Here is a 55,891-nt window from a genome sequence, read left to right as displayed (position 1 = left end):
CAAAGGCGGCCGTCCACGAGCGGTCCATGGAGCAGTGGCGGGAATCGCTCGGCAGGCTCCTCGTTCAGGCGGGGCACGGCGGCTCAGATGCCGTCACCGCCGTCGGCGCCATCATGGACCTCGTCCTCGGGGCCCAGATCACCGCAACCCTCTCCCCCGCCCACCACTCGCCGCAGCAGCTCGTCGACCAGCTCGACTGCCTGCTCACTGCACTGATCGGAGGCACCGCATGACAGCGCCAGCCGTCGTCAAATCGCCCGGGCTCGACCTCGCCGTCGCTCACGATATCGACGCGTGGCGCCGCGCGACGTCCGACTCCTTCGTCCCGCTCAAGGTCACCGCCGACCGCGTTGCGGGCTTCCAGGGCAGTATGCGCGGCAAGAGGCTGGAGCTCGAGGACCTCAGCATGATCGAGGTCTCCGCGAGCGGGCACGCGGTGCACCGCACCGACGAGCTGATCGCGGCCTCCGACCGCAAGTACTTCAAGCTGGGCGTGCAGCTCGCCGGGACCGGACTCCTCCTCCAAGACGGGCGGGAAGCCGTGGTCCGTCCCGGTGACCTCGCCGTGTATTCGACCGATCGGCCGTACACCCTCGCGTTCGACGGCGACTTCCGCAGCCTGATCTTCATGTTCCCCCATACGGCCCTCGACCTTCCGGCCGAGGCGATGACGCAGATCACGGCGACGACGATCAGCGGCTCGAGTGGACTTGGCGCCCTCGTGAGCCCCTTCCTTCTGCGCCTCGCGGACAGCCTCGAGTCGATCGCCGGCCCAAATGGCACGCGCCTCGTCCACAATGCGCTCGACCTTGTGACCACGCTGTTCAACGGCGAGCTGGACCTGCGCGGCGCGTCCTCCAGAGACCCGCACCAGCTGCTCCTGGGGAGGATCCACGATTTCATCGAGGCGCACCTCGGCGATCCGGACCTCTCGCCCGGCTCAATCGCGGCCGCCCATTACATCTCGACGCGCCACCTCCACGACCTCTTCCGCGAAGTGGGCACCACAGTCGCGGCGTCGATCCGCGAGCGCAGGCTCGAGCGCTGCCGGCGCGACCTTCGCGACCCCGTCCTCGCTGATCGGCCCGTCACGGTGATCGCCGCCCGCTGGGGCTTCCTCGACTCGGCTCATTTCAGCCGCATCTTCCGGGCGGCCTACGGCGAATCCCCCACGGGCTACCGCGCTGGCTGAACCCGAAGCATGGTGCCCCGGTGCGCGGGACTGGAGAACCGCGAACCGGGGCACCGGAGGGAACTACGCCGCCGCAGTTGGCGCCGTTCCCTCGTCTGCGACGCCCGCCATCTCGACGACGAGCGCTTCCGTGAGCTGCCGCTCCAAGTCGCGGTGCTCCGGGCGACCGGCGAGGTTCTCAAGCTCGCCGGGATCAGCACGGTGGTCGTAGACCTCTGCCATCCCTGATCCGAAGTAGCGCGTGAGGCGGCCCTGGGCTGTGATGACCGTCCGCATCCGAACGGGCCCGGGAAGGCCCGGGAGCCCGAACGGCTGATCCTCTTCGACGAGCAGGGCCTCGCGATGCGTCCGAGCCTCGCCCCGCAGAATCCCTGCAAAGGACTTCCCCTGGATCCCGCGGAACGGCGCAGCCCCCGTGAGCTCCATGAGCGTCGGAACGAGATCCGGGCTCGAGACGAGCGCCTCGCTGCGGCGGCCGTCGCCGACCGCGTCGAAGCTGGCTGGCAGCGCGACAACGAGCGGGACATTCGTGACCGCTCGGTAATGCGAGAAGTGCTTGAGCATGAGCCCGTGATCGCCGAAGAGGTCGCCGTGGTCGGCCGTGAAGACGACGACCGTATCATCTGCGAGTCCCTGCACCTCGAGCTCGGCGAGGATGCGTCCGATCTGCTCGTCCATGAGCGTGATCAACCCGTACTGGGCCGCAGCAGCGTGCCGATACTGGTCGGCCGTCGCCGCCCAGGTCATCGTGGGATCGCTTCCCGGGCAGCCCCGACGCGCGACCATCTGCTGGATGTGCCGCGGCGACCTCGAATGATCCTGCTCGAAGCCCAGCGGCAGGGGAATGTCGTCGGGGCTATAGAGCAGGTCGTACCCCTCCGGCGGCGAGAACGGGTGGTGGGGATCGGGGAAGGAGACGAACAGGAAGAACGGTGCATCCTGTCCCGCGGCGTCCTTGAGGTGCTCCACTGCCTTTTCCCCGATGTAGGTGCTCGGGTGCAGTTCCGCCGGGATCGCGGTGCGGTACACCTGATCCCACCCCGGATACGGGGCCTTCGAGTTCTCTGGGCCCCCAACGACGTCTGGATCCAGTCCGCGCTCGCGCGCCCAGTGCAGGTAATGCCCGCCTGGATGGTCACCGTGGCCTACCACGAGATCCACGTGCCCGTAACCGTAGTAGTCGGAGGGCAGGGGGATGAACCGCTCCTCGTGGGCCCTCCGGTCTTCCCAGCGGTCCCACCCCTCCGCGCGCCCGCGCTGGCGCGCGTCGGCGGAGTGCTCATCCAGCAGGAGCGGCGCTGTCGCCCGAATCTCCTCCTGCTGTTCGGGCTCGAAGTCCCACCCCATGTTCTGATGGTGCAGCTTGCCGACGCCGATCGTCCGATAGCCCGAATCGGCGAGCGAACGCATGAGCGTGCGCGACTCCGGATCGAGCGGGATCCCATTGCAGCGCGTGCCGTGGGCTGAGGGCCATCGGCCGGTGGCGAGCGAGGCGCGATTGGGCATGCACGTCGGGTTGGCGACGGTCGCGTTCTCGAAGACGGTCCCCCGGGCGGCGAGCGCATCGAGATGGGGGGTCCGCACCACCGAATTCCCGCCGAAGCCGAGGTGGTCGGCGCGCAGCTGATCCGCGACGATCACCAGGACGTTGGGGCGTCGCTCCGGTTGCACCGGGCGCCCGGCGGCCGTCACGCGGGCCTCTTGATCAGCGCGAGCACCTCGGTGCGCTGCTCGGCGAACTCGGGCAGAGCGCGCGTGGAGATCTGGTCGCGCGGGGACGGGAGATCGACGTCGACGACGCGCAGCACGCGGGCGGGCTTGGATCCGAGCACGACGACGCGATCGGCCAGGTACACCGCCTCATCGATGTCGTGGGTCACCACGAGGATGGTCATGCCGAAGTCCTCGCGGATCCTGAGGCACAGGTCCTCGAGGTCGAACCGCGTCTGGGCGTCCACCGAGGCGAAAGGCTCGTCCATGATGAGGATCTCCGGGCGGTACGCGAGGGCTCGGGCGATAGCAACCCGCTGCTGCATGCCGCCGGAGAGCTGCCAGGGGTACTGGTTCTCAGCGTGGGAGAGCCCCACGGCTTCGAGAGCCTCGTCGCAGCGGGCCTTCAGTTCGGCCTTCGCCAGACGCAGGTGCCGCAGCGGCAGAATGACGTTCTTGCGGACCGTGAGCCACGGCATGAGCGAGCGGCTGTAGTCCTGGAACACGAGCGCCATCTCGGGCGGGGGCCCGCTGATCGTGCGCCCGTCGATCGCCGCGTACCCGGAGGAGGCAGGTTGGAGGCCGGCGAGGCACTTCAGGAGCGTCGTCTTGCCGACGCCGGAAGGCCCGACGATGCACACCACCTCCCCGGCCCCGACGCTGAAGGTGAGGTCCTCGATCACCTTCTTGCCGCCGTCGCCCTTTTGTGAAGAGGAGCCGTAGCTCTTGGCGAGGTGGACGACGTCGAGGCGAGGAGGCTCGGGGACCACGGGCGTGTCGGTCGTGGTGATGGGCGCGGTTTCTGTAGTTCTCATGATGCACGGGCCAATCTGCGGGAGCCGATATACCAGGCCAGCACCTTGCGCCGGACCAGGTCGAACAGGAAGTTGGCGGCGAAGCCGATCACACCGAGGAGCAGGATTCCGGACCACATGTCCGAGATCATGAAGCTCTGCTGGGCCAAGAGCGTCATGGCACCGATGCCCCGCGAGGGGCCGAGCATCTCCGAGGCGATCATCACCACGAACGCGGTCTGCAGGCTCACCTGCAGACCCGAGAAGATCTGCGGAGACGCCGCGGGGAGGAGGACGGCGACGACGCGGTCGCGGCGCGAGAGCCGGTAGACCTGCGCAACGTCGAGCAGTCCGCGGTCCACGGCCCGCAGGCCGTCGACCGTCGCGATGAACGTCGGGAAGAACGCCGCGAGGGCGATGCTCGCCACGCGCATCTCGGGGCCGAAACCCATGAGCGAAATGAAGATCGGAACCAGCGCCACGGGCGGGATGCCGCGCAGGAAATGGATCAGGGGATCCACGGCCCAGCGGACGGGTGCAGCCAGGGCCGTCACGAAGCCCACGGCGACGGCGGCGAGCGCCGCGATCGCGTACCCGAGAACGAGGTTCCTCAGGCTCACGAGCACGTCGGACCCGAAGTGGTCGAAGAGCCACAGGGCCCGGAACCGGTCCACGATGTCCGCGAGGGGCGGGAAGAAGGTGTCCGTGGACCCCGCCGAGGCGAGCCACCAGGCGGCCAGGAGGAGCGCCGGCGTCCCTATTCCGAGGAGCCAGAGGACAGGACGCTTGTTCATCAGCTTGTCCATTAGTGCGCCACCTCACGGTAGGACTCGTGCCAGTGCAGAAGCCGCCGCTCCGCGACCCGCGTCCCCAGCTGGAACAGCAGGCCAAGGATGCCCAGCACGATCACGAGAGCGTAGAGCGTCGGGTAGTCGCCGCCGGCCTGGGCGAGGTACAGGCTCTGGCCGAGCCCGGGCCCGCCGCCCAAGAGTCCAGCGACGACCGTGATGATGAGCGCGGCAGGAGCCGATACCCGCATTGCCGTCCCGATGTACGGCATGGCGCTCGGGAGCACGATGCGGACGAGGATCTCGACCGGCTTCATTCCGTATGAGCGGGCGGTGTCACGGGCCACGGGGTCTGTGCTGTGGACGCCGTCGACGGTCTGCATCACGATCGGCAGGAGGCAGCCGAGGAAGACGAGGAACCAGGACATCTGCCCGGTGGGTCCGAGGATGAGCACCACGAGCGGGAGGATCACGATGGGCGGGATCGGCTTGAGGAATTCGAGGGCCGCGCGCGTCGCGTAGCGCACGGGCTCGAAGCTCCCCACAAGGATCCCGACGACGATCCCCCCGAGGCCTGAGGCAGCGAGGCCGAGGAGGGCGATCCCGACCGTCTGGGCGAGCGCGGACCAGAAATCGGGGCTGCCAGCGAGTGCGCCGAGGTCGGTGGCGACGCTGCCCACCGACGGCAAGGAACCGCCAGCGGCGCGGGCCCCGGACGCGGCCTGCCAGAGGAGCAGAGCGGCGGCGACACCCCCGACCCCCGCTGCGAGCGGCTTGAACGACGTCCTCATGCTCAGAGAACCAGGTTTGCCGGCAGCTTCACGGGCGTCTTGAGGTACCCAAGCTCGACCATGGAATCGTTGACCCGCTGGATGTCGTCGGTCGTGACCTTGTCCGGCCAATAGTTCACCGCCCCGCCCTTGATGACGTCGATGGGGTTGTTCGTGATCTGTGCGCTCAGCTGCTGGGCCTCGTCGATGTGCTGGTTCGCATAGGCGTTCGCCTTGTAGATGGCGGCCTTGAAGCCCTCGATGGCCTTGCGCTCCTTCTGCAGCGCGCTGTTGCCCGTCACCCAGAGCCCTACTGCGCCGGCCTTGAAGAATTCGACACCTGGGGAAGCGAGCAGGCGGTCCCCCTGAGACATGGCCTTCGAGACGAACGGCGCGACGAGGGAAGCGGCGTCCACTCGGCCCGAGTTCAGTGACTGGAGCGCCGACGAGGGGTCGAGCACCATCCAGTTCACCTTCGAGGGGTCGCCGCCGTCGTCCTTGATCAGCTTGCTCACGGTGACTTCGAGCTGTGCTTTGCGGGCCGGGACGGACACCGACTTGCCTTCGAGGTCCTTCGGCCGCTTGATCGTCGAGTCCTTCTGGACCAGGAGGCCTGTGTCGTCCACCTTGGTCATGTCCTTGCTGGACATGGCCTCAGCCGAGTAGCCGTCCGCCGCGGCCACCACAGTCAACGGCACGTTGTTGCTGAGGGCGTTCAGAAGCGGGATCGACGGCGTGTAGGTGAGGTCGAGCTGCCCGCTCTGGGCGGCGGCAATTCCGGCTGGCGGATTTGCGACAACGGAGGTCTTCACGTCAAGGCCCTGTTCCTTGAAGAAGCCCTTGTCGATGGCGAGTTTGATCGCGGCGTCGCTGCCGATGCCGATGGTGCCGACCTTGAGGGTCGTGACAGAGTCGCCGGCGGCCGAACTCGCCGACGAGCTTCCTCCGCACGCAGAGAGCGCGAGCGCGAGGACGGCGGCGAGGGCCGCGGGAATGCTTCGTCGCATGGAGAGGTCTCCTCGTGATGGTGGGGGTGGGTGGGGGATGAAATTCAGAGCAGTGCTCGCTCGTGGACGGTGCGTCCGGCAGCGAGCGTGAGAGTGATGTCCGCATCGAGGAGCTCCTCGATGCGATCGTCGTCAGGCCACGGCGTGGACAGGACGCAGAGGTCGGCTGCCATTCCGTGCATGATGCGCCCCTTGACCGTCTCGGCGCGGTCCTGCCAGGCGGCGTCGGCGGTCATGGCGGCGAGTGCGCGGCGACCGCCGATGCGCTCGGGATCGTTCGGGGCACCCGTCGTGGTTCGGGTTCCCCGGCGCACGGCGGCCACGATGGTCTCGCGCCAGTCCGTGCTTGCCACCGGTGCATCCGAGGCAAGGCTGAATTTGATTCCCGCCTCTGACGCCGAACGCAGGGGCTGGTGGCGCGTGAACCGTGCGTTGCCGAGCAGACGGCGCATCGCGTCTCCGGCGCCGTGGCGGATCAGGGGATTCGTGCTGTAGCCGACGCCGTGCCGCGCCATGCGCGACAGCGTCTCGTTGCTGCTGAAGGCACCGTGGATGATGTAGTGGCGGTTGAGGGCTGGGTTGGCCCGCGTGATGAGCGCGTCGACGGCCGTCCCGTGGCCGCGTCGCCCGTCGCGTGGATGCCGGCTTGGAGACCGGCGGCGTCGATGAGCTCCAGGATGCGCGCCAGTTCCTCGACGCGTTCCGCTTCGGAGCGGCCGACGACGACGAGGCTCCCCCGCGTGCAATGGTCACCGTACGGTTCGGTCATCCAAGCGGTTCCGCTGCGTGGGATGCCGTCCGCGAAGACCTTCACTCCGGCGATCCGAACGAGCGCGGAATCCAGACCTCGATCCGAGTATTCGCGGGCAAGGCCGCTGTTCAGCCCGGCCTCGACCGCGGCGGCATCCGCCCCGCCTGTGCCTGCAAAGAGCAGGAGGACTGTGGTGCGGAGCGTCAGCTCCCCCGCCTCGGCGAGGTCTCCCAACAGCCTCAGCGCGGCGACGGAACCGGAGCCGTCAAGCAGCCCGGCACTGGCCGGCCCCAATCCGGGCTCGGTAAGGGAGGTGATGCCCAAGGCGTGGAGACGACGCTGCATCGCAAGCATGGCCTCGCGAAGGGTGCGCTGCGGGATGGGCGGAAGCGCCCTGTTCAGCAACTCCATCGCGCCGTCCTGAAAGACGCCGGTGAGCTCGCCGTCAGCATCCCTGCCGACTACACCGCCCTCCGGGGCCTGGATGCCACGCGTGAGTCCGGCTCGCTCCAGGGCGTCCCGGTTCGCCACCAGCTGATGCCCTGTCGCGTCGAACGCGATGACCGGAACGCCTGGGCGAACGTCGAGGAGCTGGCCCTGCGCCGGTCCGATGAGGACGTCGTCCCAGCCCCGCGCACGGATCCACCCGTCGTCCCCAGGTTCGGCCCGCTCGAGGCTCGCTGCGACCTGTGCCCAGCTCGGGGCGGCCGCGGCATCCACCGAGACGTACCCGAACGCAGCCATGGAGGCGGCGGTGAAGTGGAGGTGGGCGTCGTTGATGCCTGGAAGAACAGCTCCCCCCTTAGCATCGACGACCGTCGTCGCCGGGCCGATCGCCGTGCCGACCTCATCCGATCCCACCGCCGTCACTCGCCCGGCTGCGATCGCCACGGCGTCCGCCTGCGGAGCCGACGCGTCCATGGTCAGCACGTCGGCATTGACGATCGCAACCTCGGCATCTGCCGTCATTCGTGTCTCCTCACGTCCGATGTGAGCTGGCCAACATCTCTGGACAGAAGTATGTCGCTTGACTAGGTCAGTTGACTAGGTTTTGTCGTAAAATCTTTTGTGACGGCTTCAGGAGCGGTCGTCTGCCTAGGATGGGCGCGTTGAGTGGGGAGGTCTGGATGCCGAGAATTCCGGCCGAGGAGCGGCGTTTGCAGTTCGTCGAAGCCGCGGCGCGCGTGATCGCCACGGAGGGACTTCCCGCCGCGACGACCCGGCGGATCGCGGCGGAGGCGGAAGCCCCGCTCGCGGCACTGCACTACTGCTTTCGCAACAAGGAGGAGCTGCTCCAGGAGGTCTACTACTTCCTGAGCCGCGACTACGCCAAGAGCCTCCCGCCCATCGCCGATCTGGGCGCAGGACTGCCTTCAGTGATCCGCCAGCACGCCCGGCGCATCTGGGAGCGCATGCGTCAGCGCCCGCACGAGCAGGTCACCACGTTCGAGCTGTTGCTGCGTCGATTCCGCGAGGGACCCGAGCAGGAGTCTGCGGCGCGCGAACAGAACCGCTCGATGTACGAGGGCTGGGTTTCGGCGACGAAGGAGCTCTTCCGCTCCGCTGCAGAGGCCGCAGGCCAGCCGGTACCTCCCAACCTCGATCTCATCGCACGGCTGTTCGTCTCCGGGATCGACGGCATCAGCATGCAGCACATCGCCGATCCCCACGAGGAACAGTCACGGCAGCTCATCGAGCTGCTCGCGGATTCCCTCGGGGCGCTCGTTTCCGCGGAAATGCAGGCCGAGGCCGCCGGCACCCGCAACGGGTGACAGCTGTGATGGATTGACGGCTGCGGGATCAGAACGGAGGAGGCTGCTCCCCCGCCGGGGGTTCGGCCCGTTCGTTGGCGGCAGGACCCGACTTCACTGCGACGCCTGGCTTCACCGCGACGCCTGGCTTCACTGCAACGTCTGGCGCGAGACCGCGGTCTAGCGGCCCCGCCATGGCTCGGCCCCCGAGCGGCGAGGTCCACGCCACGTCGTCCCCCTCGCGCTCGGACTTCCAGGAGCCGACACTCTTGAGCGCGTGATGTTTGCGGCATAGGGACTGCAGGTTGTCGGCGCCCGTCGTCCCGCCATGCTGCCACTCCACACGGTGATCGATGTCCGACCGTGACGCCGGGCAGCGGCAACCTGGGAACTGGCACGTTCCGTCGCGATACTCGATGAAGCGCCTCAACCCCTTCGGCGGCCGATACGCCGACCTGCCCAGACTGAGCGGGACCCCGTCCTCATCGACGCCGAGCCGCTGCCACGTGGGAGCGGCGATGGCGAGATCCCGAGCGGTCTCCGCATCTATCAGCCCATACCCGTCCAAGGCCGCGGGCTCATCGGACGAGCCCAGCAGTGCCGACGCCGAAACGTGCACGACGATCTCGGCCGCCGGGGTGGGCCCGACGTATTCCGGAGAGTTGAGCTCGCCTCCGAGCACGAGCCCGGCCAACAGGTCTGCGCGGAGCTGCGCAAGTGTCCGAACATCCTCGGGATCGGCGATCCGTTGGCGGCGGGCGAGCGAGTCGAGCCGAGAGAACGCGGCGAGTCCCGCTTCGGCGGGCATGAAGGCGGTCAGCGTGCACATGCCGTCCGGCTCAGGCTTGAACGTCACGCACCGATCCCGAGCAGCTCGGGACCGCCGCGCGGCGATCGTCTCGGGATGGAGCCGTTCCCGAAGATCCCTGACCGCTCGCCGGAACTCGCCAGGGGCCCGGTGCCTGCCGGTCCGCGTCTCGAGCTTCGCGAGCGCCTTGATGCCGAACTCTTCGGCTAGATGCTCCGGCAGATTCGAGGCCTCCTCCACGATGGCCCGAGCGTGAGCCTCCGAGAGGTCGCCGCACTCGAGCCGCTCAAGAATCTCGAGCTGCGGGCCGCAGAGAAGCTCGGAAGCAGTGACAAGGCGCGCGGCCGCTGACTCCGAGATGCCCTCGGCGACAGCCACTTCGGAAACGGCGAGAGCATGCGCGAGGCGCCCGTCGAAGCGCACCGGCTGTCCATGCTCCTGCTCGGCAACGCGTCGGGCCTCATCCTCGCAGGCGAGCCGCACCCGATCGACGGCGAGCGCCTCGACCGCCGCAAGAAAGGAACGCACGCTCCCGATGTCGACGAGCACCTGGCGCGCCTGCACGCCCGTCAGGTGCGAGGGGTCCGGATGCCACAGCGCACCCTTGAGGAGGGAGTCCGGAAGGGGAACAAGCACAACATCCCCCGACGACTCTATGACCGAGAAGTCCCTGCCCATCGATGCCCCCAATTCATCGAACGTAATGACTAATCATACCATAGGGTTTCGAACGTTCATTCCCGCATTCGCATCATCTAGCTCATACGTGCGCCCGCAAGAAGGGCACCAGCTCGTCGAGCACCGGGCCCGAGGGGAAGAGCGTCGAGGCATGGGTGCGTCCGGGAAGCTCCACGAAGCGGGCATGCGGCATGAGGGCCGCCGCGCGCTGCGACTGCTCGTGCCGGGGCAGGTCGAGCGTTCCGGCCAGGAGCAATGCAGGAACGGTCATCCGCGTCAGGGTCTGGTCGGGAATCCCCTCCCCAGCCTCGGTCGCCTCGAAATAGGCGGCGAGCGCCTCGGGGTCGTTCGCGAGGAAGGCGGCCCGGGTGACGGGATCGAGGCTGTTTCCGGCTGCCGCGAAGCCGTCCGCGAAAGCGCTCATTCCGCCCGAGCGGATTGCTTCCAGATAGCCGGGGAAGAACACCTTCGCCACCTGCCCCCGCTGCGATTGATACGTACCGCCGAGAGTCACGAGGCTGGCGACCCGCTCAGGCTTCCCTGCGGCGAGCGCAAACGCGACTCTCGAGCCGAAGGAATAGCCCACGATGTGTGCGCGCTCGATACCCTCGGCGCCCAGCACCGCAAGGACGTCCTCCACGACGAGGGGCATCGCGTACGCGTCGGCGTCGTGCGGCTTGCCGCTCCTTCCATGGCCGCGCAGGTCCAGGCGAAGCGTCCTGAATCCGTCAAGCGCCTTCACGTAGCCAAGGCCGCGCCAGATGGACCGCGAGAGCGCGGAGCCGTGGAGAAGGACGACTGCGGGCCCCTCGCCGGACGACTCGTAGGAAAGAAGCGTTCCGTCTGTGGGGTTGATGGCCGTGCTCACTGGGTCAGCGTACGGCCGCCTTCCGCCTGATCCAGCTTGCGGTGAGGAGCGCCGACGCGAAGTCCGCGCCCATGACGGCGAGTGCGGCAGCCGCATGCGCCGAAGGGAGGACCGTCGTGGCGGTCGTACCAGCACCGTGGGAATGCCCGAAGGCAGGCCCGGTGACGAGCAGGAGCGCACCGTGCAGCACGGCCATCCCCAGCGACATGGCCACGAGCATCCTCGCGGCCCCCAGGGAGGGCCGGTGGAGCATCTTCCAGGCACAGGGGGCGCAGGCGGACGCCATCACGAGAGAGAGGGCTGCCATCCAGCCGCCAGACATTGCCATCCCGAGGTGGGCCACAGCTCCCAGGGCCGCCGCGAGGGCCGCCACGCGCGCATGAAGGACGGTGGCTCGCCGGAGCGAGGCGCGAGGAACTGGGTAATGAGCGGCCATGGGTCCACATTCGCCCATGTCCCGGAGGCAGGGCATTGAGCTCGGCGCACAGCCCTTGTCGAGGAGAGCAGAAGCCAAACCGCCGAAGCGACAGGCGCCTTTCGCCGTCGTCGTTATTCGTATATCCTATAGGATGTTCTTTGAAGGACTCAGCGTGGAGGCGCACCTATGACCAGACTCTGGAATGACCCTGCAGACTTCGCGGACGAGATGGTGGAGGGCTTCGCCCAGGCCAACAGCCAGTGGGTCCGGAAGGTCTACGGCGGCGTCTCGCGCTCGACCGCATCGCCCGAGCCGGAGGTCGCCGTCGTCATCGGCGGCGGGTCCGGCCACTACCCCGCCTTCGCCGGGCTCGTCGGACCCGGCCTCGCACACGGCGCGGCCATGGGAAACCTGTTCGCCTCGCCGTCTGCCCACCAGGTCGAGTGCGTCGCGAGGGCGAGCAACCGCGGCCGCGGCGTCCTGCTGAGCTATGGCAACTACGCCGGCGACGTCCTGCATTTCACCGAGGCGCAGGAAGCCCTGCGGGCGGAAGGGATCGACTGCCGCAGCGTGGCGGTCCGGGACGACATCTTCTCTGCCGGCCCCCATGAGCGCGAGAAGCGACGTGGCATCGCCGGCGACCTCACGGTCTTCAAGATCGCCGGTGCCGCAGCCTCCCTCGGCTACGACCTGGACGGCGTCGAGACCGTGGCGCAGCGTGCCAACGATCGCACCCGTTCCATGGGCGTCGCCTTCACCGGATGCACGATGCCGGGCGCGGCGGAGCCGCTGTTCACGGTCCCAGAAGGCCGCATGGCCATCGGCCTCGGCATCCACGGCGAGCCCGGACTCGCCGAAACGGGCATCCCGAGCGCGGACGGCCTCGCCGAGCTGTTCGTGGAGCACCTCCTCGCAGACGCCGAGATCCCGGACGGCGTGGAAGCCAGGGGCGGCCGGGCGGTTCCCGTCCTCAACGGCCTCGGCTCGGTGAAGTCCGAGGAGCTCTTCGTGGTCTACCGGCGCATCGCCCAGCTCGCGGAGGAGAAGGGCGTCACGCTCGTCGATCCCCAGGTGGGCGAGTTCTGCACGAGCTTCGACATGGCGGGCGTCTCGCTCACCCTGTTCTGGCTGGACGATGAACTCGAGCGCCTGTGGCTCGCCCCCGCGGACACACCCGCCTTCCGGCGCGGCGCCGTCGACTCGGGCGCCCTCGCGGCAGTCGAGGCCGACGGCGAGAGCGGGGCCGAAGGCGACCTGCCCGCTGCAACCGAGGATTCCCGCACCGCCGCGCGGCTGATCGCCGAGCTCCTCGAGGCGGCTCGCGAAGTGATCGACGAGAATGCCGACGAACTGGGCCGCATCGACGCGATCGCCGGCGACGGCGACCACGGCATCGGCATGCAGCGCGGGGTCAGGGCCGCAGCGGCAGCCGCTGCCACCCTCGCCGAGCAGGGCGCCGGGGCGGGGACCCTCCTGACGCGGGCGGCCGATGCATGGGCCGACCGCGCTGGCGGAACCTCCGGCGCGCTGTGGGGCGTCATCCTCCGCACCCTCGGCGCGCAGCTCGGGGACACCGAGGCGCCCGGGGCCAGCACCGTTGCCGACGGCGTGGCCCGTGCGTCGGAGGCCGTCATGGCGTACGGCAAGGCCAAGGTCGGAGAGAAGACGATGGTCGATGCGCTGGTCCCCTTTGCGGACACGCTCGCCCAGGGAGTGCACGACGGCGGCACCCTCGCCGACGCGTGGGCGTCGGCCGCCTCGGCGGCGTCCGCTGCTGCCGATGCCACCGCCGATCTCATGCCGGTCACGGGCCGCGCCCGCTCGCACGGCGAGAAGGCGCTCGGTGTCTCCGATCCGGGTGCCGTGTCCCTCGCCCTCATCGTGACGACCGTCGGTTCGCGGCTGGCCAGCGCGGCCGACGTCAGCCAGTAGCACCGCTAGCCAGTAGCCCGCTCTTACCTCCACGAACACCTCTTCAGAAGGAGACACCATGGCACGTCAGTGGCGGATCGTCGTCGGTTCGGACGACGCCGGATTCGAGTACAAGGAAGCAATCAAGAAGGACCTCGAGGCGCACGACCTCGTCGCCTCGGTCACGGATGTGGGTGTGACGGCAGACGGCCACACCAACTACCCGAAGATCGCCACAAGCGCGGCCGAAATGGTCGCACGGGGCGAGGCCGACCGCGCCGTGCTCATCTGCGGCACCGGCCTCGGCGTGGCGATCGCGGCCAACAAGGTCCCGGGGATCCGCGCGGTCACGGCCCACGACTCGTTCTCGGTCGAGCGCTCGGTGCTCTCCAACAACGCCCAGGTGCTGTGCATGGGCCAGCGCGTCGTCGGGCTCGAGCTCGCGCGTCGCAACGTGCGCGAATGGCTCACCTACGAGTTCGACGAAACCAGCGCTTCGAACGCCAAGGTCCAGGAGATCTGCGCCTACGAGGGCGTCTAGTCCGTGGCGCCTGGCATCGATCGGGCCGAGTACATCATCGGCGTCAGCCTCAAGATGTACTTCGGCCACGCTCGGACCCTCGCGTGGTGCCGGGACGTCGCGGCGCTCGGCCGATCGCACCCGGCGATACAGGATGGCCGCGCCGAGCTCTTCGTCGTCCCCGGATTCCTGTCGGTCCCCGCGGCGGTCGGCATCCTCGCTGATGTCGCCGCCGTCGGGGCGCAGGATCTCGCGGAAGCGGACACCGGGGCGTTCACCGGCGAGGTGAGCGGGGCCGAGATTGCCGAGGTGGGCGCGAGGCTCGCAGAGGTCGGTCACGCGGAACGGCGCCGGCTCTTCGGCGAGACCGACCGCGTGGTGCGCGCCAAGACCACCGCCGCGCTCCGCAACGGGCTGACCCCGATCCTGTGCGTGGGCGAGGCCGAGCGCGGGGATCCCGGCAGTGCGGCCCGTGAGTGCATCCGCCAGGTCGAGGACGCGCTCGCGTCTGCGCGGGCCGGGCAGCTCGGGGGCCGCGTCATCGTGGCCTACGAACCGCAGTGGGCCATTGGCGCCGAGGCGCCCGCTCAAGCCGACTACATTCGCTCGGTGTCTTCGGCCCTCCGCGATCACATCCGTTCGCTGCGGGAGTTCCCCGACTCCCGCGTCATCTACGGCGGGAGCGCCAAGCCCGGGCTTCTGACCGAGATCGCGCCGGACGTGGACGGACTGTTCCTCGGACGCTTCGCCCACCGGCCCGAATCCCTGGCCGCGGTCCTCGACGAGGTTCCTAGGCTCGCGCCCCGTGTTGGATGAACGTCACGAGATCGTCGAGGGTCTGCGTCATGTGCTCGTCCATCGCGTCGCGGGCGGCCCTCGGATCGCGGGTCTCGAGGGCTGCCAGCACGCGCTCGTGCATGACGATGGCGTGCTCCTGGATCTCGGGAACCGCTGAGGTCTCGGCACGCCGGGCCTCGAGGACCCGGTGAAGCGGCTGGAAGACGGCGGTCAGGAACATGTTGCCTGAGGCCTCGAGGATGACGTCGTGGAAGGCAAGGTCCGCCGCGACGAACTCCTCGAGGCTGTCGCTCGCGTGAGTCGCCCGCATCTCGGCGACGCAATCCCGGAGGCGCTCAAGGGCCTCGGGGGTGATCCGCTGGGCCGCGAGGGCGCAGGCCCCCGTCTCCAGCATGCGCCGCAGCTCAATGAGCTGCACGGCGGCGACGTCGTGGCCGATTTCGGCCGACGCCGCCCGCAGGACGGCGTCGAGGGAGTTCCACTGGGGGACGGGATTGACGAACGTCCCGCGGCCGCGCTGGACGCTGAGGATCCTTTGCGCCTCCAGAGTCTTCATCGCCTCCCGCACGGTCATGCGGCTGACCTCGTGCTGGGCTGAGAGTTCAAGCTCGCCGGGAACCAGGGAACCGGGAGGGAACTCCCCCGCGACGATCCGATCCAAAAGGTCGTCGGCCACCTCGCCGACGAGCGACTTTCGAGCCATCGTCCTCCGTCCCTGTTGCTCTCCGACAGTCTAGGGCTCCTCAATCCGGGCCCTTGCACTGTGACCGCCATCATGTCACGATATGTCAGACATCTTATGTTTCTCTTTGAACTTTTCCGCTATTCCCCACGATGAGGTGCCTGTGATCCTCGAAGACGAGCTGCTGTCGAAGTTCCCCCCTGACGCCCCGGTTCCCGCCCAGCAGGTGGCCGAGGCCGTTTCCGCGTCCAAGCGCGTCCTCGTCGTGCTCGACGACGACCCCACCGGAACGCAGTCGGTGGCTGACCTGCCCGTCCTCACCGCGTGGCAGCCCGAGGACTTCCGCTGGGCCTTCGCCGTGTTCGGCGACGAGGCGCGGCCCGCGGCCGTCTACGTTCTCACCAATACCCGCAGTCTCGATCCCGCCGAGGCCGCGGCCCGGAATCGCGAGGTCGTCGTCAACTCCCTTGAGGCGGCGCGGGATCTGGACCTCGAGCTCGCGTTCACGAGCCGGAGCGACTCGACCCTCCGCGGCCACTTCCCGCTTGAGACGGACACCATCGCCGAGACCCTCGAGACTTGTGCAGGACGAAGCACGGATGGCGTCGTCATGGTCCCCGCGTTCCCCGACGCCGGCCGCCTGACCATCGGGGCCATCCACTACACGCGCGGCGGCAACGGCACGCTCACTCCGGTCGCGGAGACCGAGTTCGCCCGGGACGCGACCTTCGGTTACGCGAACTCGAGTCTGGCCGAGTACGTCGAGGAGAAGTCTGCGGGACGGTATCGCGCGGCAGATGTGATCGTCCTGGACCTCGGGCTGCTCCGCACCGGCACTCCCGAGGAGAGCGCTGCCGCCATCGCGGACACCCTCGAGCCCGCCGCGAACCGCACGCCGATCGCCGTCGACATCGTGACCGAGAACGACCTGCGGCGCCTCGCGCTCGGACTTGCCGAGGCCGAACGACGCGGCAAGAACCTCATCTACCGCGTGGGACCGCCCTTCGTGCGCGGGCGGATCGGCCAAGACGTTCGAGCGCCCCTCAGCTCCGACGAGGCCCTCGGAGGCGACGCTCCCGAGCGTGGCGGCCTCGTCGTCGTCGGCTCCCACGTGGGGCAGACGACGCGCCAGCTCGAGGCGCTCCTGCGCCGGCTGCCATCAGTGCGCGTCGTCGAGCTCGACGTCGAACGCCTCCTCGGCGGCGACGACGCCCACGTCGCCGAGACCGCTGAGCGCGTCGTCGCGGCACTCGGCGAGGGCGACGTCGTCGTGCATACAAGCCGCACCCTCGTGACGGCCGACGACGCAGCCGCGAGCCTCGCGATCGCTCGGCGGGTCTCCGCGGCGCTCGTGGACGTCGTGCGCAGGACAGTTGCCACCGTGCACCCACGCTTCGTCGTCGCCAAGGGCGGGATCACTTCGTCCGACGTCGCCGCGCACGGCCTCGGCATCCGCCGCGCGATCGTCCGTGGGCCCATGCTCCCGGGCATCGTCTCGCTCTGGGAGCCCATGGAGGGACCCGCGCGCGGCATCCCCTACATCGTGTTCGCAGGCAACGTCGGGGACGACGGCTCGCTCGCCGACGTCGTAGGCAAGCTCAGCGTTGGCCAGCTCAGCAATCAGAAGGAAGCGATCAATGACTGAATCCGCTCAGGGCCGCTACACCGTCGCCGTGCTCGGCCTCGGCGCCATGGGCCTGCCGATGGCCACGCGCCTGGCCTCACGCCTCACCGTCCACGGCTTCGACATCTCTGAGGACCGCCTCTCGCTCGCCCGCGACGCGGGGATCGAGACGTTCGGCTCCGCGCAGGAGGCCGCCCGCGGGGCGGACGCCGTGCTGCTGGCGGTCCGCAACGGTGCGCAGCTCGAGGACGTGCTCTTCGGCGAGGCAGACGTGGCGCGGGAGCTCGCGCGCGGCGCGGTGGTCATCCTCACCAGCACCGTGGGGACGGGCCCCGTCACGGCGACGGCGGAGCGGCTCGCCGAGCTGGGAGTGGACCTCGTCGACGCGCCGCTCTCCGGCGGACCGGTGCGTGCGGGGAACGGCGACCTGCTCGTCGTCGTCGGCGCCCCTGAGAGCGCCATCGAGCGCGCCCGGCCGGTCCTCGACCTGCTCGCCTCGACGCTTACCGTCGTAGGCGACCGCGTCGGCGACGGCCAAGCCCTCAAGACCGTGAACCAGCTCCTGTGCGGAATCCACATCGCCGCGGCAGCCGAGGCTCTCGCCCTCGCCGACGCGATGGGCCTGGACCGTGCGAGGACTCTCGACGCGCTCACCGCGGGCGCGGCAGGCTCATTCATGCTCGGCGACCGCGGACGCCGGATGCTCGAGGCGTACGACGGCGAGGGCGCGCCCGTGCTGAGCCGGCTCGACATCTTCGTGAAGGACATGGGCATCGTGGGCCGGGCCGCGCGCGACGTTGCCCTGGCGACCCCTGTCGCGGCCGCCGCAGAGCAGCTCTTCCTCCTCGGCCAGGCCATGGGACTCGAGGCGGCGGACGACTCGTCCGTGATCCGTGTCCTCGCACCCGAGCTGCGCTCGGCCGCGCTGGCCGAAGGGTAGGCCGCGCCCCCTCCCCCGCCTTGACAAACGACGCGGATGAGAGGACGCTATATCCTATAGGATCTACGATCGCTTACGATCGACACCACCTGCAACGGAGCATCATGCCGGAGAATCCTCCTTACACCGCCGAAACCTGGCCTATCGCCACGTGCCTCCACGCGTTCCCCACCGTCGATGAGAACGGCGTGCGCCTGCATGACGCCGAGCCCGAGGTCTGGGACGACATGTTCGCCCAGATCGAAGAGGTCGGGTTCAATCTCGCCGAGCTTGCGGACAGCCACGTCCGCCCGGCCGACCTCTCGCCGGCTCGCCGCGACGAGTTCCTCGCCATCGCCGCCTCGCACGGGGTGGGCATCCCGTCCGTGCACCTCCAGCGGCAGAGCGTCATCATGCCGGGCCACGACGAGCGCAACCTCGAGTACGCGCACCGCACCATCGACGCCGCAGCGGAGTGGGGCATGAAGGTCTTCTCGACCGGACTGCACCAGCCGTTCAGCGAGGCCCAGAAGAAGGCGCTCTGGTTCTGGACCGCCGAGGGCCCGAAGGACCCCGCTGATCCCGAGATGTGGAACCTGGCGGTCAGCCGGATCCGCGAGCTCGGCAAGCACGCGGCTGAGGTGGGACTGCCCGTCTCCCTCGAGCTGTATGAGGACACGTACCTCGGCACCGCCGACAGCGCCGTGCGCTTCGTCGAGGAGGTCGGGCTGGACAACGTCGGCCTCAACCCGGACGTCGCCAACCTCATCCGTCTCCACCGTCCCGTCGAGGACTGGCGCGACCTCTACGCCAAGACGCTCCCCTACGCCAACTACTGGCACGTCAAGAACTACACCCGCGACGAGGCGGCCGACGGCAGCTGGGCGACGTCCGTGCCGTCGACCATGGAAACCGGCCTCATCAACTACCGGCAGGTGTTCCGCGACGCCCTCAAGCTCGGCTTCAGCGGCATCATCCTCACCGAGCAGTACGGCGGCGACAGCCTCGGCGTGTGCGCCACGAACCAGAAGTACATCCGTTCGCTCCTGCCCAAGGCCTAAGAAGGAAAGACTCATGACTCAGCGCGCTTCGGAAAATCAGCGCAAGATCGCCGTCGTCGGCTCGGGGTACATGGGAGGCGGCATTGCCCAGTCGCTGGCCCTCTCCGGCGCAACGGTGAAGATCGCGGACATCTCCGAGGAGATCGCCAAGAAGAACTACGATCGCCTCCTCGCCGAGGCTGCCGACTTCGCCGAGCAGGGCCTCTTCCCCGCCGACGCCGTCGAGCGCATCCAGGCGAACCTCTCTCCTGCGGCCTCCATCGAGGATGCCGTCGCGGACGCCGACTTCATCGAGGAGGCCGTCCCGGAGAAGATCGAGATCAAGCACGAGACGCTTCGCCGCATCAGCACGGCCGCCCGGCCGGAGGCCATCATCGGGTCGAACACCTCGACCATCCGCATCGCGGAGCTGGCCACCGCCGTCGAGCGCCCTGAGCGCTTCCTCGGGGTGCACTTCTCGAACCCGGCGCCATTCATCCCGGGCGTCGAGCTCATCCCGCATGAGGGCACCGACGAGAGCATCCTGCCGTTCGTCGAGGAGATCGTCGCCTCGACCGGCAAGGAGAGCGCGCGGGTCAAGGACTCGACCGGCTTCGTGCTCAACCGCCTCCAGTACGCGCTGTTCCACGAGGCGACGCAGATCGTCGAGGAGGGCATCGCTACCCCCGAGGACATCGACACGATCGTCCGGACCACCTTCGGCTTCCGCCTTCCGGCGTTCGGCCCGTTCGCGATCGCCGACATGGCCGGGCTCGACGTGTACGCGTTCTGCTACGCGTCGCTCCAGACCCGCTGGCCCGAGCGCTTCGCCACCCCCGAGTCGCTCCGCGAGCTCGTCGACGCCGGCAAGTTCGGCACGAAGTCCGGCGCCGGCTACCTGAACGTCCCCGCCGACCGTATTCCCGAGCTGGTGGCGTACCGCAACAAGGCGTACGTGGCCATCAAGAAGCTCATGGACGAGCTCGGTCCGGCACCGATCAACTGACCTTTCAGGAGAACCCCAATGACTGACTTTCCCGCGTCCCGCACCGTCGTCCTGACGGGCGCCGCATCGCCTCGCGGCATCGGACGCGCATCGGCCCACTACCTCGCCGAGCGCGGCTGGAACGTGGGCATCATCGATCTGGACGCCGACGCCGCCAAGAAGGTGGCCGAGGAGATCGCCCTCGAGCACGGCGTCAAGGCCGCAGGTGCCGGCGCGGACGTCTCGAATGAGGCCCAGGTCCGGGCTGCGTTCGACGAGCTCGAGGGTGCGCTTCCCCAGATCGTCGCGCTCGTGAACCTCGCTGGTGTGTCCTCGCCGGTCCCGTACCTCGAGGTCACGGCCGAGGAGTGGAACCGCGTGATGAACATCAACCTCAACGGCGTGCACTACGCAACCCGTCGCGCCGTCGAGTCGATGGTCAAGCACGGCGTCGGCCGCGTGGTGAGCCTTGCCTCCGTCTCCGCCCAGCGCGGCGGCGGAACCTACAGCAAGACTCCGTACTCCGCGGCCAAGGCCGGCATCATCGGCTTCTCGCGCAGCGTGGCCCGCGAACTCGGCCAGGATGGCGTCACCGTCAACGTGATCTCCCCCGGTCCGATCGACACGGACATCATGGGCGGCACCCTCACCGAGGAGCGCAAGGCCAAGATGGCGGCCGACGGCGTTCTGCCGCGCATTGGCACTCCGCGCGACATCGCCGCTGCAATCGCCTACCTCATCAGCGAAGACGCCGGTTTCGTGACGGGCCAGACCCTGAACGTCGACGGCGGCCTCTACATGCACTGAGGGCCGACCATTGCGAACTCTCTTCGGCACTTGGACCAAGTCCCGCTTCGCGTTCCTGGCGATCGGCATTGTGCTCGTCGCCTTCGGCGCGGTCTCGCTGTTCCAACACTAATCCCCACCCATCCTGAGTAGTTCATCTCAAAGGAGAGCTGAAGTGTCCACCTCCCCCGATCGGGCAGGCGTCCTGTCCATCCAGGGCACTACCCTCAAGTCCGCCATCTCCAAGGCGGCACGGCACCTCATGCCGATGCTCGTGATCCTCTACTTCGTGGCCTTCCTGGACCGCACGAACGTGGGGTTCGCCCAGGCCGCGCTCAAGGCCGACCGAGGCGTGGGAGACGCTGCCTTCGCCCTCGGCGCCGGCATCTTCTTCATCGGCTATGCCCTGTTCGAAGTTCCGAGCAACCTCCTGCTCAAGAAGTTCGGCGCGCGCTTCTGGCTCGCCCGCATCTCGATCACGTGGGGCATCGTCGCGGCAGCGTTCGCGTTCACCACGAACGACGTCATGTTCAACGTCCTGCGCTTCCTGCTCGGTGTGACCGAAGCCGGCCTGTTCCCGGGCGTGATCATGTACCTCTCCGAGTGGTTCCCGAACAAGGTCCGCGTCCAGATGTTCGCGATCTTCTACCTTGCCCAGCCGTTCTCGCAGATGATCGGCGCCCCGCTGAGCGGTGGCCTCATCAGCTTCGGTGACGCGCTCGGGTTCGCCCGCGGATGGCAGGTGATGTTCTTCGTCGAAGGCCTGCTTGCCGTCATCGTGGGCATTGCGGCGATCTTCTTCCTCACCAACAGCCCCGCCCAGGCGAAGTTCCTCAACGACGACGAGAAGGCGGCGCTTTCGAGCGCGATGGCGGTCGAGGACCAGGTCCGCACCGAGGACGGCCCGAAGGGCATCTGGCGTGCCATGGGCAACTGGAAGGTCTGGTACTTCACGGTCATCTACTTCGCACTGCAGATCGCTGTCTACGGCACCACGTTCTACCTCCCGCAGGAGGTCGCGGGGCTTCTGGGCAAGAAGGTCGGCTGGGAAGTCGGGCTCGTCTCGGCGATCCCGTGGCTCGTGGGCCTGTTCGCCTGCTACTACTTCGGTCGGGCCGCGAACACGATCCCCCGCCGGCGCAACTGGGGCACGCTGTTCTACATCGGAACCGGCCTGTTCATCATCGGCTCCGCATGGGCCGGCATGAACAACCAGCCCCTCCTCGGGATCGTGTTCATCACCCTGGCGGTCGCGAGCTTCCTCTCGGTCGGGCCGATCACGTGGGCCTACCCGACCTCGTTCCTCACCGGTGCGGCGGCGGCCGCCGGCATCGGCCTCATCAATTCGCTCGGCAACCTCGGCGGATTCGTCGCCCCGCTCATGCGGACGGCCTTCAACGATGCGATGCCGACCGCCAGCGGTGCGTGGGGCGTCGTCTCGCTCGGCGTGTTCGCGTTCCTCGCCGCGGTGATGATCTACCTCACCAAGTTCTTCCGCACCTCGAAGTCTGACGAGATGCTCGATGAGCCGGTGACGCCTCTCCACTGAGACCGGTTGCGCCCGAAGGGCTCAACCATTGCAGCAGCCGTGTGCCGGGCCGTCGTCATCGACGGCCCGGCACCGTCTTCTGACCCGCTTCTCCCCAGCACGACACGATAGGATCATTCGCATGCCCGCCGTCTCCGGTGGCCGCCGCCCGGCCAACCGCCAGCTCCTGGCCGACTACGTCTACCAGGAGCTGCTCGCGTCCCTCATGGACGGTCGGCTCGAGCCCGGGGCCGGGATCGGCATCGACCGGATGGCGCAGGAACTCGAGGTTTCCCAAACCCCCATCCGCGAAGCGCTCGCTCGCCTGGAGGCCACAGGGCTGGTGCGCCGCGAGGCACTCAAGGGGTATCGGGTCGCTCCGCTCTTCACCGCCGAAGAGTTGGACGAGCTCATGGATTCCCGCGCCGTCCTGGAGCCTCCGATCGCCGAGCGCGCGTGCGCCCATGTGACACCCGCCGTTCTGGCCGAACTGGAACAGGCCGTCGATGACCTGCGCGGAGCGCCCACCGGGCCAACCTTCGCCGAGTATGGGGCGTACTGGGAGGCCGACGAGCGGTTCCATCGGATCATTGCCCAGAACGCCCACAACAGGTTCCTGCTCAACGCATACAACGCCCTGGGCGGCCAAGTGCAGCGTTTCCGGTTCTTCGGAAATCTCGGCGTGACCGACGCCGAAAACGCCATCGCCGAGCACAGCCGCATCCTCGAAGCGTTTGAGGCCGGAGAGCCGGCCAAGGCCCGGGAAGCGATGCTCGCTCACATCTCGAACGTCAGAAGCCGCGCGATCAGCGACGCGAGCACCGCCACCACTTCCTAGATCTGACTAGGCCTGGCAGTCCCGACTGGGACTGGCTAACCGGCCCCCTGCTCCCGGGCGTACTCGGCGTGGGCCTCCGCGACGTGGAGGTCTGCGCCCTTCGTCTCCTTCACCAAGCACACCCCGATGAATGAGACGACCGCGGCGATGGCGATGTACACGCCGATCGTCCAGGACGCCTTGAACTCGTTCATGAGCATCTCGGCGATCATCGGCGCGAACGCCCCGCCCAAGATCGCCCCCAGGGCATAGCCGATGGAGACGCCCGAGTACCGGACCTTGGCCGGGAACATCTCCGCGTAGAGAGCTGACTGCGGGCCGTAGCTCAGGCCCAGCCCGAGCGTCATCACGAAGAGCGCCACGAAGTACCAGACGATGTTCTTGGTGTCGATGAGGAACCACATCGGCACGGCCCAGACGGCGAGGAACGCGTAGCCGATCTGGAACGTCCGGACCCGGCCGAGCCTGTCCGAAAGGGCTCCGCCCCAGAGCGTGAAGCCGAGCCAGCCGAAGGACGCGAGCGTGGTGGCGAGGAGCACCGTGGCCTGATCCATCTTGAGCGACTTGGCAGCGTAGGTGGAGAAGTAGGCGATGAGCAGGTAGCCGGCCGCGTTGTTCGCGATGAAGATGACGGCCGTGAGGACGACCTCTTTGAGGTTGTAACGGAACAGCTGGCCGAGCGGCGCCGACGATTCCTTGCGCCGTTCCAGGAGCTGCGTGAAGACAGGGCTCTCCTCCACCGCTCGCCGGATCATGTAGCCAACCGCGATGAGCACGATCGAGAGGAGGAATGGGAGGCGCCATCCCCACTCCCCGAACGCCGGGCCCATGACGGCGGTGAGCAGCCACAGCGTGAACGTGGCCAGGATCATTCCGATCGGAACGCCGATCTGGGGGTAGGCGCCGAAGTAGCCACGTCGGCCCCGAGGCGCGTGCTCGACCGCCATGAGGGCGGCCCCGCCCCATTCGCCGCCCGCCGAGAAGCCCTGGATCACCCGCAGGAGGATCAGCAGAACGGGTGCTGCGATGCCCGCCTGGGCGTACGTCGGGAGGACGCCGATGAGGGAGGTGGAGAGGCCCATGAGGATGAGCGTGAAGACGAGCATCTTCTTCCGCCCGAGTCGATCGCCGAGGTGTCCCGCGACGATGGCGCCGAGGGGACGGAAGAGGAACGAGATGCCGATCGTCGCGAAGGACAGCACCTGGGCGAGGCCGGCGTTGTCCTTCGCGACAGGAGCGAGGAACAGGGGCGCCAAGACGACGCCCGCCGCCTGTGCATAGATGAAGAAGTCGTACCACTCGATGGTGGTGCCGACGAGCGTGCCTGCGAGGACCTTGCGTTCCTCTCGGGACAGCTGGCCGGAGCGCGCTGCAGCGTCGCTCGTGGTGTGGGTCATGCGAACTCCGTCGTTCTCAGGGGTGCGAGCCCAGAAGGGATGGTGTCACGAAATAGTGACCGATTGGTCGGTCACTATTGGTGAGAATACAGGATGTGTGAGTCGCAGCACAGGGCGCCTCAGTCGTTGCGGTGCAGCAGCTCCCTCACCCGGGCGCGCAGGGGCTCGCGGTCGTAGCTGTTGACGAGCGCGCCGGCCATCCGGACCGGGTCGCCGAAGAAGAAGTACTCATACAGCGACTGGCGTCCCGCGAAGCCTGAGACGGACGCGTCGAGGGCGAGCTTGAAGAGGCGCAGGCGCTCGGGGCCGGTGAGGGACTTGCCCTGCAGGTACATCTCGATGTCCTGGCGCGCCACGTCGAGGTCGGCTTCGCCCGGGAGCGCCATGAGCCCGGAGGCGCAGAACTTCCGGATGATCTCCGGGTAGCGCTGCGAGGCCTTCGGATACCAGTTGCGGGCAGCGTTCAGAGTGGGCCAGTGCGGCAGCATCACGCCGTCGTCGCTCAGCTCGGCCTGCGCCTCGGAGGCGACCACGAAGGCCCTGCCGATCTCCACATTCCTGATCAGCTCGGCAAGGTCCTCCTGGATGTGCTGGAACCCGTCGATGCCGATGGACACGGCAATCTCCGAGGCCAGGCCGAGGAAGAACTCGCTCTTGGCAAGAGTGCGGGTCACGACCTGATGGGTCATGAGGGCTGCCGCGCCAGTGTCGGAGTACCACTGGTTGCACAGCTCGGGATGCCCGAGCATGAAGACGCGCTCGTTCGGGACGAAGACGTCGTCGAAGACCACGACGGCGTCGACCTCCTCGAAGCGGCTCGCGAGCGGCTCGTCGTGGTGACTTCCGCCATGGTGCAGTCCGGCCCTGCACAGATACCGCAGCCCTGGCGCGTCGTTCTGGATGGCGAACGCGAAGGAGTACGGGGCGTCCTCGGGCGTCGCGCGCAGCAGCGTCGAAGGGAAGACCAGGAGTTCGTCGGCGATGGGCGCGATCGTGGCGAGCATCCGTGCGCCACGGATCACCACGCCGTCGTCGCGCTCCTCGACAACGCGCGCGGCGAGCTGCCCACCCAGCTGCTCGGAACCGGACACCGAACGGTTGGCCTGAGGCGGAATGAGCGTATGGGTTGCCAGGAGATCCTGCTCGCGCGCCATCTCGTAGTACGCCTCCACGCGCTCACCGAAAACCGGATCGGCACCGGCGAAGAACTTCTTGGCCGAGGCGAGGGCCGTGAGCGCGGAATTCATGTAGTCCCCCGTGCGGCCGAGGAACCCGTTCGAGTACTGAGCCCAGACCGACATGGCACGGCGTCGCCTCTCGAGATCCTCCTTGGTTCTCGGGACGAGGAAAGACGCGTTGACCAAGTCTCCCGTCGTCGGCGACGGGTACGTGAGCACATTCTGGTACTGCGGGTCGTGCTGCAGATCGAACAGGTGTGCGTAGGTCCGGGCGAGGCCCCTGAACGCGGGATGTTCCGCGAGGTTCTCCGAGACGACCTCGCCGTCGATCACGAGGTGGGGCCGCATCGAGTTGAGCTTCTCCAGGAATTGCTGGCCGGTTCGGATGCCCATGGTGTTTCCCTTCGTCCTCGAGCGGATGGTCAGAGCAGGTCTTCGACGCCGAGCTGGCTTTCGGGAATCGTGGTGAAACGTCCGTTGGCAAAGGCAAGGGCGTCTCCCGAGCGGTAGCCGAAGTCCACCACTTCGCCCAAGTACAGGGTGTGGTCGCCGCCGTCGTAGGCAGCCCACGGCTTGCATTCGAAATAGGCCAGCACGCGCGCCAGGCGCGGGGCGAGCGGGCTCTCGACCCATACCGGTTCAACGCCTGGCTGGCCCGCGAAGTGGCGCGCGAGGGCCTCCTGTTCGGCCCCGAGGATGTTCACCGAGAACGGGCGTCCGGCGAGTTCGTCGTGGGCCCGCGTGTGGCGCGCGATGCTCACCAGCACAAGTGGCGGATCCAGCGAGACGGATGTGAACGAGTTGACGGTGATGCCGTGGCGCTTCGTCGCGCCGTCGAACGTCACGATCGCGACCCCCGTCGCAAAGCGGCCCAAGCTCCCCCGGAAGTGATGCGACCTCGAACGCACGGTCCTGCCCTGCCGCTCGGGAAGCGCTCCTGGCTGGGCGAACATGGGCAACGCCTCTTGTCCGATCCTCGAGGTTGGTCAATAATGAATCTTGTTCGATAATAGAATTTCTTGTGCCGATATCGAACACAATCACTTTAAGGGACCGCACGAGGGAGCACAAGGCCTCGTCAGTCGTGCAGTCCCCAGCCAAAGGAGCGCACCCCATGCCGCACGCCAGCGAGACAGCGGCCCATTCACAGACCCTATCCCGGGGCGTACGGGCCCTCGAGATCCTGGCCGACTCCCGGGTTCCGCTCACGATCGCCGAATTGGCAGAATCGCTCGGCGTCCACCGCTCCATCGCGTACCGCATCATCCGCACACTCGAGGACCATTCGCTCATCGAACGCGATGACTCCGGGCGGCTCCAACCCGGAGTCGGCCTGGCAGTGCTGGCCCGAGGCGTGGCCCGCGATCTTCAGACGGCCGCCTCGCCGGAACTGGGCGGGCTGGCCGATGAACTCGGCATGACCGCCTTCGTTGTCGTGTGGGATCACGCCGACTGCGTCACCCTCGCCACTGTCGAACCGCGCCACAACGGCACAGCCATCGCGCAGCGCCCCGGCACCCGTCACAGCATTGCGTCAGGCGCCCCGAGCATCGCCATCCAGTCCGCAGTCGGGCGGACTGAATGGGAGCGCCGAATGCCGGACATCCCTTACCGCACCGAAGCCGACGAGGCCCGCGAGCGCGGGTACGCCATCAGCCACGACGAGGTGATCCCCGGCGTCTTCTCGATCGCCGCGCCGATCGTGCCGTCGCGGCAGCGGCCGTCAGCGATCGCCGTCGTCCATCTGGGCGGCAACATGGACACGGAGAACATCGGCCGCCACCTTCAGGAGGCGGCGCGGCGCATCGCGCATTCGCTCGGCTGATCGCCTTTCGCTGTACGCGCGGTGAAAGGCCGTGCGCGTGGCGTCAGCCGCGGCGCATGACGACGACGGCGAGCCCCAAGGCGAGGAGCGCGCCTCCCGCGGCTGTGGGCGCGGCGAAGGCGAGGGCGGATCCACCGTGCGAGGCGAGCTGGCCCCCCAGCGCGGAACCGAGGGCCGTGCCCGCGACGATGCCGCTCGCGAGACCCGTCATCACCGTGCTGGTCCTTCCCGCGGGCGCAACCCGGCCGCCGATGCCGAAGACGGTGACCATGATGGGGCCCACGGGGATGCCGACCAGCAGAAGGGCGGCTGTCATTGAGTCCATGCTGTCGGGCACGAACAGCGTCAGGCTGAAGAGAAGCATCGCCGCCGCACAGGCGACCCACCGCGGGGCGAGGCCGAACGCCGTCGGCCATGCCGCCACGCTCAGCGCGGCGACTGCCGAGGTGAGCCCGACAGCGGCATAGAGGAGCCCGCCGAGGTCCGGGGATCCGTGTTCGCCGGCGAACGCGGTGAGCGCCGCCTGCGTGCTTCCGAAGAAGGCGCCCATCGCGATCATGGCCGCGACAGGGACGAGCACCACGGCCCACTCCCGCCCTGAGACGCGGGGGACGTCGTGGGGCGCGAGCGGACGCGCCGCGTGCGCCGTCGGGTGCAGCGCGAACCACGTCACGAACGTGGCCGTGAGCAGGGCCGCCGCCGCCAGCGGGACCCAGGGAGCGATCCCCGCGCCCAGGACGCCCACGAGCGCCGGTCCGAGGACGAACGTGACCTCATCGGCGGTGCCCTCGTAGGAGAGCGCGGCGTCTAGCTCGAGCGCCTTGAGAGTTCTTCCGTCGGTCAGGCCGATCCAGCGGGCCCGAGCGAAGGGGCCCACCTGAGGGGTGGTGAGCCCGGCGGCGAGCGCCGAGACCACCACAGGTGCGGGACTCCCCGTCCCACCCGAGGGAGGTAATGAACACAGAACGACGGCGATTACCGCTGCGGAGTTGAGGCCGGCCGCCACCAGAAGGACCGCCCTCTGGCCGATGCGGTCCGCGAGGGCGCCCAGGATCGTGGCCCCGACCGCGGAGCCGACGCCCACGGCGCCGGCCGACAGTCCTGCGAGGGCGTAGGAACCGGACGTCACGGAGACAAGGGTCAGGGTCCCGATCGTCAGCATCGCGAGGGGCAGACGCGCGACGAGGCCCAAGGGAAGAAAGCCGGGACCCGCCAGATCGGGCAGGACCTTGTAACGCGACAGGACGGAAACACGGATCGACACGAGGTACACCTCACCTCATGCGCGACGTCCCTGCCTCCCGTCGCGCCCGACCCGGAAACACCCCCATCCTAGACCGCGGAATGCTTGAGACGGGGATTCAGACCGCTGCGAGGTCTCGGACGGAAGTGTCCGAAACCCGCTCGAAGCCGGCGACGACCTCGAGCGTCGAGCCGGAACGCCCCTTGATGACCCGGATCTGGGCTGGGATCCGCAGCTTGAGCTCCGGCACGTGGCTCACGAGGCCAACGATCCGGCCTCCGTCCCGGAGCCCTTCAATCGCCTCCATGACCTGTTCGAGGGTCTGCTCGTCCAGCGTTCCGAAGCCTTCGTCGACGAAGAGCGTCTCGATGTCGATCCCGCCCGCCTCGTGCTGCACGACGTCCGCGAGTCCGAGCGCCAGGGCCAGCGAGGCCATGAACGATTCGCCGCCGGACAGCGTGGCAGGGTCACGGCGCTGGCCGGTCCAAGCGTCGAGGACCTCGAGGCCCAGCCCCGACGCGGCGCCGCGCGCGGCGAGGGCATCGCTGTGTTCCAGACTGAAACGGCCGTCGCTCATCACCGCGAGGCGTTCGCTCGCTGCGATTGCCACTTGCTCGAGTCGCGCGGCGAGAACGTACCGATGGAGGGACATCCGGAGCCGGTTGTCGCCGCTCCCGCGCGCCGTCCGCTGAAGTTCGCCGAGCAGATCCGCACGGGCCCTCGCGGTCTCCAGCAGAGGCAGGGCCTCCAGGAACGCGGTCCGAAGCCGCTCGCAGCGGTTCCGCCCGGCCGTGGCCGCGTGCTCTGCGGCATGGGCCGCCGCGAACCTGGCTTCGGCATCCCCCAACCGGGTCGACGCGGCCGCGAGGCGGTCCTCCACCGCGTCCTGCTCCCCCGATCCCAAGGCCGCTTCCTCCGCGGCCGCTGCCCTGACCGCCGCCGCGGAGGAAAGAAGGGCGGCGACTGCCTGTTCTTCCGCGCCGTGGGCGGCGATCGCCGCGCGGAGCTCCTGTGCCTCGCCGTCGCCGAGCATCGCGGCGCGCGCCGCAGGGGCATCGGCGAACGGGCTGGAGGCGAGCGCCTGGCCGAGAGCCGTGCGTGCCTCCCCGAGACGCGCACGGGCCGCGGCGGCATTCCCTGCCGCGTCGGCCAGCGGTTCGAGAGCCCGCACGACGGCGGCGAGCGCGGCGTGCCGTGCCTCAAGGCTGGGCCAGCCTTCGCGCCAGTCGGCCAGCTCGCGCGTGAGTCGTTGGGTCTCCTTCCCCAGGCGCTCGGCGTCCGCGACGGCGAGTGACAGCGCGGTCGACGCAGCCTCGCGCTCGTCGGCGGCGCTGCGCCGCCGTGCTTCGCCCGCCGCAAGGCGTTCCGTCACCATGGCGAGGCGCTTCTGCGCTGCCTCGGCTGACTGGAGGGCCACCACGGCCTCCTCGAGCTGCCTCGCAGCTTTGTCCGGATCCGCGCCCCCGCCACGCGCCTCGACGGCGGCCAGATCAGCTCTCGCGTCGGTGAGTGCCGAGGCCGCCTCGGACTCGTGCTGCTGCGCCCGTTCCACCGCGAGGAAGGCCTCCTTCTCGCGGTCCACCAGCCGAAGGGGGTCCTCCTCTCCTGTGGCAGGCTCTGGATGGTCAACCGACCCGCACACGGGGCAGGCTGCGCCGTCTTCCAGTGCCGCGGCGAGCTCGAAGGCGGTGCTCGCGAGTCGCTGCTCCCGCAGGTCCAGCCAGTGGGCCCGAAGCGTCAGGGATTCATCCCGGCAGTGGATCAGGCGGCTCTCGGCCTTCGACAGACGCTCCGACGCCGCGGCGTGCTCCTGCACTGCCGCGACGATTTCCCGGGCCCCCTGCTCGTCGCGCTGTGCAGAGTTGAGCACTGCCGCCGCAGGCTCGAGCCTCTTTCGTTCGGCGGCGAGTTCCGTCAGAGTGCCGTCGATCGCCGCGATCTCCGACTCAAGACCCGCGACGGTGGCACGCTGACGCTCGGATTCGGCGGTGGCCCTTCGCAGCTCCTCCTCGAGCCGCCCGAGCTCCGCCTCAAGCGGAATGCGCTCGGCCAAGACCGCCGCTTGCGCGCGCACATCGCCCGTCTCGGCGCGCAGGGCCGCCGGCGACACCTCGCCATCGGCGGGCGCGCTCCAGCCCGCTGCCGCAGCCTCGGCCAGTGCCCTTCCGAGCTCGAGCTCCGAGTCCTCGCAGTCACGGGCGGCACGCCGTTCGTTCTCGAGCTCGGTCCGAAGGCGCGCCGCGTCTTCTCCTCGCCGCAGCCTCTCGACCCTTTCCCCGTGCTGGGCGGCCCCAGCCTCCCACCGGGACCGGCGGGCTCTCGCGGCCGCAAGCTCTGCCGCGTCCTCGACGGCCCTCCGGCACTGTTCTTCAGCTGCGCGCGCCGAGGCCACATCCCCTCGCGCGTCTTCGATCTCCGCGGCGGCTTCCCCGGCCTGCCCGTCGAACCACGAGATCGCCCAGGCGAAGCGCGCCTCGCCTTCCTCCACCGTGGGCGCGACTGGGTCGGAGCCCGTTGCGTCCGCCACTTCCCCGGGATGGTCGGCCTCAACTGACTGTGCGGCCAGCTCGGCCTCGAGTTGGCGGAGCGGCCAGAGGACCGCTTGTTCTGCCTCGCCCGCGGCCGACTCAGCGTCCTGCGCCATCGCGGTCAGCTGACCTTCGACGTCCGCGAAGAGCCTGGTCCCGAAGAGGCTCTCCAGCAGCCGTTCGCGCTCCTTCGGATCAGACCGGAGGAACGCCGCGAACTCACCCTGCGGAAGCATGGCCACACGGGTGAACTGCTCGCGGTCCAGGCCGAGCACTTCGCGAACCAGAGCGGAGGCTTCGTCGTTCCGGGAGGACAGCGGACGCCACTCGCCGTCCACGAGTTCCCTCAGATGCGTCCTCGCCTGCTGGGCGGTGAAGCCGTTCCTCGATCGGGCGCTCGGCCGGTCCCACGCAGGCGTGCGCCGCACCTCGAAGCGCCGGCCCTGGGCGCTGAACTCGAGCACGACCTCGGGCTCGGCCCCCGCGTCGGCGTAGTGGCTCTTGAGGGACTTGCTCCCCTGCCGCGCGCCGGGGAGGCCGCCGTAGAGGGCGAAGCAGACGGCGTCCAGAACGCTGGTCTTGCCGGCCCCCGTTGCTCCGTTGAGAAGGAAGAGTCCGTGCTCGGCCAGCGCATCGAAATCGACGGTCTGGCGCGTAGCGAAGGGACCGAAAGCGGTTGCGGACAGGGTGTGCAGCCTCATCGCGCCAGCTCCGCGAGTCGAACGGCCTCGAGCGCCTGAGCCAGTGCCGCGCGCTCGGCGTCGTTGGGTCCCCGGTCGCGCACGTGCTCAAGGAAGCCGCAGCAGACGTCGAGGTTGTCGCGGGAGGCTGCGAGGCGGCCGCTGTACGTCGAGGGACCTCGGACCCGACTTCCGTCCGGCGCGAACTGCAGCGAGAGGGTCAGGGGGAAGCGGGCGCGCAGCCGCTCCATGGCCCGCTGGGGACGTTCGGCGTCTGTGAGGGTCACCTGGCAGCAGGCCGTCTCCGCGTCCGCCAGCGCAGGGTCCGCCAGGAGCTCCTCAAGCTTCCCCCGCAGGACCGCAAGCCGATGCTGGGTGGGCCATCCGACTTCCTCCACGCCAACGAGGCCGGAATCGTCGAATTCGACGAGCCATGCACCCTTTGACTGCCGGGCCTCGCCAAAGGAATAGGCGAGCGGCGAACCCGAATACCGCACGGAGGAGGAGAGTGTCTGTCGTCCGTGCAGGTGACCGAGGGCCACGTAGTCGAACCCTTCGAAGACCTCGGCCGGCACCACGTCCAGCCCTCCCACGGCGAGGGCGCGCTCGCTCTCAGCCGGAACACCGCCGGACGCGAAGGTGTGCGCCATCACCACGGCATGCACGGGTCCAGCGGTGCGGCGGACCTCGAGATCTGCGCGCACGCGGTCGAGCGCGGCCCGTGTCACCGCGGTGTGCCCTGTAGCGTCCGCGTCGAGTTCCGCGGCAACGAGGCGCGGTTCGAGATAGGGCAGTCCGTAGACCGCGACGGGCGTGGCGCCGTGCTTTTCGAGCAGGATCGGCGCGTCAAGATCGGCGACCCGCGTACGGACATGAACGCGGGCCCGTTCGAGCAGCCGCGCGCCGAAGCCGAGGCGCACGGCCGAGTCATGGTTGCCGCTCGTGAGGATAACGCTTGCCCCGGCCTCCGCGAGTCGGACGAGCGTCTCGTCGAGGAGCGCGACGACGTCGACGGCCGGGAGAGCGCGGTCGTACACGTCCCCGGAGACGAGCACCGCGTCGACCGATTCCGCAGCGACGTACTCCACGAGCCCGTCGAGCCATTCGGCTTGCGCGGAAAGGAGCCCAAGGCCGTGGAACGAGCGGCCGAGGTGCCAGTCCGAGGTGTGCAGGATTCTCATGGGTCACAAGCTAGCGGGTGGCACCGACAATCTTCGGTGCCACCCGCCGCAGGAGTCGAGGATCAGCGATCCGACTGCTTGTCGCGGTCGAAGAAGGACTTGGCGTCATCCTCGTCCGTGCGCGGCCGGTCGGAGGTCCCCGGGGCGTCGATGATGGCGTCGTCCTCCCCGGACGTCGCTAGGTCGAGGCGCGTCTCGGCACCGGCTTCCCGCTCGGCCGCCTCGGCTGCCTCGACCTCGGAGGCCGTGGCGCCCTCCGTGGGGAGACCCTCGACGGTGGTGAAGGAGGGCGCCCCCGGCGCGCCCGTCACGATGACGTCGTCGGGCGAGCCGAAGCCGCGGAAGATGAGGCCAGCGATCACGGCCCCGAGGAGCGGGGCGAGCCAGAAGATCCAGAGCTGGCCGAGCGAGTTCGTCTCGGCGAAGATGGCCGTCGCGGTCGAACGGGCGGGGTTGATCGACGCGTTGGTGATGGGGGCGATCGACTGGATCAGGATCGCCAGCGTGATGCCGATCGCCCAGGGCGCTACGCCCTTCGCCGCGCGCTTGGACGTCGCCGCGAGGATGATGCCGAGGAACACGGCCGTCGCCACGACCTCGGCGAGCAGGCCCGCCGCCATGGGGAACTTGTTCGGCGAGAGGTCGTCGACGCCGTTGGAGATGTGCGTGAAGATCGGCTGCACGCTGGAGAGGTTCGAGAGGTTCGGCAGCGTCCGCACCGAGACCCACAGCACGAGGGCGCCGAGCGCGCCTCCCACGAGCTGGGCCAGGACGTAGCCGGGAACGGCCTTCCACGGCGTACGGCCGGCCACCGCGGTGCCGAGCGTCACGGCGGGGTTGAAGTGCCCGCCGGAGATGTGCCCGACCGCGGCGATGCCCACGGCCACGCTGAGGCCGATGGCCAGCGGGGCGGGAAGCGGAGCCGACGACGGATCGCTGAAGAGCGCAACGCCGAGGCCGCCGAAGACGAGAATGAACGTGCCGAAGGCCTCGGCCGCAAGCTTCGGGATGATGCCGAATTCCTTCGGGGCCGCGAGAGCGGCGTCTGCGGTGGGGACCGCGGGGCTGGTCATGGGGGATTTCCTCTTTCGAGTCGTCGGATGAGGCCCGATCACAGGGGCCTCAGGCGGGCCGCCCCTCATGCTACCTCCCGGCTTTGACCGGATGCCGGGCGCGATGACGGTACATTGCTCACGTGACGAGCACGCCGAGCACCGCATCGAGAATCCATGGCTGCCTTCTGGGGGCTGCCGCAGCGGAGGCCGCGGCCCTCGCCGCGGGGCAGCACAGTGCGGGCCAGCACAGCACGGGCCAGCACAGCGCGGGCCAGCACAGCGCAGGCCAGCACAGCGCGGGTCACCACAGCGCAGGCCCGCACAGCACAGACGACGGCGTCCTCCGCTTGGGCGCGGCCGGCCAGCTCTCGCTGTACACCGCAGACGCCCTCGCGCAGGTCCTCGAGTGGGCGAACGATGGCGTGTACGCGGATCAGGCCGCCTGCGTGTGGCTCGCCTTCCTGCGGTGGGCGAGCGGGCAGGGGGTCGCACTCCCGTCGTCGGCCCCGCCGATCACGGAACGGTGGATCGACACCCAGCCCGCCGCCCGCCGTCGTCTCCCGGAGCGCCCCCCGTGGGTGGACTCTCTCGCGGGCGGGGAGATGGGTAGCGCAGCTCGGCCTCTCGGCAGCGAATACGACGACGGCGCTGCCGCCGCCCGCTCCGCTCCGTTCGGCCTCGTCCAGGGAACCCCGTCCGCCGCGGTCGTGTCGATGGCCCTCGACGGCGCAGCCCTCACCCACGGCGATCGTGCGGCGATGCAGTCAGCCGCAGCGGTCGCCCTGATCATCCGCGAGCTCGTGGCGGGTGCGGCCATCAGCGACGCGGCGGAGGCCGCTCGCGCCGTGCTCGCCGCCCTGCGGGCCCCGTCCGACGACGTTCTCGCGGCACTGGATGTGACACCGGAGGAAGGCGCGCGGCTCGAAGACGCTTCACCCGCAGCCCGGGCGCTCGCGGCCGCTCTGTCCTCGGCGATCATCGCCGAGCGGACCGCGGGCCCGGCCGAGAGAACGCCGCACAGCTTCGAGAATGCCGTGGAACGGGCCGCAGATTCCGGACCGGAGGCTGCCGCCATCGCCGGAGCGATCCTCGGCACCCTCTGGGGCGACGACGCCGTGGCCGGCGCCTGGACCCGCCGGCTTGAGGGAGCCGACGTCGTGGCTCGCCTCGCGGACGAGCTCGCCGAGGCGTCCGGCGCGAACTAGCCCCGCCGCAGCGCGATGTTGCTGCACGCCTCGCACACGCTCTCGGGAATGACGCCGGCGGCCTGCAGTCTGCCGAAGATCCAGCACCCGAGGCAGAAACCGGCGAACGCCTCCAGCGACGCCGCGACGATGAGCAGGCCCAGGAGCGTCCACGCCGCGGGTGCAGCGCCGACGGTCCACAGGATGGCAGCCGCGGTCGAGAGCGCGGCGCCGATCGTCTGGGCGAAGCGCTTCGGGGGGCCCGCAACGAGGCGTCGCCTGCCGAGCGCCGGCACAATCACGTGGACAGCAAGGCGGCCCGCCGGCGAGTATCGGGGGCCGCCAGCCACGCGCAGCCAGAAACCGAGTGCGATGGCCCAGAGCGACCAGCCCCACCCGGTCACCAGCCCCACCGCGAGGGCGGCAAGGCTGACGACGACGATGATTCCCGCCGTCGAGCGGGCGGCGTACTCGTTCACAGGGTTCGGGAACGCGAAGGCACGGCGAAGCATCCTCCCAGACTAAGAACGCGTGGGCGCGCCAGAAAAGAAATGTTGCCTTGCGCTACGCGCTCCGTGCGGGCCACTCTCCGCCGAGCATCTGGAGGAATTCGCCCTCGGACAGCACTTCCACCGAATAGCCATCGGATCTCAGCTTGAGGGCGCGTCGCGCCTTGGAGGTCACACGGCCGCTCTCCACGCCCGAGCGGAGATCCGACGCGACGAAGCCATCGCCCACCACGAGGAGTGTGGTCGCGCGAGTAACCGAGCTCGCGGGCTGGGCGCCCAGCGCGGCCGCCCGCGCCTTCGCCTCGGCCCGCGTCATGCCGAGCGCTCCAGTGAAGACGATCCGGTGGCCGAACAGGGGGTGGGCGGGATCCGCGGTCGGGTTCGCGTCCGGGTTGACCCCCTCCTCAGGCCACGGCGCCCACCGCCGCGTGCCCACGAAGCCGGGAGCCGCCGTCGTCCGCTGGCCCCCGGCAGACCCCGGGCCCCCTGCAGACCCCAAGCGCACCGCCGTGGCCGCGGACACCGCGTCGCGGCCCGGGACGAACTCCGGGTGACGGGGCAGCGCGAGATGCAGCGACGAATACAGGTGATCGACGCTCACCGCAGCATGACGTTGCGCGATATCGACCAGGATGCCCGCGCAGGCTGCGGCGTCCTCGATGGCGTCGTGGTGATTGACGAGCGGGACGCCCGCCGCCTCGGCGACGAACGGGAGCGAATGGGACGGCAGGTCGTACGTGCGTCGGGACAGGACCACGGTGCACGCGTAATCGTAGGCAGGAGCAGGCAGGTCCGAGACTTCGAGTGCCGAGCGGATCACGCCGAGGTCGAAGGCCGCGTTGTGGGCCACGAGGACGTCGTCCCCGATGAAGCCGCCGATCTCGTCGAAGAGCTCGCCGAAGCGCGGACGGTCCGCGACGTCCTCAGGACGAATGCCGTGGATCGCGACGTTCCGCGGGTCGAAGGCGTCGTGACCTGCCGGCGGCCTCATGAGCCACGCGGCCTCCTCCACCGCGCGACCGTCGCGGACCTTCACGAGGCCTACCGCACAAGGAGAGCCCCGGAAACCGTTGGCTGTCTCGAAGTCGATCGCGGTGAAGTCCAAGGGCACGCGGCAACTCTAGCCGCGGGGCTCCCTCCGATCCGGGAACGCCACGGCCCCTCCGGTACCCTTGGAGGGTGATCCCCGCCGCCTTGACCCAGCTCGTTGCCGCCCTGCCTGCGGCGGTCCAGCCGAAGAGCGCCTCGCTCCTCCCTGACTGGCTCAACCCGGACGTCTTCCTCCGGGACTCGCCGCTCGGCCCCTGGATCGTGCTGGTCGTGTGCGCCATCATCTTCGCCGAGACCGGACTCCTCATCGGGTTCTTCCTGCCCGGCGACTCCATGCTGTTCACGGCGGGCCTGCTCGTCGCCACAGGCGCCATCAGCTTCAACCTGTGGCTGCTGGTCCTGTTTGTCATCATCGCGGCGATCATCGGCAACCAGGTCGGATATCTCATCGGCACGAAAGTCGGGCCCTCTCTGTTCAGCCGGCCCGACTCCCGCTTCTTCAAGCAGGAGAACGTCCGCAAGGCCCACCAATTCTTCGAGCGCCACGGTGGCCAGTCGCTCATCCTGGCCCGCTTCGTCCCGATCATCCGCACCTTCGTTCCGGTCATCGCGGGCGTGGCAGGGATGGACCGCCGGAAGTTCTTCCTCTACAACGTTCTCGGCGCCATCCCGTGGGGTGGCGGCGTGACCCTGCTCGGCGCGTGGCTCGGCCATTACGAGTGGGTGGGGAAGAACCTCGACCTCATCTTCATCGTCATCGTCCTCATCTCCGTGATCCCGATCTTCGTCGAGTTCATCAGGTCCCGCGCGAAGGGCCGCAGCATTCCGGAAGACCTCGAGGAGCGGCTCGCCGAAGCGAGCGATCCGGAGACCCCCGAGGGCCGCTAGGTGTCGGGACGGCGGAGGCTTGCGCTCCTCGGCCTCTGGCTGATCCTCGTCGGACTGAATCTCCGCACCGTCTTCTCGAGCTTCTCGGCCGTGCTGTCGGAAGTCCGGGGCGCGGCGGGCCTTCCCGACTGGTCGGTCACCGTGCTGACCACCGCGCCTGTGGCATGCCTCGGGATCTTTGCTCCCCTCGCGCCGCCGCTGGCCCGCCGATTCGGAGCCGAGCGCGTCCTCCTCGCCGCGACCGCGCTCCTCACGCTCGGCCTCCTCGTGCGGCCGACGGCCGTTCCCGGCTGGGGGACGCTGCCCTCCCTGCTGTTCGGCACGGCCGTCTGCGGGTTCGCCATTGCGCTCGGCAACGTCCTGCTCCCCGGGCTCGTGAAGAGGGACTTCCCGCACCGCCTCGGGCTCATGAGCGGGCTCTACACCACAGCGATCGCGGCGTCGGCAGCGCTGGCGGCGGGCCTCACCTACCCAGTCCTCAGTGCAAGCGGCTCATGGCAGCTCGCTCTCGGCTTCTGGGCCCTCCCGGCGGCTGCGGTCGCCGTCGCCTTCGCCCCGCTCGCCTGGGCGGGCCGCGAACCGCTCCACACCGCGGACGACGACGGGCCTCGGCTCACGCGCGATCCCATCGCCTGGCACGTCACGCTCTTCATGGTGGCGCAGGCGATGATGTCGTTCAGCGTCTTCGCGTGGCTTTCCCCCATCCTCAGGGAGCGCGGCGTCGACGGCACGAGTGCTGGCCTGATCGCCTCGTTCTCGATCGTCCTCCAGATGGCCGGCTCGCTCGTCGCCCCGGCCATCGCAGCGCGGCTCTTCCAACAGAGTGCGCTCAACGCCGTCGTCGCCCTGCTCACCGGCTCGGGCTTCGCCCTGTGCATCGTCGGGCCGCTTGGCGGAGTCTGGCTCTGGTCGGCCATGCTCGGGGTCGGCCAGGGCGCCCTCACGGCTCTCGCCCTCACGATGGCCATGCTCCGGACGCGGGATGCCGGCACCGCGGCGAGGCTCTCGGGCATGATGCAGGGCTTCGGCTATGGGCTGGGCTCGACGGGGACGCTCCTCGTCGCCCAGCTCCACGCGGCTGCCGGGTCCTTTGCGCCCGTTGCGGCACTCTTCGGCGTCGTCGGCCTGTGCGCCGCGGTCTTCGGCGCGCTCTCGGGGCGGCGACGCTTCGTGGGACACGCGTCTGCGGCGCCCGCCCCGCGGGCGACCGCTAGGACAGCGCCTTCACGATCTCCGGCAGAAGGGCCCGGAACGCCTGGCCTCGGTGGCTGATCGCGTTCTTCTCCTCGCGGCTGAGCTCCGCGCAGCTCCGGTCCATGCCCTCGGGCTGCAGGATCGGGTCGTACCCGAAGCCGCCCTCGCCGCGGGGCTCACGCAGGAGCGTTCCCCGCAGCTCGCCGTATTCGACGTGCTCGTAGGGAGCGCCGCCGTCGTCCGCCGGGGTGACAAGCGCCGCGGCACAGACGAAGGCGGCGGCTCGGTGCTCGTCGCGGACCTCGGAGAGCTGAGCCAGCAGGAGCCGCAGATTCGCCTCGTCGTCGCCGTGGCGACCCGCCCAGCGGGCAGAGAAGATCCCCGGCGCGCCGCCGAGGACGTCCACGGCGAGTCCCGAATCGTCCGCGATCGCGACGAGTCCTGTGGCGGCGGAGACCGCCCGCGCCTTGAGAAGCGAGTTCTCGGCGAAGGTCACGCCATCCTCCAGGACGTCGGGGCCCCCAACGCTCGGCGCGTCGACCACCTGGGTGTCGACGTCAAGGCCCGGCACCTGGCCCCTGAGCAGGTCCCGCAGCTCGCGGAGCTTGCCCTGATTGTGGGTCGCGAGGACCAGTCGAGGCTGCTGCGCGAGCTGTCGAGCTGCACTCACGAGACGGTCCTGAGGGCCTCGGCGAGCGTCTCGCGCTGGATATCGGCAAGCTGCGCGGTGCCGATGAGGGCGAGGTCGAGCAGGTTGTTGAGCTCATCCCGGTCGAACGGCGCGCCCTCGGCCGTCCCCTGGACCTCCACGAACTTCCCCGATCCCGTGACCACCACGTTCATGTCGGTCTCCGCGCGCACGTCCTCGACGTATGGGAGGTCGAGCATGGGGACCCCGTCGATGATGCCCACCGAGACCGCAGAGACAGTATCGACGAGCGGCTCTGCACCCGGCTCCACCAATCCCTTGTCCTTGGCCCATCGCACTGCCTCGGCGAGCGCCACGAACGCGCCGGTGATCGCGGCGGTGCGGGTGCCGCCGTCGGCCTGGAGGACGTCGCAGTCGAGCACGATCGTGTTCTCGCCGAGCGCCTGGAGGTCGATGATCGAGCGGAGCGAGCGGCCGATGAGCCGCGAGATCTCGTGGGTGCGCCCACCGATGCGGCCCTTGACGGACTCGCGGTCCGAGCGGGTGTTCGTTGCGCGCGGGAGCATGGCATATTCGGCGGTCACCCAACCCCTGCCCTCGCCCTTGAGCCAACGGGGCACCCCCTCCGTGAACGACGCCGTGCACAGCACCCGCGTGTTCCCGAACTCGATGAGCGCCGATCCTTCGGCCTGCTTGGACCATCCGCGGGTGATGCTGATCGGACGCAGCTGATCGGGAGTGCGCCCGTCGGCACGCACGGCAGAAGGACTGGCAGAAGTGCTTGGGATCATGGGACCAGCTTAGCGGCGCCCGGCTACGCTGGGCCCATGACCACCCCGAGCGGCGCCCCTGCGATGCACGACGGCGTGCCGACCGTCACGCTGCCCTGCGGACTCAGCGTGCCACGGCTGGGGCAGGGGACGTGGTTCCTGGGCGAGGACGCCTCTCGCCGCCACGACGAAGTGCGAGCGCTGCAGGCCGGGCTCGACGCGGGACTGACCCTCATCGACACCGCCGAGATGTACGGCGACGGTCGCTCCGAGGAGCTGGTCGCCGAGGCCATCGCGGGGCGCCGCGACGAGGTCTTCCTGGTGAGCAAGGTCCTCCCCTGGAACGCGACTCGGAAGGGAACGAAGCGCTCCGTCGAGGCGAGCCTGCGGCGCCTTCGCACGGACCGGCTCGATCTGTACCTGTACCACTGGCGAGGACACGTACCCCTGGCGGAGAGCGTGGAGGCCCTCGCTGCACTGCAGGAGCAGGGACTCATTCGGGCGTGGGGCGTGAGCAACCTCGACCCCGCCGACCTCGACGAGCTCTCAGCGCTCCCGGGCACGTCCGGCCCGCAAGGCGTGCAGACTGACCAGGTGCTGTACAACCTCACCCGCCGCGGCATCGAGGCCGACCTCCTCCCCCGGCTGCAGTCTGCGAGCATTCCGGTCATGGCCTACTCCCCCGTGGAGCAGGGCCGCGTCCTGGGCCACCCGGTCCTTGCCGAGCTGGCGGCCCGCCACCAGGCGACGGCCGCACAGATCGCTCTCGCCTGGGTCCTCCGGCACGACGGCGTGCTCGCCATCCCGAAGTCGTCCTCGGTGCAGCACACCCTCGAGAACCGCGACGCCCTCGAGGTCGAGCTCACGTCGGCGGACCTCGGCGACCTCGACGCTGCGTTTCCGGCGCCCCGGCACCCGGTACCGCTCGAGATGCTCTGAGCCCCGCCTAGACTGGACGCGTGCATCCCGCCTATCTTCCGTCCCCGACGGTCAACGCCTTCAGCCTCGGCCCGCTGAAGATCCATTTCTATGCGCTGTGCATCCTCGCAGGCATCGGAGTGGCCCTGTGGCTGACCGACCGGCGATGGGTCCATCGCGGTGGCAAGGCGGGCCAGGTGCTCGACATTTCGCTGTGGGCCATCCCCTTCGGCATCGTCGGCGGACGCATCTACCACGTGATCACGGACCCCGAGCTGTACTTCCTTCCGGGCAAGAATCCGTGGAACGCGTTCGCCATCTGGGACGGCGGCCTCGGCATCTGGGGCGCGATCGCGCTCGGCGGCCTCGGGGCCTGGATTGGCTGCCGCCGGGCGAAGGTCAACCTTGCGGACTATGCCGACGCTCTCGCCCCCGGCCTTCTCTTCGCCCAAGCCCTCGGCCGACTCGGAAACTGGTTCAACAACGAGCTCTACGGTGACCCCACGTCGCTGCCCTGGGGCCTCGAGATCCACGAGATGGACCCCGCGAGCGGCGGCGCGGCCGTCGGACCCGACGGACAGCCGATCGTCCTTGGCTACTTCCAGCCCACTTTCCTCTACGAAGCCTTGTGGTGCACCCTCGGCGGCATCGCCATCCTCGTGGCGGCGCGTCGATTCCGGCTCCCCCGCGGGGCCGAGTTCTGCCTCTATGTCATGGTCTACACCGCTGGGCGCTTCGCGGTCGAGCTCATGCGCTCCGACTACGCGAACCTGATCCTGGGGCTCCGCGTCAACACGTGGGTCGCCGGGCTCGTCTTCCTCGGCGGTGCCGTGGCCTTCGCGCTGCTCCTCCGCCGGGGGCGGCGCCCGGGCACAGACGACCACTCCGGCACAGACGACCACTCCGGCACCGACGATCGCTCCGGTACCGAGGACATCAAGTCGGCGCCGCAGACGTCGCCGTCAGACGATGTAGTGGACCCCGGCGACCGCCACTGAGATCGGGCCGGCGTAGGCGCGCTGCGCCTCCGCGACGGTCCGGTTCGCGTCGTTCCACACGGGAAGGTGCGTCAACAGCAGGCGCTTCGCTCCGGCGTCGGCAGCCGCCTGCCCAGCGCGAAGTCCGGTGAGGTGCACGCCGTCGATCGCGTCGTCGCGGCCCTCGTGGTAAGCCGCCTCGCACAGGAACATGTCCGCATCCAGGGCGGCTTCGAGCAGCCCAGGGCACGAGTCCGTGTCGCCCGAATACGCCAGAATCCGCCGCTCAAGGGTCCCGTCTCGACGGGGTTCCACGGCTTCGATGCGCATCGAGTACGCCTCGGCGATCGGGTGGCGGGCCGTGTGCACGGAGAAGCGGAACGGGCCCAGCTCAGTCGTCTCCCCCACGGCCCAGGTGTGGAACTCGAAGTCCTCGTGGAGGTCCGCAGCCGGTTCCATGTCCAGCGCGATCGAGAGGCGCCGTGCGGTGGCCTCGGGGCCCCAGACCGGGACGCGTCCCGAGCTCCAGCCCTTCGGATTCCAGTGGATCGCCACCTGAAGACCCGTCAGGTCCATGCAGTGATCAGGGTGGAGGTGGCTCAGCAGCACACCATCGATGTCCTCGAGGTCCATGTAGCGCTGGAGCGTGCCGAGGGCGCCCGAGCCGAGGTCCAGCAGGATGCGCCAGTCGCGTTCGCCGTCGTTCGCCGTCAGGAGGTAGCAGCTCGCCGGCGAACTCGGCCCCGGAAACGAACCGCTGCAGCCGACGATGGTGAGTTTCACTGCTGCATCTTATCCACGGGCAGGCCATCGGACGCAGACGGCGACACGAAGTAGGAAACGCGCCCGGTGCCCCCGGCGCTCGCATCCGCCCGCGCCGCCTCGATCATCTCGGGGGTGATCCGCGCGAGGCTTCCCGTGGGATAGTGCGCCGAGACATGCTCCGCGTGCTCCACGCGCTGGACCTCGGGCCCGAGGAAGCGTCGCGCGAGGACTTCGAACTGGGCGGCGTCCCCCGTGGCGAGAAAAGTGTGGCTCGGCGGCTCGAGGGAACGGCGCTCAAGACCATGGCTCACCAGAGCCCGGTACACGTCCTTCGCGGTCTCCTCGGCGCTCGAGACGAGGGTGACGCCGTCGCCCATGACATAGCTGATGACTCCGGTGAGCAGCGGATAGTGCGTGCAGCCCAGCACGAGCGTGTCCACGCCGGCCTCGCGCAGCGGCGCGAGATAGCCTTCGGCGGCGGCGAGGAGCTCCGGACCCGTGGTGACGCCGGCCTCGACGTAGCGGACGAAGTCCGGGCACGCCGCCGAGGCGATGTGCAGGTCAGGCGCGGCCGCGAAGGTGTCGTCGTAGGCGCGGGAGCCGATGGTTGCGCTTGTCCCGATCACGCCCACGCGGCCGTTGCGGGTGGCGACGACGGCCCGCCGGACCGCGGGCTGGATCACCTCGATCACGGGGATGCCGTAGCGCGCGGTGTAGCGCTCCCTCGCGTCGCGAAGGACCGCGGCGGAGGCCGAGTTGCACGCGATCGTGAGGAGCTTGACGCCCGAATCCACAAGCTCGTCCATGACGCCGAGGGCGTTGGCGCGGACCTCCGCGATGGGAAGCGGGCCGTACGGCCCGTGCGCCGTGTCGCCGACGTAGAGGACCGACTCATTCGGGAGCTGGTCGATGACCGCGCGGGCTACCGTGAGGCCACCCACCCCGGAGTCGAAGATCCCGATCGGGCGCTCCGACCGGTCGAGCAGGGGGTCCACAGCACGGGGACTCGTCATGCCCGGTCCGCCTGCCCGTGGCCGCCCTCGGCACGATACGCGGCCATCATCGCGTCGATGAGCGTCGTCTGGAGCCACGTGACGAAGTTGTAGACGAGGGCAAGGTAGGCGTCGACGTCGTCGTCCCCGACGTCAGACCAGTCCGTAATCTCGTGCACGCGCTCCGCGTCCTCCTCGGAACGGATGCCCAGGCGCTCGGCGAGGACCAGACGGACGTCCGTGAGCGCCGTCGCCCAATGCGCAGCGGCCGTCGCATCCAACAGGACGTCCTTGGACTCAAGGCCCATCGCCGCCGCCCGCAGCGCCCCAGCCTTGCTCTCCCGGAGCGAGCGCTCGGTGAGGCGGCGGAACTCCAGGGAGGCTTCGCCGTCGTCCTTGGAGACGTTCGGGAGGAGGCGTTTCAGCGCGGGGTCCTCCGGCTCGGCGGCGTTGGGAGTGATGCCGACGAGGGCAGCGAGCGGGTCCTCCTCCGGCTGCTCGTCGGGCTCAAGGAGTGCCACGACGTCGCGGAACAAACCCCGGAGCAGCTCGCGCTCGGCGTCTTCGAAGCGTCCGCTGATCCCCTTGCGCCCATAAGTGAACGGCTCAGCCATCCTCGCCAGCCCTCTCCACCGTGGCCCAAAGTCCAAAGTTGTGCATGGCGACGGCCTGCCGCTCCACCGTCTCCTTCGAGCCGTGGGACACGATGGACCGCCCCTCGGTGTGCACCTGCATCATGAGCGCGTCCGCCTTCTCCTCCGAGTATCCGAAGTAGGTCTGGAAGACGTAGCTCACGTAGCTCATCAGGTTGACGGGGTCGTTCCAGACGACAAGGTTCCAGGGCACCATCGACGCTGAGTCGGTTGCCGCCGTCGTCTGCTCGCGGAGGCCATGCGTGGGTTCCGTGGCGACGCTCAAGCTCATGTGGCCATTCTAGGCAGGGCTCGGCCGTCACCCCGGTTAGAGTGAACCCGTGACTCCCCGCACGTCGCTCTTCACAGACCATTACGAACTCACGATGCTCCAAGCTTCCCTCCACTCGGGGGCGGCGCACAGACGCTCGGTGTTCGAGGTCTTCGCGCGGCGGCTGCCCGACGGGCGGCGGTACGGCGTGGTCGCCGGAACGGGGCGACTCCTCGAGGGGATCGCCGACTTCCGCTTCAAGGACGAGGAGCTTTCCTTCCTTGAGAGCACGCGCGTAGTGAACCGCGAAACCCTCGACTACCTCGCCGACTACCGCTTCTCGGGCGACATCTGGGGCTACGCCGAAGGCGAGGTCTACTTCCCCAACTCGCCGATCCTCATCGTCGAGTCCACGTTCGCTGAGGCCTGCATCCTCGAGACCTACCTCCTGTCCGTGCTCAACCACGACTCCGCCATCGCCTCCGCCGCGTCCCGCATGACCATCGCCGCCAACGGCCGCCCGTGCATCGAGATGGGCTCGCGCCGCACCCACGAAGAGTCCGCCGTCGCGGCGGCGCGCGCCGCCGCCGTCGCCGGCTTCGCGAGCACGTCGAACCTCGCCGCCGGCCTGCGATACGGATTGCGGACCGTCGGCACGGCGGCCCATTCGTTCACCCTGCTCCACGACACCGAGCACGAGGCCTTCGAGGCGCAGGTCGCCTCGATGGGTCCGGGCACCTCGCTGCTGGTGGACACGTACGACGTCGAAACCGCCGTCCGCGCGGCCGTGGACATCGCCGGTGAGCAGCTGGGCGCCGTCCGGCTCGACTCGGGCGACCTCATCGGCCAAGCTCACTGGGTGCGGCAGCTCCTCGACGAGCTCGGCAACGTGAACACGCGCATCGTCGTGACGTCGGACCTCGACGAATACGCCATTGCCGCGCTGGCCGCCGCCCCCGTCGACTCCTACGGCGTCGGCACCTCCCTGGTGACCGGATCCGGCGCGCCCACCGCCTCGATGGTCTACAAGCTCGTGAGCCGGACCGACGACGACGGCCGCTTCGTCTCCGTCGCGAAGGCGGCGAAGAACAAGCAGACCGTGGGAGGGCGCAAATTCGCGTTGCGCCGTCTCGACGAGAACGGCGTCGCCACCGCAGAGCTGATCGGCGTGGGCCATCCCCCGGAGGGCGACAGCAACGACCGACCGCTCCTTGAGCATTTCGTGGTCAGCGGCGAACTCCAGCCGGGGTGGACCGGGCCCGCCGCCGTCGAGCGGGCCCGTGCCCGGCACGACGCGTCCATCGCCGAGCTGCCCGCCGCCGCGCGACGCATGCACCGCGGCGAGGCCGTCATCCCCACCGTGTACATCGAAGATTGAGAGTGGTGACATGAAGCGGGCCCTGATCATCGTGGATGTGCAGAAGGACTTCTGCGAAGGCGGATCGCTTGCGGTCGACGGCGGAGCCGCCGTCGCGTCTCGCCTCACCGACTATGTGGAGCAGCACGGCGAGGAATACGGCGCCATCGTCACGACCCAGGACTGGCACATCAAGCCCGGCGATCACTTCTCGGAGACCCCCGACTTCGTGGACTCGTGGCCGCCGCACTGTGTCGCAGGGACTCAGGGCGCCGCGTTCCACCCCAACCTCGACGTCTCGAGCGTCGACGCGATGTTCCGGAAGGGCCAGTACGCCGCCGCCTATTCCGGCTTCGAAGGGCACCTCGCCCAAGCTGGCGACGCGCAAGGGACTGCTGAGGACTCCCCGAGCCTTGGCGAGTGGCTCTCCCAGCGTGGGGTGACGGACGTCGACGTAGCCGGCATCGCCACCGACTACTGCGTGAGGGCGACCGCCCTCGACGCTGCTCGCGCCGGCTTCCACACCAGAGTGCTCAAGGAACTGTGCGCCGGGATCGCCGACGATCTCGAGCCTACGTATCGCGAGCTCGAAGCCGGGGGCGTTGCCCTCGCCTAAGGGGTCCCCACCCCCTTGCGCCGTCACCTCTGCAGGGTGTGCCTAGGCCGCACGTTGGCCGATGGCGGCGGAAATCCGCCGAATAACCCCGCGAAAGGCGCAACCGGAGACGCACCCCGCAAAGGTGACGGCGCAACCGGAGGGGGACCCCGTAAGGGCTGTCAGCCGCGGCCGATGAACCACTCCTGGAGCTTCTTGAGCCGGGCACGAAGCTGCTCCTCGCTCGCCTGCGCCACGGCGGGACCGCCGCACGTCTCGCGGAGCTTTGTATGCACCACGCCGTGGGGAGTCCCCGTTCGGGCGCTCCACGCCGACACATTCTTGGCGAGCTCGTTCCGGAGGTCCATGAGCCGCCGGTGGTCCGGAATACCGGCTGGCGACGAGCTGGGCACTCTGCGCCGCGACACCTGCTCCTGCTGGCGCTGCCGCAAGAGCGTCGCGACTTGGTCCGCGTCCAGCAGGCCCGGGATGCCGAGGAAGTCGAGCTCCTCGTCCGAGCCGATCTCTCCGCCGGTCCCGAACTCGCCGCCGTCGAACAGGACCCTGTCGAACGCGGCCTGCGACTCGAGCGCCTCGTACTTGCCCTTCGTGAGCGTGTCGGAGGCCTTCTCCTCCCGATTCGCTTCGTCGACCAGCGACTCCTCGAGGTCCATGAGGCCGTCTTCGTCCGACGACGGGCGATCCAGCGCGTGGTCGCGCTCGGCTTCCATGGTGTTGGCGAGCGCGGTGAGCTGTGGCACGGAAGGCAGGAAGACGGACGCGGTCTCCCCCCGCCGTCGTGCACGGACGAAGCGCCCCACGGCCTGCGCGAAGAACAGAGGTGTCGAGGTCGAGGTCGCGTAGACGCCGACGGCAAGGCGCGGCACGTCGACGCCTTCTGACACCATGCGCACCGCGACCATCCAGCGCGCGTCGCCCTCGGAGAACTCCTCGATGCGGCTCGAGGCCTTCGCGTCGTCGGAGAGGATGATGGCGGGCGACTGCCCGGTGATCTTCTTCAGCTGGCCGGCATAGGCCCGCGCGTCGTCGTGGTCGGTGGCGATGACGAGTCCGCCCGCGTCGGGCACAGTGCGCCGGACCTCCGTGAGTCGACGGTCGGCCGCTGCGAGCACTGCGGGGATCCACTCCCCCTGGGGGTTCAGAGCCGTGCGCCACGCTTGAGCGGTGACGTCCTTGGTCACGGCAGCTTCGCCGAGGGACGCGGCCATCTCCTCGCCCGCGCTCGTGCGCCACCGCATCTGTCCCGAGTAGGCCATGAAGATCACGGGCCGCACCACGTGGTCGCGGAGCGCCTGACCGTACCCGTACGTGTAGTCGGCCTTGGACCGTCGGATGCCGTCCTTGTCCTCGACGTAGTCCACGAACGGGATCGGCGAGGTGTCCGACCGGAACGGCGTTCCCGTGAGGGCAAGCCGCCGCACAGCGGGGTCGAAGGCCTCGCGCAGGCCGTCGCCCCACGAGAGGGATTCGCCGCCGTGGTGGATCTCGTCAAGGATCACGAGGGTCCGCGCAGCCTCGGTCTTGGCGCGGTGGAGAAGGGGCTTGCTCGCCACCTGGGCATAGGTCACCGCAACGCCCCGGAAGTCCCGCCCGTGCTGGCCGTCCGAGTTCTTGAAGTTGGGGTCGATCGCGATGCCCACCCGGGCGGCGGCGTCGGCCCACTGACGCTTGAGGTGATCCGTTGGCGCCACGACGGTCACCCGGTTCACGACTCCGCGCTCCAGGAGGGTGGACGCGATGCGGAGGGCGAACGTGGTCTTTCCGGCGCCGGGGGTTGCGACGGCGAGGAAGTCCCGCGGGGCTTGGGCGAGGTACTTGTCCAGGGCCTCCTGCTGCCAGGCACGCAGCTTGGGCGCCGTGCCCCAGGCTGCGCGCTCCGGATAGGCAGGGGGAAGCTGGGGGGCGGCCGCCGAGCTGGAGGAGTCCGGGCTGCCGCCGAAGAGAGTGTCCGTCATGCGCGATCCGCCTCGCGGGCGGCGGTCGACGGCGTTCGCGTCCTGGTGGCGGCGACCGCGGCAAGGAGCGCGGAGACAGCCAGGACGAGGACGAGAAGGGTGAAAACGCCTGTGCCCGGGGTTCTGTCCGGGTTGAGCAGCAGGGAGTACAGCGTTCCGGCTCCGGCGGTTCCAATCACTCCACCGAGCATATCGGCCAACTGGAGGGAGGCCGAATTCCTTCCGCGCGCCGCCGCGTCGCTCAGGTCGAGGACGAGCACAGACGTCGTGGACATCGACAGTCCCATGCCCATGCCCGCGAACGCCCATGCGAGTGCGAGGAGGAACGGCTCTGCATGGGCCGAAACGACCGCCGCGACCGCGAGCATGCAGCCGAACAGCAGGGCCGCGCCGAGGACGAGGAACATGGGCCGCGGGAGCCAGCCCTTCGTCTGGGCGAACGAGCCAGCGGTCCAGCCGAGCGCGCCGCCTGTCAGGGCGAGGCCGGCGATCGACGGCTCAAGCCCGTAGCGGTCCACGAGCATGAGCGGGATGAACGCTTCTGCTCCGAAGAAGGCGAGCGTGAGCAGGCCCCGGACGACGACGACGGCGGGCAGCCCCCGTGCGATGCGGAGGGAGCCCGGGGGGAGCAGCCGCGGGACCGTGGCGACGACGAGGGCCAGCCCTGCGAGGCCCACCACGCCGAGCACTACGGGGGTGAGGGCGTCACGAAGCGCCGGATCGACCCACGACTGCGCCGCCCACTGCGCCCCAGCGACACCGATGGCGAGACCCGCGCCGAGGAGGGCTCGCCGTCGTCCTTCGCCCGAGGCCATCGATTTCTCCTCAGGCGCCCGCAGGCCACGCACCCGCGGCCACATGAAGATCACCGCAGCCACCACGATCGGTGCAACCCCGAAGAAGACGGGCCGCCAGCTCACGTGCTCGGCCAGCAGCCCCGAGACATACGGCCCCACGAGCGAGGGCACGACCCACGCCGCGGAGAACCAGCCGAACACGACCGGTTGCAGCGCAGACGGGAGGGCCTGGCCGATGATCACGTAGACGGGCACGATCATGAAACCAGCCCCGGCACCGGAGACCATCCGCCCGAGGGTGAAGGCGCCGAAGTCCCATGCGCCACCGCAGAGGACGAGTCCCGCGCACATGAGCCCGAGGCCAGTCAGGAGCGACGGACGCGGGCCCGAATGGTCACACCAGGGACCGGCCGCGGCCGTCGCTGCGAGCGAAGCGGTCAGGTAGAGCGAGAAGGCGAGGCCATACGCCCGCTGCCCTCCGAGGTCAGCGGCGACCACGGGCATGGCCGTGGTGACGGCCATGGCCTCGAAGGCACTGCACGTGACGATCGCGAGGAGGCCCACCACCAGACCGCGGTAGGGGCGGGACATGACACCTCGGGCCCCACCCGAGGCCAACTTAGGCGTCGTCGCCGTTGTTGTTGCCGTCGTTGCCCGGCCGCAGGCCCTCGTAGATCTCCTTGCAGGTGGGGCAGACGGGGAACTTCTGCGGATCCCGCCCGGGAGTCCACACCTTGCCGCAGAGGGCGACCACGGGTTCGCCCGTGAGGGCGGATTCCATGATCTTCTCCTTGCGCACATAGTGGGAGAAGCGTTCGCGGTCACCCGGTTCGAGCTCCTCGCGGACCTCCTCACGCTCGATCGTCGTGGTCGAGCCCGAGGTCGAAGGATCCCGCGGATCGTTCGCGTACGGATCGTAGGGGTCAGCTGTGCTCATGGATTCCATGCTAGCAACGGGGTCCGACAGCGGGGCTGGGAAACGCGCTCAGCCCGCCCTCACGAGCGCGGCGTAGACCTCCGGACCCCGCCGGTCCAGCCAGACTCCCCCGAGCCGGATGCCGAGCCAGAAGAGCGCTCCCCCGAGTACCGCGCCCACGCCGAGTCCTGCCCAGCCGTAGCCTGCCGACCCCGTGGTCGAGGCGAACGCCACCAGCACGATCTCAGGCAGGACAAGGACGCCCAGCACGATGAGCCCCACGAACTGCACCACGAACGTCTGGGCCGTGTTGCCAGCAGGGCGCTTGAAGGGGCTCTCCCCCGGCAGGGGCACCGTCACAGTGAAGCGGGCCGAGACGACCGACGCAAGGCCTATTCCGCTCATCAGCACGCCGACAACGAGGCCCAGGTAGGCGGGAAGGAGGCTCCAGCGCCCCGAGATGGCGAACGGGACCAGGGCGACGACGAGCGCGAGCGGCAGCGCGAACGTCAGCAGCGCAAGCGCTCTGCCCCACCGGTCGTCGCGACCCCGAACGCCCGCCGAGAGGTGGAGCGAGAACGCCGTGGAGTCGTAGGAGATGTCGCTGGCGAGTGACCAGGCCAGGAGGAACGCGGCGAACGGGCCGGAGAGGAGGAAGACGTCCGACTGATGCCGCTGCAGCGAGGAGAAGTACAGGATGATGGGCACGAGGGGCACGATGATCAGGGCGGTCCCGTAGCGGGGGTCCCGCACCCAGTAGGTGAGCGACCGGGCCGCGATGGCGCCCGCGGGGCTTGCGGGCATCACGCCGAAGAGCCCCAGGCCCCGGCGCCCGCTCCGTGCCGAGGGCGCGGCCCGGCCCGACGGTGCGACGAGGGCCCGGCCGAGGGCGTGAGCCCAGCCCCATACGGCTAGCCACAGGGATGCCGCGGCGATCGCCAGCTGAGCGAGGGCCTCGGGAGCATGACCATCCGCGAAGGACGCCGGCGCCGAGAAGGCAGCGCCGAGCGGAGTCCACGCGAGGACGGCGGCGAGGCCACGCAGTGCATCCGGGTTTGTTTCCATGCCGCGGACCGCGAGGGCAATGATCGGTCCGAGAAGTACGAGCGGGACCATCATGGCCATCCGGCTCGCCTCCCGGAACCGGCGGGACGAGGCCAGATCCGTCACCGCGCTCGCGACGAGCCGGCTCGCGCTCACGCAGAGGCCGAGCGCCAGGATCGCTCCCACCACGGCGACGGCGAACGTGCCCGGGCTCCTCGACCACGTGACCGTGGAGGCGGCCAGAGCCACAGTGGTGCAGACGCCCGGAACTCCGATGAGGGCAGCCACCGATTGCCCGACGACGAGGCGCGAAAGGGGAATCGGGAACAGCGCGAAGCGGGACGGGTCGAGGGTGAGGTCCACGCCCGAGACCAAGATGGGGGCGAGGGTCCAGCCTGCAAGGAGCGCAGAGCCGCCGAGCACGACGATCGGGCCGGCGACCGCAACGTCGGCCAGACGCAGCGCAATGAGACCCACCACGGCGAGCAGGAGGACACCGAGGCCGTACAGGGCGGCGATGATGAGGCCGATGAGCTGACCCACGCTGCGGCGCAGCCCATTGCGAAGGAGCAGGAGCTTGAGGGTGATCAGGTGTGCAACCATGAGAGGCCCTCCGTGGGCCCATGGCCCCCGACCAGTTCGACGAACCTGTCCTCGAGGGTGGAACCGGCGCGCACCTCGTCCACGGTCCCGGAGGCCAGGATGCGGCCTTGGGCCACGACGGCAACGTGGTCGCACATGCGCTGGACCAGATCCATGACGTGGCTTGAGACGATTACCGTCCCGCCCGAGCGGACGTAGTCCGCCAGAATGCCCCGGATGTTGGCCGCCGAGACCGGATCGACGGACTCGAACGGTTCATCCAGCACAAGGAGCCGCGGCGCGTGGACGAGCGCGGCCGCCAGGGCGATCTTCTTGGTCATGCCGGCGGAGTAGTCGACCACGAGGGACCGTGCATCCGCTGTGAGGTCGAAGGCCTCGAGCAGGTCACGCGCCCGTCCGGCGACGGTCTGTCGGTCCAGACCGTGCAGAAGGCCCGCGTACGTGATGAGCTGTTCGCCGCTGAGCCGGTCGAACAGCCGCACACCGTCCGGCAGCACCCCCGTGAGGCGCTTGGCCGCGAGGGGATCCTTCCAGACGTCCACGCCGAGGACAACGGCGGTTCCGTCGTCCGGGCGAAGGAGGCCGGTGGCCATCGAGAGGGTGGTGGTCTTTCCGGCACCGTTGGGGCCGACGAGTCCGAAGAAGGACCCCGTCGGCACCTCGAGGCTGATGCCGTTGACGGCCGTCTTCCCGCCGAAGGACTTGACGAGCCCGCGCAGCGAGAGCGCCGAGTCAGTGGGGTATCCCGATGCTGGTGCGACGGGATAGCTGGGCAGCGTCATGGCCGAGTCAGAAAAGGACCCGCGCGAGCTGCTGACGGGCCGAGCTCACGCGCGGGTCGGCGGCGCCGACCACCTCGAAGAGCTCAAGGAGGCGCACCCGTGCCGTCTCCCGCTCGGGACCGAAGTTCCGACTGATGAACGCGACGATGCGGGAGAACGCGTCCTCGACGTGCCCGCCCACCACATCGAGATCGGCGACCGTGAGCTGCGCCTCGAGATCGTCAGGAGACTCGGCTGCCGCCTTGCGGGCCCGCTCCGCATCGTCCTGCCCGAGCTTCTCGACCCGGGCCATGAGGTGCACTTGGGCCAGCATCGCCTTGGCCTCGTGGTCTGCCGGGTACTCGGCGAGCTCCTTGGTGAGCGCCTCCTCGGCGCCTGCGTAGTCGCCCTTTTCGAGCGCGTCGTACGCCTCCTGCAGCCGGGGCGGAAGCGGTGGCTCAGCCTGCTCGGGCGCGGGCCCGCCATCCACCGTTCCGGTGACTCCGTTCGCCTCGGCGACGCGGAGCAGCTCGTCGAGCAGCTGGCTCACCTGCGCGGGCGCCGCCGCTCCCTGGAAGAGCGGGATGGGCTGCCCTTTGAGGAAGGCGACGGCCGTAGGGACGGCCTGGATCGCGAGCGCCTGGGCGAGCTGCGGGAAGGCCTCGATATCGGCAGTGCTGTAGGCGATCCGGCCGCCGTAGCCGGCTAGCTGAGCGCCGAGGTCGTCTCGGACACGCTGGGACTCGGGCGAATACTGCGCCCAGAGGAGGACGAGCACGGGCACGCGGGCCGAAAGCTGGACGAGCTCGGGGAAGCTGGCTTCGTCCACGGCGAGCGCCGGGGGCGCCTCCCCTTCCGGGGCGGTGCGGTTGGCACCCACTCCTGGGGCGCTGTCCGTGGGGTGCGCGGCATGCTGCGGTGGCGTGGCCGTGGCTCGCGCCTTGAGCGCCGAAAGGTCGACGGCGCCCCGGAGGCTCATAGACGGCAGAGGGCTGGGCTGGCGGGAACCGGGAACGCTCATGCCTCAACCATAATGCGAGACGCGGACAGCGCGAGGGGCGGACGGCACGTGCCGCCCGCCCCTCGCGCTCAGGAGCTCCTCACAGAGCTCAGCTGACGCTCGCGCCCACCAGATTGCGGGTCGCGCCAACCAGGGTCAGCTGCTGCTTCCCTCCCGCCGGCGGAATGTAGAGCGCCACAGATTCGCGGAACTGGAGCGACATCTTGGTGGATGCCTCCTTGCCTCCCGCGAGAGCAGCGGCGTCTTCGACGACCGTGAGCTTGTCGCCCTCCGCCTTCGGGGTTCCGTCGATCGTGAAGTCGAGCGGGGCAATGAGCAGCGCTCCGCCGTCTGCCGTCCGATACGCCACCGCGTCATTCGCTGTGGGGTTGTGGGCGAAGGTCAGGTTCCCGTTCGGGCTCGCCTTCACGATGTCCGACTCGTAGCCGAGGGTGTCCTTGATGTAGGCGTTCTCGGGGATGCGGTCCGCCCACGCGTCGGGGTTGGTCAGACGGTCGCCGAGGCCGCGCAGCGCCTCCGCCGGGCTGTACGCAAGGCCTGTCTTCGCATCGAGCGGCACTTGCGCGGCCCCTGCCTTGAGGGCGTTGGGGAACGTGGAGCCCGGCAGGAGCGGCGAGGCCTCGACCAGCCGGTAGTTTGCCCGCGCATCGTCCTGGCGCAGCGTGAGGATCTGCGGCGTCGTGTTCCCGTCGCCCTGGGTCACCGCAATAACGGTCCGCGGCCAGCTGCGGGCAACCGTCACGACGCTCGTGAGGAGCCGCGAGCTGCGCACCGGGGTGAGGGCTGCGGCGGAAGCCACCGAGGCACGGATCTTGTAGTTCTGCGTGCGGGCCAGCAGCGCCGATTCAGCGACGCGCGGCTCGAGCTTCTTGGCGTCCTTCGCCTGATCGCCCGCGGCGACTGCGTTTGCGGTCTGGTCCAGGATCCGCTGCAACTGCTCGTCCGTGACGACCTTCTGCTGCGGCGACGCCGACTGCGGGGCAGCCGTCGACGGGCTGGGGGCGGGCGTGGTGGCAGCCTGCGCTGCCGCGGCCCCGCCCGTCAGGGCGAGGACGACGGCGGCAAGCGCCGATCCGGCCCGCCGCACCCCGGCGGGGCTCACGGCGCGGCGCTCGGCCGTCGGCGTGGTGGGGCCGCCGCTGCCGGGTTCAACTGAGGTCCGCGGGCGGCCATCGGCGGAGCGGAGCGGGGAGCCGGGCCACCGGCCGCGGAAGACGATCAAGGCGGCGCCGGCGAGAAGCAGGAGGAGGCCCAGGACGATGAGCGGAACGGCCCACGGTGTGGTGGCATTGCTCGGCCACGTGACGGTGATGTCGTGGGGCGCGGGCTTGGTCCCGTCGGTTGCGAGCACAAGCTGCCACGCGCCGTCGTCCGGCAGGTCCCAGTGGTAGTCCAAGCTCCCGGAGGCACTTTGGCTCGTGGCGAAGGTGTCGGCTCCTGCGGGCGAAGGAGCAGTCGGATCGCCGGCCGTGTAGGTCGCGGTCAGCTGCTTGCCGTCCGCGGATCCGCCGTCGATCGTGGTGTGGGCCGTCTTGCCGACCCACGCCGCCACGTCATCCGGCCGACCCGCGGCGAGGACGAAGTTGCCGTCGCCCTTGATGGTGACGTCGGCCTGCCCTCCGCGCAGATTGCGGAGCTTCGTATCGATGACGGTCAGCGGGGCAGCCTTGGTGTCGGCCGGCAGAGTGGCCGTCACAGTAGTAGGAGGCGCCCAAAAGGTCAGCTGGCCGATGCCGGCCACGAGAGCTATCAGGCCCAGCAGCAAGAGT

General features: G+C 69.3%; 54 protein-coding genes (2 of these 54 cut by a window edge). 21 read left to right on the top strand and 33 right to left on the bottom strand.

Features of this window, described 5'->3' with window-relative positions:
* Window positions 1-233, top strand: partial view of a TetR/AcrR family transcriptional regulator gene (locus tag E5679_RS00805; RefSeq protein ID WP_138413203.1) — the 3' end only. Its footprint begins 352 nt before the window's first position; the window shows 233 of its 585 coding nt (coding positions 353-585); the start codon falls outside the window, past its left edge; it ends in the stop codon at window positions 231-233.
* Complete coding sequence (locus E5679_RS00800; protein ID WP_138413202.1) at window positions 230-1,192, top strand: AraC-like ligand-binding domain-containing protein; 963 nt, start codon at window positions 230-232, stop codon at window positions 1,190-1,192. The genes E5679_RS00805 and E5679_RS00800 overlap by 4 nt, the downstream gene beginning before the upstream one ends.
* 63 nt (window positions 1,193-1,255) lie before the next feature.
* On the opposite strand, the gene E5679_RS00795 is transcribed toward E5679_RS00800, so the two are convergent.
* From E5679_RS00795 to E5679_RS00770, 7 genes are read right to left on the bottom strand one after another with little or no spacing between them, the layout of a single operon-like run.
* Window positions 1,256-2,884 (bottom strand): sulfatase family protein, encoded by a 1,629-nt coding sequence (locus E5679_RS00795; RefSeq protein ID WP_249335867.1) that lies wholly within the window; start codon window positions 2,882-2,884, stop codon window positions 1,256-1,258.
* Window positions 2,881-3,717, bottom strand: a complete 837-nt coding sequence (locus tag E5679_RS00790; RefSeq protein ID WP_138413201.1) for an ABC transporter ATP-binding protein — start codon at window positions 3,715-3,717, stop codon at window positions 2,881-2,883. The genes E5679_RS00795 and E5679_RS00790 overlap by 4 nt, the downstream gene beginning before the upstream one ends.
* Window positions 3,714-4,490, bottom strand: coding sequence for an ABC transporter permease (locus tag E5679_RS00785; RefSeq protein WP_138413200.1), 777 nt, complete (start codon window positions 4,488-4,490; stop codon window positions 3,714-3,716). Before E5679_RS00785 ends, E5679_RS00790 begins: the two co-directional genes overlap by 4 nt.
* A gap of 11 nt (window positions 4,491-4,501) precedes the next feature.
* Complete coding sequence (locus E5679_RS00780) at window positions 4,502-5,275, bottom strand: ABC transporter permease (RefSeq protein WP_138413199.1); 774 nt, start codon at window positions 5,273-5,275, stop codon at window positions 4,502-4,504.
* A 2-nt stretch (window positions 5,276-5,277) separates the two neighbouring features.
* The gene (locus E5679_RS00775; RefSeq protein ID WP_138413198.1) at window positions 5,278-6,261 is read right to left on the bottom strand and encodes an ABC transporter substrate-binding protein; all 984 of its coding nucleotides are present in this window, start codon (window positions 6,259-6,261) and stop codon (window positions 5,278-5,280) included.
* Between the two features lie 44 nt (window positions 6,262-6,305).
* The gene (locus E5679_RS21390) at window positions 6,306-6,815 is read right to left on the bottom strand and encodes an amidohydrolase family protein (RefSeq protein ID WP_275092535.1); all 510 of its coding nucleotides are present in this window, start codon (window positions 6,813-6,815) and stop codon (window positions 6,306-6,308) included.
* On the bottom strand, window positions 6,737-7,981 hold the full coding sequence (locus E5679_RS00770; RefSeq protein WP_275092530.1) for an amidohydrolase: 1,245 nt from the start codon (window positions 7,979-7,981) through the stop codon (window positions 6,737-6,739). Before E5679_RS00770 ends, E5679_RS21390 begins: the two co-directional genes overlap by 79 nt.
* A 158-nt stretch (window positions 7,982-8,139) precedes the next feature.
* Between E5679_RS00770 and E5679_RS00765 the strand changes: the two genes are divergently transcribed.
* Window positions 8,140-8,784: a TetR/AcrR family transcriptional regulator gene (locus tag E5679_RS00765; RefSeq protein WP_138413197.1), complete on the top strand. Its 645-nt coding sequence runs from the start codon at window positions 8,140-8,142 to the stop codon at window positions 8,782-8,784.
* Window positions 8,785-8,812: 28 nt separating this feature from the next.
* On the opposite strand, the gene E5679_RS00760 is transcribed toward E5679_RS00765, so the two are convergent.
* From E5679_RS00760 to E5679_RS00750, 3 genes are all read right to left on the bottom strand, one after another.
* Window positions 8,813-10,249 carry an HNH endonuclease gene (locus tag E5679_RS00760; RefSeq protein ID WP_171042194.1) on the bottom strand — a complete coding sequence of 479 codons (1,437 nt, stop codon included), beginning with the start codon at window positions 10,247-10,249 and terminating at the stop codon, window positions 8,813-8,815.
* 82 nt (window positions 10,250-10,331) lie between these two features.
* Window positions 10,332-11,117, bottom strand: a complete 786-nt coding sequence (locus E5679_RS00755; RefSeq protein ID WP_138413195.1) for an alpha/beta fold hydrolase — start codon at window positions 11,115-11,117, stop codon at window positions 10,332-10,334.
* A 4-nt stretch (window positions 11,118-11,121) separates the two neighbouring features.
* Window positions 11,122-11,553: a hypothetical protein gene (locus tag E5679_RS00750; protein ID WP_138413194.1), complete on the bottom strand. Its 432-nt coding sequence runs from the start codon at window positions 11,551-11,553 to the stop codon at window positions 11,122-11,124.
* Between the two features lie 168 nt (window positions 11,554-11,721).
* Here E5679_RS00750 and E5679_RS00745 point away from each other — a divergent pair, with 168 nt between their 5' ends.
* From E5679_RS00745 to E5679_RS00735, 3 genes are read left to right on the top strand one after another with little or no spacing between them, the layout of a single operon-like run.
* Complete coding sequence (locus E5679_RS00745) at window positions 11,722-13,467, top strand: dihydroxyacetone kinase family protein (protein ID WP_138413193.1); 1,746 nt, start codon at window positions 11,722-11,724, stop codon at window positions 13,465-13,467.
* Between the two features lie 58 nt (window positions 13,468-13,525).
* The gene (locus E5679_RS00740; RefSeq protein ID WP_138413192.1) at window positions 13,526-13,987 is read left to right on the top strand and encodes a ribose-5-phosphate isomerase; all 462 of its coding nucleotides are present in this window, start codon (window positions 13,526-13,528) and stop codon (window positions 13,985-13,987) included.
* A 3-nt stretch (window positions 13,988-13,990) separates the two neighbouring features.
* Window positions 13,991-14,782 carry a triose-phosphate isomerase family protein gene (locus tag E5679_RS00735; RefSeq protein WP_249335866.1) on the top strand — a complete coding sequence of 264 codons (792 nt, stop codon included), beginning with the start codon at window positions 13,991-13,993 and terminating at the stop codon, window positions 14,780-14,782.
* On the opposite strand, the gene E5679_RS00730 is transcribed toward E5679_RS00735, so the two are convergent.
* Window positions 14,757-15,467 carry a FadR/GntR family transcriptional regulator gene (locus E5679_RS00730; RefSeq protein WP_138413191.1) on the bottom strand — a complete coding sequence of 237 codons (711 nt, stop codon included), beginning with the start codon at window positions 15,465-15,467 and terminating at the stop codon, window positions 14,757-14,759. The genes E5679_RS00735 and E5679_RS00730 overlap by 26 nt on opposite strands.
* A 142-nt stretch (window positions 15,468-15,609) precedes the next feature.
* On the opposite strand from E5679_RS00730, the gene E5679_RS00725 reads away from it, so the two are divergent.
* The 7 genes from E5679_RS00725 to E5679_RS00695 all read left to right on the top strand — a co-directional run bounded on the left by E5679_RS00725 (window position 15,610) and on the right by E5679_RS00695 (window position 23,166).
* Window positions 15,610-17,091 (top strand): four-carbon acid sugar kinase family protein, encoded by a 1,482-nt coding sequence (locus E5679_RS00725; RefSeq protein WP_138413190.1) that lies wholly within the window; start codon window positions 15,610-15,612, stop codon window positions 17,089-17,091.
* Window positions 17,084-18,010: an NAD(P)-dependent oxidoreductase gene (locus E5679_RS00720; protein WP_138413189.1), complete on the top strand. Its 927-nt coding sequence runs from the start codon at window positions 17,084-17,086 to the stop codon at window positions 18,008-18,010. The genes E5679_RS00725 and E5679_RS00720 overlap by 8 nt, the downstream gene beginning before the upstream one ends.
* A 104-nt stretch (window positions 18,011-18,114) precedes the next feature.
* The gene (locus E5679_RS00715; RefSeq protein ID WP_138413188.1) at window positions 18,115-19,050 is read left to right on the top strand and encodes a sugar phosphate isomerase/epimerase family protein; all 936 of its coding nucleotides are present in this window, start codon (window positions 18,115-18,117) and stop codon (window positions 19,048-19,050) included.
* 13 nt (window positions 19,051-19,063) lie between these two features.
* Window positions 19,064-20,035, top strand: coding sequence for a 3-hydroxyacyl-CoA dehydrogenase family protein (locus E5679_RS00710; protein ID WP_138413187.1), 972 nt, complete (start codon window positions 19,064-19,066; stop codon window positions 20,033-20,035).
* 18 nt (window positions 20,036-20,053) lie between these two features.
* Complete coding sequence (locus tag E5679_RS00705; protein WP_138413186.1) at window positions 20,054-20,821, top strand: SDR family NAD(P)-dependent oxidoreductase; 768 nt, start codon at window positions 20,054-20,056, stop codon at window positions 20,819-20,821.
* A gap of 154 nt (window positions 20,822-20,975) precedes the next feature.
* On the top strand, window positions 20,976-22,349 hold the full coding sequence (locus E5679_RS00700) for an MFS transporter (RefSeq protein ID WP_249335865.1): 1,374 nt from the start codon (window positions 20,976-20,978) through the stop codon (window positions 22,347-22,349).
* A gap of 121 nt (window positions 22,350-22,470) precedes the next feature.
* Complete coding sequence (locus tag E5679_RS00695) at window positions 22,471-23,166, top strand: GntR family transcriptional regulator (RefSeq protein ID WP_138413185.1); 696 nt, start codon at window positions 22,471-22,473, stop codon at window positions 23,164-23,166.
* Between the two features lie 35 nt (window positions 23,167-23,201).
* On the opposite strand, the gene E5679_RS00690 is transcribed toward E5679_RS00695, so the two are convergent.
* The 3 genes from E5679_RS00690 to E5679_RS00680 form a co-directional block, all read right to left on the bottom strand.
* A complete protein-coding gene (locus E5679_RS00690) occupies window positions 23,202-24,563 on the bottom strand; it encodes an MFS transporter (protein WP_138413184.1) in 1,362 nt (453 codons plus the stop codon).
* A gap of 119 nt (window positions 24,564-24,682) precedes the next feature.
* Window positions 24,683-26,134 carry a 4-hydroxyphenylacetate 3-monooxygenase, oxygenase component gene (gene hpaB, locus E5679_RS00685; protein WP_138413183.1) on the bottom strand — a complete coding sequence of 484 codons (1,452 nt, stop codon included), beginning with the start codon at window positions 26,132-26,134 and terminating at the stop codon, window positions 24,683-24,685.
* Between the two features lie 29 nt (window positions 26,135-26,163).
* On the bottom strand, window positions 26,164-26,694 hold the full coding sequence (locus E5679_RS00680; protein ID WP_138413182.1) for a flavin reductase family protein: 531 nt from the start codon (window positions 26,692-26,694) through the stop codon (window positions 26,164-26,166).
* 161 nt (window positions 26,695-26,855) lie between these two features.
* On the opposite strand from E5679_RS00680, the gene E5679_RS00675 reads away from it, so the two are divergent.
* Complete coding sequence (locus tag E5679_RS00675; RefSeq protein WP_138413181.1) at window positions 26,856-27,566, top strand: IclR family transcriptional regulator; 711 nt, start codon at window positions 26,856-26,858, stop codon at window positions 27,564-27,566.
* 43 nt (window positions 27,567-27,609) lie between these two features.
* On the opposite strand, the gene E5679_RS00670 is transcribed toward E5679_RS00675, so the two are convergent.
* The 4 genes from E5679_RS00670 to E5679_RS00655 form a co-directional block, all read right to left on the bottom strand.
* Window positions 27,610-28,830: an MFS transporter gene (locus E5679_RS00670; RefSeq protein WP_249335864.1), complete on the bottom strand. Its 1,221-nt coding sequence runs from the start codon at window positions 28,828-28,830 to the stop codon at window positions 27,610-27,612.
* A 97-nt stretch (window positions 28,831-28,927) separates the two neighbouring features.
* Complete coding sequence (locus E5679_RS00665; protein WP_138413179.1) at window positions 28,928-32,038, bottom strand: AAA family ATPase; 3,111 nt, start codon at window positions 32,036-32,038, stop codon at window positions 28,928-28,930.
* Entirely contained in the window at window positions 32,035-33,198 is a 1,164-nt protein-coding gene (locus E5679_RS00660) for an exonuclease SbcCD subunit D (RefSeq protein ID WP_138413178.1), read from the bottom strand. Before E5679_RS00660 ends, E5679_RS00665 begins: the two co-directional genes overlap by 4 nt.
* Window positions 33,199-33,260: 62 nt before the next feature.
* Window positions 33,261-34,271, bottom strand: a complete 1,011-nt coding sequence (locus E5679_RS00655) for an aquaporin (RefSeq protein WP_212746890.1) — start codon at window positions 34,269-34,271, stop codon at window positions 33,261-33,263.
* 122 nt (window positions 34,272-34,393) lie between these two features.
* On the opposite strand from E5679_RS00655, the gene E5679_RS00650 reads away from it, so the two are divergent.
* Window positions 34,394-35,458, top strand: a complete 1,065-nt coding sequence (locus E5679_RS00650; RefSeq protein ID WP_171042192.1) for an ADP-ribosylglycohydrolase family protein — start codon at window positions 34,394-34,396, stop codon at window positions 35,456-35,458.
* Here E5679_RS00650 and E5679_RS00645 read toward each other — a convergent pair.
* Window positions 35,455-35,949 (bottom strand): DUF4395 domain-containing protein, encoded by a 495-nt coding sequence (locus tag E5679_RS00645; protein WP_138413176.1) that lies wholly within the window; start codon window positions 35,947-35,949, stop codon window positions 35,455-35,457. The genes E5679_RS00650 and E5679_RS00645 overlap by 4 nt on opposite strands.
* A gap of 52 nt (window positions 35,950-36,001) precedes the next feature.
* On the bottom strand, window positions 36,002-37,057 hold the full coding sequence (locus tag E5679_RS00640) for an exonuclease domain-containing protein (RefSeq protein WP_138413175.1): 1,056 nt from the start codon (window positions 37,055-37,057) through the stop codon (window positions 36,002-36,004).
* An 83-nt stretch (window positions 37,058-37,140) separates the two neighbouring features.
* Between E5679_RS00640 and E5679_RS00635 the strand changes: the two genes are divergently transcribed.
* Both E5679_RS00635 and E5679_RS00630 read left to right on the top strand, forming a co-directional pair.
* Complete coding sequence (locus E5679_RS00635) at window positions 37,141-37,884, top strand: DedA family protein (protein ID WP_249335863.1); 744 nt, start codon at window positions 37,141-37,143, stop codon at window positions 37,882-37,884.
* Window positions 37,885-39,156, top strand: coding sequence for an MFS transporter (locus E5679_RS00630; protein WP_138413173.1), 1,272 nt, complete (start codon window positions 37,885-37,887; stop codon window positions 39,154-39,156).
* On the opposite strand, the gene rdgB is transcribed toward E5679_RS00630, so the two are convergent.
* Both rdgB and rph read right to left on the bottom strand, forming a co-directional pair.
* Window positions 39,095-39,748: an RdgB/HAM1 family non-canonical purine NTP pyrophosphatase gene (gene rdgB, locus E5679_RS00625; RefSeq protein ID WP_138413172.1), complete on the bottom strand. Its 654-nt coding sequence runs from the start codon at window positions 39,746-39,748 to the stop codon at window positions 39,095-39,097. The genes E5679_RS00630 and rdgB overlap by 62 nt on opposite strands.
* Window positions 39,745-40,518, bottom strand: a complete 774-nt coding sequence (gene rph, locus E5679_RS00620) for a ribonuclease PH (protein WP_138413171.1) — start codon at window positions 40,516-40,518, stop codon at window positions 39,745-39,747. Before rph ends, rdgB begins: the two co-directional genes overlap by 4 nt.
* A 36-nt stretch (window positions 40,519-40,554) precedes the next feature.
* On the opposite strand from rph, the gene E5679_RS00615 reads away from it, so the two are divergent.
* Window positions 40,555-41,436 (top strand): aldo/keto reductase, encoded by an 882-nt coding sequence (locus tag E5679_RS00615; protein WP_275092529.1) that lies wholly within the window; start codon window positions 40,555-40,557, stop codon window positions 41,434-41,436.
* A gap of 20 nt (window positions 41,437-41,456) precedes the next feature.
* Window positions 41,457-42,413, top strand: coding sequence for a prolipoprotein diacylglyceryl transferase (gene lgt, locus E5679_RS00610; protein ID WP_138413170.1), 957 nt, complete (start codon window positions 41,457-41,459; stop codon window positions 42,411-42,413).
* Here the strand turns inward: lgt and E5679_RS00605 are convergent.
* Genes E5679_RS00605 through clpS form a run of 4 tightly spaced genes read right to left on the bottom strand, consistent with a single transcriptional unit; the run spans window position 42,378 to window position 45,073 of the window.
* Complete coding sequence (locus E5679_RS00605; RefSeq protein ID WP_138413169.1) at window positions 42,378-43,175, bottom strand: MBL fold metallo-hydrolase; 798 nt, start codon at window positions 43,173-43,175, stop codon at window positions 42,378-42,380. The genes lgt and E5679_RS00605 overlap by 36 nt on opposite strands.
* Complete coding sequence (gene murI, locus E5679_RS00600; RefSeq protein WP_138413168.1) at window positions 43,172-44,170, bottom strand: glutamate racemase; 999 nt, start codon at window positions 44,168-44,170, stop codon at window positions 43,172-43,174. The genes E5679_RS00605 and murI overlap by 4 nt, the downstream gene beginning before the upstream one ends.
* The gene (locus E5679_RS00595) at window positions 44,167-44,763 is read right to left on the bottom strand and encodes a DUF2017 domain-containing protein (protein ID WP_138413167.1); all 597 of its coding nucleotides are present in this window, start codon (window positions 44,761-44,763) and stop codon (window positions 44,167-44,169) included. The genes murI and E5679_RS00595 overlap by 4 nt, the downstream gene beginning before the upstream one ends.
* Complete coding sequence (clpS, locus tag E5679_RS00590) at window positions 44,756-45,073, bottom strand: ATP-dependent Clp protease adapter ClpS (RefSeq protein WP_138413166.1); 318 nt, start codon at window positions 45,071-45,073, stop codon at window positions 44,756-44,758. The genes E5679_RS00595 and clpS overlap by 8 nt, the downstream gene beginning before the upstream one ends.
* Window positions 45,074-45,122: 49 nt before the next feature.
* On the opposite strand from clpS, the gene E5679_RS00585 reads away from it, so the two are divergent.
* Entirely contained in the window at window positions 45,123-46,430 is a 1,308-nt protein-coding gene (locus E5679_RS00585; protein WP_275092528.1) for a nicotinate phosphoribosyltransferase, read from the top strand.
* 10 nt (window positions 46,431-46,440) lie between these two features.
* Window positions 46,441-47,025 carry an isochorismatase family protein gene (locus E5679_RS00580; RefSeq protein ID WP_138413165.1) on the top strand — a complete coding sequence of 195 codons (585 nt, stop codon included), beginning with the start codon at window positions 46,441-46,443 and terminating at the stop codon, window positions 47,023-47,025.
* A gap of 161 nt (window positions 47,026-47,186) precedes the next feature.
* On the opposite strand, the gene E5679_RS00575 is transcribed toward E5679_RS00580, so the two are convergent.
* From E5679_RS00575 to E5679_RS00545, 7 genes are all read right to left on the bottom strand, one after another.
* A complete protein-coding gene (locus E5679_RS00575) occupies window positions 47,187-48,980 on the bottom strand; it encodes a DEAD/DEAH box helicase (RefSeq protein WP_138413164.1) in 1,794 nt (597 codons plus the stop codon).
* Window positions 48,977-50,368 carry an MFS transporter gene (locus tag E5679_RS00570; protein WP_138413163.1) on the bottom strand — a complete coding sequence of 464 codons (1,392 nt, stop codon included), beginning with the start codon at window positions 50,366-50,368 and terminating at the stop codon, window positions 48,977-48,979. The genes E5679_RS00575 and E5679_RS00570 overlap by 4 nt, the downstream gene beginning before the upstream one ends.
* A gap of 28 nt (window positions 50,369-50,396) precedes the next feature.
* The gene (locus E5679_RS00565) at window positions 50,397-50,714 is read right to left on the bottom strand and encodes a DUF3039 domain-containing protein (protein ID WP_420821022.1); all 318 of its coding nucleotides are present in this window, start codon (window positions 50,712-50,714) and stop codon (window positions 50,397-50,399) included.
* A gap of 48 nt (window positions 50,715-50,762) precedes the next feature.
* Window positions 50,763-52,340: a transporter gene (locus E5679_RS00560; protein ID WP_138413161.1), complete on the bottom strand. Its 1,578-nt coding sequence runs from the start codon at window positions 52,338-52,340 to the stop codon at window positions 50,763-50,765.
* Complete coding sequence (locus E5679_RS00555) at window positions 52,325-53,122, bottom strand: ABC transporter ATP-binding protein (RefSeq protein ID WP_138413160.1); 798 nt, start codon at window positions 53,120-53,122, stop codon at window positions 52,325-52,327. The genes E5679_RS00560 and E5679_RS00555 overlap by 16 nt, the downstream gene beginning before the upstream one ends.
* Before the next feature lie 7 nt (window positions 53,123-53,129).
* Window positions 53,130-54,122, bottom strand: a complete 993-nt coding sequence (locus E5679_RS00550) for a tetratricopeptide repeat protein (protein WP_138413159.1) — start codon at window positions 54,120-54,122, stop codon at window positions 53,130-53,132.
* A gap of 88 nt (window positions 54,123-54,210) precedes the next feature.
* Window positions 54,211-55,891, bottom strand: partial view of a DUF8094 domain-containing protein gene (locus tag E5679_RS00545; protein ID WP_138413158.1) — the 3' portion only. Its footprint extends 23 nt past the window's final position; only the last 1,681 of its 1,704 coding nucleotides appear in the window; its start codon lies beyond the right edge, outside the window; it ends in the stop codon at window positions 54,211-54,213.

This window comes from Sinomonas gamaensis, assembly GCF_005876955.1.
Taxonomy (GTDB): domain Bacteria; phylum Actinomycetota; class Actinomycetes; order Actinomycetales; family Micrococcaceae; genus Sinomonas; species Sinomonas gamaensis.
The sequence above is the reverse complement of the archived record's forward strand: the minus strand, read 5'-3'. Positions and strand labels throughout refer to the sequence as shown.

Excerpts from the sequence above, each read along its gene's own strand:
- E5679_RS00660 (WP_138413178.1), bottom strand. The coding sequence starts at position 33,198 with ATGAGAATCCTGCACACCTCGGACTGGCACCTCGGCCGCTCGTTCCAC.
- E5679_RS00695 (WP_138413185.1), top strand. The coding sequence starts at position 22,471 with ATGCCCGCCGTCTCCGGTGGCCGCCGCCCGGCCAACCGCCAGCTCCTG.
- E5679_RS00790 (WP_138413201.1), bottom strand. The coding sequence starts at position 3,717 with ATGAGAACTACAGAAACCGCGCCCATCACCACGACCGACACGCCCGTG.
- E5679_RS00770 (WP_275092530.1), bottom strand. The coding sequence starts at position 7,981 with ATGACGGCAGATGCCGAGGTTGCGATCGTCAATGCCGACGTGCTGACC.
- E5679_RS00595 (WP_138413167.1), bottom strand. The coding sequence starts at position 44,763 with ATGGCTGAGCCGTTCACTTATGGGCGCAAGGGGATCAGCGGACGCTTC.
- E5679_RS00780 (WP_138413199.1), bottom strand. The coding sequence starts at position 5,275 with ATGAGGACGTCGTTCAAGCCGCTCGCAGCGGGGGTCGGGGGTGTCGCC.
- E5679_RS00690 (WP_138413184.1), bottom strand. The coding sequence starts at position 24,563 with ATGACCCACACCACGAGCGACGCTGCAGCGCGCTCCGGCCAGCTGTCC.
- E5679_RS00645 (WP_138413176.1), bottom strand. The coding sequence starts at position 35,949 with ATGCTTCGCCGTGCCTTCGCGTTCCCGAACCCTGTGAACGAGTACGCC.
- E5679_RS00760 (WP_171042194.1), bottom strand. The coding sequence starts at position 10,249 with ATGGGCAGGGACTTCTCGGTCATAGAGTCGTCGGGGGATGTTGTGCTT.
- E5679_RS00715 (WP_138413188.1), top strand. The coding sequence starts at position 18,115 with ATGCCGGAGAATCCTCCTTACACCGCCGAAACCTGGCCTATCGCCACG.
- rph (WP_138413171.1), bottom strand. The coding sequence starts at position 40,518 with ATGATCCCAAGCACTTCTGCCAGTCCTTCTGCCGTGCGTGCCGACGGG.
- E5679_RS00615 (WP_275092529.1), top strand. The coding sequence starts at position 40,555 with ATGACCACCCCGAGCGGCGCCCCTGCGATGCACGACGGCGTGCCGACC.
- E5679_RS00655 (WP_212746890.1), bottom strand. The coding sequence starts at position 34,271 with ATGACCAGCCCCGCGGTCCCCACCGCAGACGCCGCTCTCGCGGCCCCG.
- E5679_RS00705 (WP_138413186.1), top strand. The coding sequence starts at position 20,054 with ATGACTGACTTTCCCGCGTCCCGCACCGTCGTCCTGACGGGCGCCGCA.
- E5679_RS00560 (WP_138413161.1), bottom strand. The coding sequence starts at position 52,340 with ATGGTTGCACACCTGATCACCCTCAAGCTCCTGCTCCTTCGCAATGGG.
- E5679_RS00570 (WP_138413163.1), bottom strand. The coding sequence starts at position 50,368 with ATGTCCCGCCCCTACCGCGGTCTGGTGGTGGGCCTCCTCGCGATCGTC.
- E5679_RS00680 (WP_138413182.1), bottom strand. The coding sequence starts at position 26,694 with ATGTTCGCCCAGCCAGGAGCGCTTCCCGAGCGGCAGGGCAGGACCGTG.
- E5679_RS00710 (WP_138413187.1), top strand. The coding sequence starts at position 19,064 with ATGACTCAGCGCGCTTCGGAAAATCAGCGCAAGATCGCCGTCGTCGGC.
- E5679_RS00730 (WP_138413191.1), bottom strand. The coding sequence starts at position 15,467 with ATGGCTCGAAAGTCGCTCGTCGGCGAGGTGGCCGACGACCTTTTGGAT.
- E5679_RS00575 (WP_138413164.1), bottom strand. The coding sequence starts at position 48,980 with ATGACGGACACTCTCTTCGGCGGCAGCCCGGACTCCTCCAGCTCGGCG.
- E5679_RS00580 (WP_138413165.1), top strand. The coding sequence starts at position 46,441 with ATGAAGCGGGCCCTGATCATCGTGGATGTGCAGAAGGACTTCTGCGAA.
- E5679_RS00740 (WP_138413192.1), top strand. The coding sequence starts at position 13,526 with ATGGCACGTCAGTGGCGGATCGTCGTCGGTTCGGACGACGCCGGATTC.
- E5679_RS00800 (WP_138413202.1), top strand. The coding sequence starts at position 230 with ATGACAGCGCCAGCCGTCGTCAAATCGCCCGGGCTCGACCTCGCCGTC.
- E5679_RS00785 (WP_138413200.1), bottom strand. The coding sequence starts at position 4,490 with ATGAACAAGCGTCCTGTCCTCTGGCTCCTCGGAATAGGGACGCCGGCG.
- E5679_RS00765 (WP_138413197.1), top strand. The coding sequence starts at position 8,140 with ATGCCGAGAATTCCGGCCGAGGAGCGGCGTTTGCAGTTCGTCGAAGCC.
- murI (WP_138413168.1), bottom strand. The coding sequence starts at position 44,170 with ATGACGAGTCCCCGTGCTGTGGACCCCCTGCTCGACCGGTCGGAGCGC.
- E5679_RS00750 (WP_138413194.1), bottom strand. The coding sequence starts at position 11,553 with ATGGCCGCTCATTACCCAGTTCCTCGCGCCTCGCTCCGGCGAGCCACC.
- clpS (WP_138413166.1), bottom strand. The coding sequence starts at position 45,073 with ATGAGCTTGAGCGTCGCCACGGAACCCACGCATGGCCTCCGCGAGCAG.
- E5679_RS00550 (WP_138413159.1), bottom strand. The coding sequence starts at position 54,122 with ATGAGCGTTCCCGGTTCCCGCCAGCCCAGCCCTCTGCCGTCTATGAGC.
- E5679_RS00675 (WP_138413181.1), top strand. The coding sequence starts at position 26,856 with ATGCCGCACGCCAGCGAGACAGCGGCCCATTCACAGACCCTATCCCGG.
- E5679_RS00745 (WP_138413193.1), top strand. The coding sequence starts at position 11,722 with ATGACCAGACTCTGGAATGACCCTGCAGACTTCGCGGACGAGATGGTG.
- E5679_RS00665 (WP_138413179.1), bottom strand. The coding sequence starts at position 32,038 with ATGAGGCTGCACACCCTGTCCGCAACCGCTTTCGGTCCCTTCGCTACG.
- E5679_RS00555 (WP_138413160.1), bottom strand. The coding sequence starts at position 53,122 with ATGACGCTGCCCAGCTATCCCGTCGCACCAGCATCGGGATACCCCACT.
- hpaB (WP_138413183.1), bottom strand. The coding sequence starts at position 26,134 with ATGGGCATCCGAACCGGCCAGCAATTCCTGGAGAAGCTCAACTCGATG.
- E5679_RS00565 (WP_420821022.1), bottom strand. The coding sequence starts at position 50,714 with ATGAGCACAGCTGACCCCTACGATCCGTACGCGAACGATCCGCGGGAT.
- E5679_RS00720 (WP_138413189.1), top strand. The coding sequence starts at position 17,084 with ATGACTGAATCCGCTCAGGGCCGCTACACCGTCGCCGTGCTCGGCCTC.
- E5679_RS00775 (WP_138413198.1), bottom strand. The coding sequence starts at position 6,261 with ATGCGACGAAGCATTCCCGCGGCCCTCGCCGCCGTCCTCGCGCTCGCG.